This window comes from Natrialba taiwanensis DSM 12281 (genome assembly GCF_000337595.1).
GTDB classification, from domain to species: domain Archaea; phylum Halobacteriota; class Halobacteria; order Halobacteriales; family Natrialbaceae; genus Natrialba; species Natrialba taiwanensis.
In genome coordinates this window covers 1-56,196 of sequence record NZ_AOIL01000013.1, presented here as the reverse complement: position 1 = coordinate 56,196, position 56,196 = coordinate 1, and the positions used below count along the sequence as shown (strand labels likewise).

At 63.8% G+C, this 56,196-nt stretch carries 56 protein-coding genes; 29 read left to right on the top strand and 27 right to left on the bottom strand.

Annotated features, from left to right (window positions below):
• The first annotated feature begins 66 nt into the window (after positions 1–66).
• The 3 genes from C484_RS03930 to C484_RS03920 are packed head-to-tail and all read left to right on the top strand — an operon-like array spanning position 67 to position 1,399.
• Positions 67–375, top strand: a complete 309-nt coding sequence (locus tag C484_RS03930) for a 50S ribosomal protein L21e (protein ID WP_006108446.1) — start codon at positions 67–69, stop codon at positions 373–375.
• A gap of 25 nt (positions 376–400) precedes the next feature.
• Positions 401–757, top strand: coding sequence for an RNA polymerase Rpb4 family protein (locus C484_RS03925; RefSeq protein ID WP_006108447.1), 357 nt, complete (start codon positions 401–403; stop codon positions 755–757).
• 45 nt (positions 758–802) lie between these two features.
• Positions 803–1,399 carry a DUF655 domain-containing protein gene (locus tag C484_RS03920; protein WP_006824670.1) on the top strand — a complete coding sequence of 199 codons (597 nt, stop codon included), beginning with the start codon at positions 803–805 and terminating at the stop codon, positions 1,397–1,399.
• Positions 1,400–1,479: 80 nt separating this feature from the next.
• Here the strand turns inward: C484_RS03920 and C484_RS03915 are convergent, their stop codons facing one another.
• Entirely contained in the window at positions 1,480–1,941 is a 462-nt protein-coding gene (locus C484_RS03915) for a response regulator (RefSeq protein WP_049915018.1), read from the bottom strand.
• A gap of 127 nt (positions 1,942–2,068) precedes the next feature.
• Here C484_RS03915 and rsmA point away from each other — a divergent pair, with 127 nt between their 5' ends.
• The 6 genes from rsmA (at position 2,069) to C484_RS03885 (ending at position 7,653) form a co-directional block, all read left to right on the top strand.
• A complete protein-coding gene (gene rsmA / locus C484_RS03910; protein WP_006824668.1) occupies positions 2,069–3,013 on the top strand; it encodes a 16S rRNA (adenine(1518)-N(6)/adenine(1519)-N(6))-dimethyltransferase RsmA in 945 nt (314 codons plus the stop codon).
• Positions 3,014–3,115: 102 nt separating this feature from the next.
• Positions 3,116–4,294, top strand: a complete 1,179-nt coding sequence (locus C484_RS03905; RefSeq protein ID WP_049915017.1) for a mechanosensitive ion channel family protein — start codon at positions 3,116–3,118, stop codon at positions 4,292–4,294.
• Positions 4,295–4,296: 2 nt separating this feature from the next.
• Complete coding sequence (locus tag C484_RS03900) at positions 4,297–4,887, top strand: HemK2/MTQ2 family protein methyltransferase (RefSeq protein WP_006824666.1); 591 nt, start codon at positions 4,297–4,299, stop codon at positions 4,885–4,887.
• A gap of 256 nt (positions 4,888–5,143) precedes the next feature.
• Positions 5,144–5,410, top strand: coding sequence for a hypothetical protein (locus C484_RS03895; RefSeq protein WP_006824665.1), 267 nt, complete (start codon positions 5,144–5,146; stop codon positions 5,408–5,410).
• 153 nt (positions 5,411–5,563) lie between these two features.
• Complete coding sequence (locus tag C484_RS03890; protein ID WP_006824664.1) at positions 5,564–6,568, top strand: cobalamin-independent synthase MetE; 1,005 nt, start codon at positions 5,564–5,566, stop codon at positions 6,566–6,568.
• Positions 6,565–7,653, top strand: a complete 1,089-nt coding sequence (locus tag C484_RS03885; RefSeq protein WP_006824663.1) for a methionine synthase — start codon at positions 6,565–6,567, stop codon at positions 7,651–7,653. The genes C484_RS03890 and C484_RS03885 overlap by 4 nt, the downstream gene beginning before the upstream one ends.
• Positions 7,654–7,743: 90 nt before the next feature.
• Here C484_RS03885 and C484_RS03880 read toward each other — a convergent pair whose 3' ends face one another.
• On the bottom strand, positions 7,744–8,814 hold the full coding sequence (locus tag C484_RS03880) for a pyridoxal phosphate-dependent aminotransferase (RefSeq protein ID WP_006824662.1): 1,071 nt from the start codon (positions 8,812–8,814) through the stop codon (positions 7,744–7,746).
• A gap of 161 nt (positions 8,815–8,975) precedes the next feature.
• On the opposite strand from C484_RS03880, the gene C484_RS03875 reads away from it, so the two are divergent.
• From C484_RS03875 to C484_RS03865, 3 genes are all read left to right on the top strand, one after another.
• Positions 8,976–9,593 carry a nitroreductase family protein gene (locus C484_RS03875; RefSeq protein ID WP_006665960.1) on the top strand — a complete coding sequence of 206 codons (618 nt, stop codon included), beginning with the start codon at positions 8,976–8,978 and terminating at the stop codon, positions 9,591–9,593.
• Positions 9,594–9,849: 256 nt separating this feature from the next.
• A complete protein-coding gene (locus C484_RS03870; protein WP_006824661.1) occupies positions 9,850–12,348 on the top strand; it encodes a glycoside hydrolase family 3 protein in 2,499 nt (832 codons plus the stop codon).
• Positions 12,349–12,472: 124 nt separating this feature from the next.
• Complete coding sequence (locus C484_RS03865) at positions 12,473–13,597, top strand: Gfo/Idh/MocA family protein (protein WP_006824660.1); 1,125 nt, start codon at positions 12,473–12,475, stop codon at positions 13,595–13,597.
• Positions 13,598–13,676: 79 nt separating this feature from the next.
• Here the strand turns inward: C484_RS03865 and C484_RS24545 are convergent, their stop codons facing one another.
• The 3 genes from C484_RS24545 to C484_RS03855 form a co-directional block, all read right to left on the bottom strand.
• On the bottom strand, positions 13,677–13,805 hold the full coding sequence (locus C484_RS24545) for a hypothetical protein (protein ID WP_275040109.1): 129 nt from the start codon (positions 13,803–13,805) through the stop codon (positions 13,677–13,679).
• 101 nt (positions 13,806–13,906) lie between these two features.
• Positions 13,907–14,137, bottom strand: a complete 231-nt coding sequence (locus C484_RS03860) for an Lrp/AsnC ligand binding domain-containing protein (RefSeq protein ID WP_006665956.1) — start codon at positions 14,135–14,137, stop codon at positions 13,907–13,909.
• Positions 14,138–14,252: 115 nt separating this feature from the next.
• The gene (locus C484_RS03855) at positions 14,253–14,588 is read right to left on the bottom strand and encodes a hypothetical protein (protein WP_049915033.1); all 336 of its coding nucleotides are present in this window, start codon (positions 14,586–14,588) and stop codon (positions 14,253–14,255) included.
• Positions 14,589–14,748: 160 nt separating this feature from the next.
• On the opposite strand from C484_RS03855, the gene C484_RS03850 reads away from it, so the two are divergent.
• The 5 genes from C484_RS03850 to C484_RS03830 all read left to right on the top strand — a co-directional run bounded on the left by C484_RS03850 (position 14,749) and on the right by C484_RS03830 (position 18,824).
• A complete protein-coding gene (locus C484_RS03850; RefSeq protein WP_006824658.1) occupies positions 14,749–15,048 on the top strand; it encodes a DUF7385 family protein in 300 nt (99 codons plus the stop codon).
• Positions 15,049–15,260: 212 nt separating this feature from the next.
• On the top strand, positions 15,261–15,818 hold the full coding sequence (locus C484_RS03845; protein WP_006824657.1) for a DUF6790 family protein: 558 nt from the start codon (positions 15,261–15,263) through the stop codon (positions 15,816–15,818).
• Positions 15,819–15,932: 114 nt separating this feature from the next.
• Positions 15,933–17,171, top strand: a complete 1,239-nt coding sequence (locus C484_RS03840) for an HD domain-containing protein (protein ID WP_006824656.1) — start codon at positions 15,933–15,935, stop codon at positions 17,169–17,171.
• Positions 17,172–17,220: 49 nt separating this feature from the next.
• Positions 17,221–18,261: an amidohydrolase family protein gene (locus C484_RS03835; RefSeq protein ID WP_006824655.1), complete on the top strand. Its 1,041-nt coding sequence runs from the start codon at positions 17,221–17,223 to the stop codon at positions 18,259–18,261.
• A gap of 86 nt (positions 18,262–18,347) precedes the next feature.
• Positions 18,348–18,824, top strand: a complete 477-nt coding sequence (locus C484_RS03830) for a universal stress protein (RefSeq protein ID WP_006824654.1) — start codon at positions 18,348–18,350, stop codon at positions 18,822–18,824.
• A gap of 15 nt (positions 18,825–18,839) precedes the next feature.
• Here C484_RS03830 and C484_RS03825 read toward each other — a convergent pair whose 3' ends face one another.
• The 8 genes from C484_RS03825 to C484_RS03790 form a co-directional block, all read right to left on the bottom strand.
• Positions 18,840–19,790, bottom strand: coding sequence for a biotin--[acetyl-CoA-carboxylase] ligase (locus tag C484_RS03825; RefSeq protein ID WP_006824653.1), 951 nt, complete (start codon positions 19,788–19,790; stop codon positions 18,840–18,842).
• A 79-nt stretch (positions 19,791–19,869) separates the two neighbouring features.
• Positions 19,870–20,850, bottom strand: coding sequence for a tyrosine--tRNA ligase (locus C484_RS03820; protein ID WP_006824652.1), 981 nt, complete (start codon positions 20,848–20,850; stop codon positions 19,870–19,872).
• Between the two features lie 199 nt (positions 20,851–21,049).
• On the bottom strand, positions 21,050–22,993 hold the full coding sequence (gene ggt / locus C484_RS03815; RefSeq protein WP_006824651.1) for a gamma-glutamyltransferase: 1,944 nt from the start codon (positions 22,991–22,993) through the stop codon (positions 21,050–21,052).
• A gap of 138 nt (positions 22,994–23,131) precedes the next feature.
• Positions 23,132–23,425 (bottom strand): HalOD1 output domain-containing protein, encoded by a 294-nt coding sequence (locus C484_RS03810; protein WP_394295299.1) that lies wholly within the window; start codon positions 23,423–23,425, stop codon positions 23,132–23,134.
• 166 nt (positions 23,426–23,591) lie between these two features.
• Entirely contained in the window at positions 23,592–24,368 is a 777-nt protein-coding gene (locus C484_RS03805) for a 4-phosphopantoate--beta-alanine ligase (RefSeq protein WP_006824649.1), read from the bottom strand.
• 82 nt (positions 24,369–24,450) lie between these two features.
• Positions 24,451–27,387: a YegP family protein gene (locus C484_RS03800; protein ID WP_006824648.1), complete on the bottom strand. Its 2,937-nt coding sequence runs from the start codon at positions 27,385–27,387 to the stop codon at positions 24,451–24,453.
• Between the two features lie 518 nt (positions 27,388–27,905).
• Complete coding sequence (locus tag C484_RS03795) at positions 27,906–28,745, bottom strand: pantoate kinase (RefSeq protein ID WP_006824647.1); 840 nt, start codon at positions 28,743–28,745, stop codon at positions 27,906–27,908.
• A gap of 90 nt (positions 28,746–28,835) precedes the next feature.
• Entirely contained in the window at positions 28,836–29,519 is a 684-nt protein-coding gene (locus C484_RS03790; protein ID WP_006824646.1) for a helix-turn-helix domain-containing protein, read from the bottom strand.
• A 542-nt stretch (positions 29,520–30,061) separates the two neighbouring features.
• Between C484_RS03790 and C484_RS03785 the strand changes: the two genes are divergently transcribed.
• Both C484_RS03785 and C484_RS03780 read left to right on the top strand, forming a co-directional pair.
• Entirely contained in the window at positions 30,062–31,423 is a 1,362-nt protein-coding gene (locus C484_RS03785; protein ID WP_006824645.1) for an outer membrane protein assembly factor BamB family protein, read from the top strand.
• A gap of 382 nt (positions 31,424–31,805) precedes the next feature.
• Positions 31,806–32,726 (top strand): alpha/beta hydrolase, encoded by a 921-nt coding sequence (locus C484_RS03780; protein WP_006824644.1) that lies wholly within the window; start codon positions 31,806–31,808, stop codon positions 32,724–32,726.
• Between the two features lie 101 nt (positions 32,727–32,827).
• Here C484_RS03780 and aspS read toward each other — a convergent pair whose 3' ends face one another.
• Complete coding sequence (gene aspS, locus C484_RS03775) at positions 32,828–34,132, bottom strand: aspartate--tRNA(Asn) ligase (protein WP_006824643.1); 1,305 nt, start codon at positions 34,130–34,132, stop codon at positions 32,828–32,830.
• Positions 34,133–34,251: 119 nt separating this feature from the next.
• Positions 34,252–35,598 (bottom strand): cytochrome P450, encoded by a 1,347-nt coding sequence (locus C484_RS03770; protein ID WP_006824642.1) that lies wholly within the window; start codon positions 35,596–35,598, stop codon positions 34,252–34,254.
• Positions 35,599–35,828: 230 nt separating this feature from the next.
• On the opposite strand from C484_RS03770, the gene C484_RS03765 reads away from it, so the two are divergent.
• Together C484_RS03765 and C484_RS03760 are read left to right on the top strand one after the other, a co-directional pair.
• On the top strand, positions 35,829–36,533 hold the full coding sequence (locus tag C484_RS03765; RefSeq protein ID WP_006824641.1) for a helix-turn-helix domain-containing protein: 705 nt from the start codon (positions 35,829–35,831) through the stop codon (positions 36,531–36,533).
• Positions 36,534–36,611: 78 nt separating this feature from the next.
• Positions 36,612–37,466, top strand: a complete 855-nt coding sequence (locus tag C484_RS03760; RefSeq protein ID WP_049915015.1) for an SIR2 family NAD-dependent protein deacylase — start codon at positions 36,612–36,614, stop codon at positions 37,464–37,466.
• 124 nt (positions 37,467–37,590) lie between these two features.
• On the opposite strand, the gene C484_RS03755 is transcribed toward C484_RS03760, so the two are convergent.
• From C484_RS03755 to C484_RS03735, 6 genes are all read right to left on the bottom strand, one after another.
• Positions 37,591–38,388 carry a DUF2182 domain-containing protein gene (locus C484_RS03755; RefSeq protein ID WP_006824639.1) on the bottom strand — a complete coding sequence of 266 codons (798 nt, stop codon included), beginning with the start codon at positions 38,386–38,388 and terminating at the stop codon, positions 37,591–37,593.
• A 32-nt stretch (positions 38,389–38,420) separates the two neighbouring features.
• Positions 38,421–39,032, bottom strand: a complete 612-nt coding sequence (locus tag C484_RS03750; RefSeq protein WP_083867279.1) for a DUF1326 domain-containing protein — start codon at positions 39,030–39,032, stop codon at positions 38,421–38,423.
• Between the two features lie 219 nt (positions 39,033–39,251).
• Positions 39,252–39,959 carry a phosphoglycerol geranylgeranyltransferase gene (locus C484_RS03745; RefSeq protein ID WP_006824637.1) on the bottom strand — a complete coding sequence of 236 codons (708 nt, stop codon included), beginning with the start codon at positions 39,957–39,959 and terminating at the stop codon, positions 39,252–39,254.
• A gap of 183 nt (positions 39,960–40,142) precedes the next feature.
• Positions 40,143–41,348 carry a threonine synthase gene (locus C484_RS03740; RefSeq protein WP_049915030.1) on the bottom strand — a complete coding sequence of 402 codons (1,206 nt, stop codon included), beginning with the start codon at positions 41,346–41,348 and terminating at the stop codon, positions 40,143–40,145.
• Positions 41,349–41,615: 267 nt separating this feature from the next.
• The gene (locus C484_RS21980) at positions 41,616–41,792 is read right to left on the bottom strand and encodes a 50S ribosomal protein L37e (RefSeq protein WP_006108486.1); all 177 of its coding nucleotides are present in this window, start codon (positions 41,790–41,792) and stop codon (positions 41,616–41,618) included.
• Entirely contained in the window at positions 41,789–42,025 is a 237-nt protein-coding gene (locus C484_RS03735; RefSeq protein WP_006666218.1) for an LSM domain-containing protein, read from the bottom strand. The genes C484_RS21980 and C484_RS03735 overlap by 4 nt, the downstream gene beginning before the upstream one ends.
• A 379-nt stretch (positions 42,026–42,404) precedes the next feature.
• On the opposite strand from C484_RS03735, the gene C484_RS23355 reads away from it, so the two are divergent.
• The 3 genes from C484_RS23355 to C484_RS03725 all read left to right on the top strand — a co-directional run bounded on the left by C484_RS23355 (position 42,405) and on the right by C484_RS03725 (position 43,944).
• Positions 42,405–42,548 (top strand): hypothetical protein, encoded by a 144-nt coding sequence (locus tag C484_RS23355; RefSeq protein WP_160164220.1) that lies wholly within the window; start codon positions 42,405–42,407, stop codon positions 42,546–42,548.
• Between the two features lie 25 nt (positions 42,549–42,573).
• Positions 42,574–42,912, top strand: coding sequence for a hypothetical protein (locus C484_RS03730; RefSeq protein WP_006824635.1), 339 nt, complete (start codon positions 42,574–42,576; stop codon positions 42,910–42,912).
• Between the two features lie 69 nt (positions 42,913–42,981).
• Complete coding sequence (locus C484_RS03725; protein ID WP_006824634.1) at positions 42,982–43,944, top strand: zinc-dependent metalloprotease; 963 nt, start codon at positions 42,982–42,984, stop codon at positions 43,942–43,944.
• 31 nt (positions 43,945–43,975) lie between these two features.
• Here C484_RS03725 and C484_RS03720 read toward each other — a convergent pair whose 3' ends face one another.
• The 3 genes from C484_RS03720 to C484_RS03710 all read right to left on the bottom strand — a co-directional run bounded on the left by C484_RS03720 (position 43,976) and on the right by C484_RS03710 (position 45,315).
• Positions 43,976–44,191, bottom strand: coding sequence for a hypothetical protein (locus tag C484_RS03720; protein ID WP_006824633.1), 216 nt, complete (start codon positions 44,189–44,191; stop codon positions 43,976–43,978).
• Positions 44,188–44,670, bottom strand: a complete 483-nt coding sequence (locus tag C484_RS03715) for a hypothetical protein (protein WP_006824632.1) — start codon at positions 44,668–44,670, stop codon at positions 44,188–44,190. Before C484_RS03715 ends, C484_RS03720 begins: the two co-directional genes overlap by 4 nt.
• A gap of 93 nt (positions 44,671–44,763) precedes the next feature.
• Positions 44,764–45,315, bottom strand: a complete 552-nt coding sequence (locus C484_RS03710; RefSeq protein ID WP_006666223.1) for a hypothetical protein — start codon at positions 45,313–45,315, stop codon at positions 44,764–44,766.
• A gap of 104 nt (positions 45,316–45,419) precedes the next feature.
• Here C484_RS03710 and C484_RS03705 point away from each other — a divergent pair, with 104 nt between their 5' ends.
• The 3 genes from C484_RS03705 (at position 45,420) to C484_RS03695 (ending at position 50,479) form a co-directional block, all read left to right on the top strand.
• Positions 45,420–45,698, top strand: coding sequence for a hypothetical protein (locus C484_RS03705; RefSeq protein WP_006666224.1), 279 nt, complete (start codon positions 45,420–45,422; stop codon positions 45,696–45,698).
• Between the two features lie 177 nt (positions 45,699–45,875).
• Positions 45,876–48,803, top strand: a complete 2,928-nt coding sequence (locus C484_RS03700) for an AAA domain-containing protein (RefSeq protein ID WP_006824631.1) — start codon at positions 45,876–45,878, stop codon at positions 48,801–48,803.
• A gap of 497 nt (positions 48,804–49,300) precedes the next feature.
• Positions 49,301–50,479, top strand: a complete 1,179-nt coding sequence (locus tag C484_RS03695; protein WP_006824629.1) for an NAD-binding protein — start codon at positions 49,301–49,303, stop codon at positions 50,477–50,479.
• On the opposite strand, the gene C484_RS03690 is transcribed toward C484_RS03695, so the two are convergent.
• The 3 genes from C484_RS03690 to C484_RS03680 form a co-directional block, all read right to left on the bottom strand.
• Positions 50,437–51,438: an AIR synthase family protein gene (locus tag C484_RS03690; protein ID WP_006824628.1), complete on the bottom strand. Its 1,002-nt coding sequence runs from the start codon at positions 51,436–51,438 to the stop codon at positions 50,437–50,439. The genes C484_RS03695 and C484_RS03690 overlap by 43 nt on opposite strands.
• A gap of 108 nt (positions 51,439–51,546) precedes the next feature.
• The gene (locus C484_RS03685) at positions 51,547–52,554 is read right to left on the bottom strand and encodes a TIGR04024 family LLM class F420-dependent oxidoreductase (protein WP_006824627.1); all 1,008 of its coding nucleotides are present in this window, start codon (positions 52,552–52,554) and stop codon (positions 51,547–51,549) included.
• Between the two features lie 251 nt (positions 52,555–52,805).
• The gene (locus C484_RS03680; RefSeq protein ID WP_006824626.1) at positions 52,806–53,582 is read right to left on the bottom strand and encodes an SDR family NAD(P)-dependent oxidoreductase; all 777 of its coding nucleotides are present in this window, start codon (positions 53,580–53,582) and stop codon (positions 52,806–52,808) included.
• A gap of 272 nt (positions 53,583–53,854) precedes the next feature.
• On the opposite strand from C484_RS03680, the gene C484_RS03675 reads away from it, so the two are divergent.
• Complete coding sequence (locus tag C484_RS03675; RefSeq protein ID WP_006824625.1) at positions 53,855–54,607, top strand: HAD family hydrolase; 753 nt, start codon at positions 53,855–53,857, stop codon at positions 54,605–54,607.
• 156 nt (positions 54,608–54,763) lie between these two features.
• Positions 54,764–55,825, top strand: coding sequence for a phosphotransferase family protein (locus tag C484_RS03670; RefSeq protein WP_006824624.1), 1,062 nt, complete (start codon positions 54,764–54,766; stop codon positions 55,823–55,825).
• Positions 55,826–56,196: the final 371 nt, after the last annotated feature.

Genomic DNA, 56,196 nt, shown 5'->3' with positions numbered 1-56,196 from the left:
TGACGACCGAGCGGAGCGGAAGACGTGCGTTTTATAACCATCACCGGTCAAGACGGTCGTACGACTATGCCGAAATCTAATGGCCCTCGTCAGGGAACCCGGAACAAATTATCCAACGATCCGCGAGACCGCGGTGCGTCGCCGCCACAGCGAGCGATTCAGGACTACGAGGTCGGCGAGAAAGTCCACCTGAAGATCGACCCAAGCATCCACAAGGGTCGTTTCCACCCGCGCTTCGACGGTCACACCGGCGAAGTCGTCGGGACGCAGGGCGACGCCTTCAAAGTCGAGATCAACGACGGTGGCAAGAACAAGACGCTCATCGTCACCGCAGCGCACATGCGCGCCCAGGATCGCTCCGAAGAGCGCGTCTGAACCGTCGGTACAACGTACACGTACAATGACGATCTTCAAAGAGATCGTCGACGAGGAGTTCCTGACGGTTTCGGAAACGAAGGAGCTGCTCGCCGACATCGAAGCCGACCGCGCACTGGACGAGGACCGCGAACTGCCCTACGAACTCGCTCGGGCGATCGACCACGTCAACCAGTTCACCGTCCTCGAGCCAGAGGAGGCACAGACCCTCGTCGACGACCTCCAGGACCTGGAGAAAGTCGACGAAGCCACGGCGTACAAAATCGCCAACCTCCTCCCGCGCAACCGGGACGAACTCCGATCGGTGTACGCACAGCAACGGTATTCGCTGTCCGGAGACGAACTCGACGACATTCTGAATGTCGTCGCACAATACGCCTGAAAGCGGGCCGACTCTTTAAGTACGCCGTCCCCGTATCACATGACAATGAGCGAAGTCGATAGCGACGGGACGGACGTTCGGCGCGCAGTCGTGTTGGACTACCTCGCACACGGGCTCTCCGATGACGGCCGACCGCAGTACGCGAAGTCACCCGCCGGGTACGCACTCGACACCACTGACTTTCGCCTCTACGAAGTCGCCTTCGACGAGGACGAACGCCTCACCATCGGCAGCGAAGTCGCCATCGAACCCGCAGCCGAACGCGATATCGTCACCGAAGCCAACCGCGTCGAGTACGATGCCCTCTCCTCCGGAGCACAGTCCGAACTCGAATACGTCGTCGCCGACCTCGTCGAGGAAGACGAACAGCGCTTCGTCGATTTCTACAACGACGCCCAGCCGATTACGCTCCGACTCCACCAACTCAACCTGTTGCCCGGGATCGGGAAGAAACTCCGCAACGGCATCCTCGACGAACGAAAGCGAAAACCCTTCGAGAGCTTCGAGGAACTGTCAGAACGCGTCTCCGGTCTCCACGATCCCGACGAGATCATCGTCGAACGCATCATCCAGGAACTGCGCGACGAGGATCTCAAATACCAGACGTTCGTCGGTCGCCACGAACAGGAACAGAACCATTGACGAACCACTGACGACTTCCACCCTTCACCCTTCCCCACTCACCCGCTCTCACCCTGAAAGCGGCCTCTCGGGACGTCAGCTCACCCCTGCTCCTGCGTCGGCGTCGTCTGCTGTACGATTGTCAACCAGAAGTTCTCGACCGACTGAACGAACTCGATGAAGTCGTCCGACTCGACCGGCTTCTGGAGATAGTGTTCCGCGTCAATATCGTGTGACTTGACGATCTTCTCCCCCACATCAGAACTCGTCAGAACGACGACCGGAATGTCGCACAACGCCTCCTCGTTTTTTAGTTCAGACAGGACATCGAACCCGCTCGTCCCCGGCAATTGCGGTTCAAGTAGGATGAGATCGGGTTGTGGCTTGTCGCTGTAGGCATCGCGCTGATGAACGAAATCCAGTGCTTCTTCCCCGTCCGAAACCGTATGCACGCTGTTCGTAAGGCTTGCATCCTTGAACGATTCCGTGAAGAGCCGAGTGTCACCAGGACTGGGCTCAACGAGCAAAATTTCGATCGGCTCATCCTCCACATCCAAACTCATACACCTACATTTGCGCGGGAGGGTAAAACAACGAGGATTCATTCTCATTGCCGAGCACATCGGCGAACGGAAACCGACCCGGACTCGAGACGGTGCGTTTACACCATCTCTCCCCATAGCGCCAGCAATGAGAGATCCAGACGGACTGATCGCCCGCGCAGGCGTCCGCGGCGATCCGGACCGCGATCAACACTTTCTCGTCGACGACCGCGTCCTCGACCGACTGCCAACCTATCTGACGGACTGCGATCCCGAGAGAACCACCCGTACCGGTACCGAGGCCACCACAACTCCCACTGAAACCGCGACCGCAACCGAGACCGAGACCGCTCCCGACACCATCGACACCAGCCACCTCCTCGAAATCGGCGGCGGCACCGGCGCACTCACCGATCGCCTCCTCGAACTCGGCACCGAAACCGACCAGGTCACCGTCGTCGAACGCGACAGCGAACTCGCATCCTTCCTCCGCACCGAGTTCAGCGACGAGATCGATGCCGGGCGACTGACCGTGATCGAAGGCGACGCGCTCGAGGTCGACCTCCCCGAGTTCACGGCGTCGGTGTCGAACCTTCCCTATGGCGTCTCGAGCGAGATCACGTTTCGCTTGCTTCCGGAGGGACGGCCGCTCGTCTTGATGTTCCAACAGGAGTTCGCCGAGCGGATGGTGGCCGAGCCCGGCACGTCTGAGTACGGCCGGCTATCGGTATCGACTCAGCACTACGCCGACGCCGAACTTGTCGAGTCGATTCCGAAGGAGGCGTTCTCGCCGCCGCCGGCGGTCCAAAGTGCAGTCGTGCGATTGTGTCCCCGTGAGCCCGACTACGAAGTCGCCGACGAGGACTTCTTTCTCCGGTTCGTCAAGGCGCTGTTCACCCAGCGCCGGAAGACGATTCGAAACGCGATCCGAAACACGGCCCACATCTCCGGACTCGACGCTCCCGAGATGGTTGTCGACGCAGCCGACGACGACCTGCTTCAAAAACGCGCCGACGCGATGGCACCCGCCGAGTTCGCAGCGCTCGCTGAACTCGCGAGCGACGTTGGCGCGCCCGAGGGCGGGGACGAGTAGGCCGAACGGATAGTCACGAGTTGTGTCCAAATCGGGCGCGAAACGAACTGACCGACGGATACTCAAACCTTCGGTGACGAGAGAATCAGAGACGAGCATCCTATGGTTGTAGATGTGGGGCTTCTCGGAACCGGATCGGGGCCTGGATTCGACTGGCTCGCGGACACGTTCGAGGCGACCGAACTCAAGGTCCTCGTGACGGTCGTCGCGGCCGGCCTGTTGCTGGCCGTGTTACTCTCCTACCGGCGACTCCAGCAGTGGATCTGCGAGCGGAGTCGGCCGCTCTACGGGGATATTGCGTCGACCGTCGTCCTGACAGGGACCTGTGTGTTGTCGCTATCGGTCGTCCTCGGCGTCTGGGGCCAGACGAGCGAGGTCCACAGACTCTACAGCGAACTCGATATCGGCGGCGAAGTCGTCGCACAGGTTATCATCTCGTTTATCCTCCTCGTCAGCACGTTCATCGTCGTCCGGTTTCTCAGACGTGTCCTGGAGGAGGTCCTCGACTCCGCTTCGGCCGTGACCGACCACCAGCGGGAGATCACTCGCCGACTCACGCAGGTGATCGTCTGGTCGATCGCGCTCATCGTGATCCTCGGCGTCTGGGTCGACGATCTCGGCAGCCTCCTCGTCGGTGCCGGCTTCCTCGGTATCGTCGTCGGTATGGCCGCCAGACAGACCCTCGGGACCGTCCTGGCCGGATTCGTCCTGATGTTCGCCCGCCCCTTCGAGATCGGCGACTGGATCGAAGTCGAGAACGAGGAAGGGATCGTCACCGACATCTCCATCGTCAATACCCGAATTCGGTCGTTCGACGGCGAGTACATCATGATCCCCAACGACGTCATCTCCGCGGGGACGGTGACGAACCGTTCGCGACGCGGCCGCCTCCGCATCGAGGTCGAGGTCGGCGTCGACTACGAAACCGACATCGAACGCGCCACCGAACTCGCCGAATCGACCGTCGACGAACTCGAGTTGACCCTCTCTGCACCCGGCCCGCAGGTCGTCACCAAGCGATTCGGCGACTCGTCGATCGTCCTCGGCGTTCGCTTCTGGATCGACAAGCCGAGTGCCAGACGCCGCTGGCAGGCACAGACGGCCGCAATCAACGCCATCAAGCAAGCCTTCGACGACGAAGACATCGGGATTCCGTACCCCCAGCGTGAACTCTCGAGTCGCGAACAGACCACTGTTCGGATCGGCGATGGTGATAACACGTCGAAGACGACCGACACGGCATCGCGGGAGTATCAGATGACCTCGCCGGAGGAGCAGTGACCATGGATTTGAAAGACCAACGAGGCGTCGAAACTGACGTCTATCAGCCCGCCGAGGATTCCGAACTCCTCGCCGAATCGGCGTGTGACCACCTCGGGAAGCGGACGCGGGACCGGCCCGACACGACCGTGCTCGAGGTCGGGACCGGATCGGGGTACGTTGCCAGCCGCGTCGCCGACGAGACGAACGCGCGCGTAATCGCATCGGATCTGAACCCACACGCCGTGGGACAGGCGCGACGCGAGGGCGTCGAGGCGGTCCGAGCCGACCTCATCTCGCCGTTCGCCGACGACGCGTTCGACGCCGTGTTGTTCAACCCGCCGTACCTGCCGACGGACCCCGACAACGAGTGGGACGACTGGATGGAACACGCCCTCTCGGGCGGGGAGGACGGCCGGGCCGTCATCGACCCGTTTCTCGCATCGGTCGGACGGGTACTCGACCCGGACGGTGTCGTCTACCTGCTCGTCAGCAGCCTCACTGGCGTCGACGAGGTGGTCGAGCGAGCGGGAGTGGAAGGATTCAGCGCCGTTGCGATCGCCGACGAGTCGTTCCCCTTCGAGACGCTGACGGTGCTCACATTACTCCAGTAGCCGACCGCCCGGATCGCCACTGGCTGGCACTACTGTTCCGAGTTGGGACATCCTCCAAACACTGAAACTATAACATCCGAAATTTCTTACAGGTTGTAGCCTTTCGAAATTCATTTGTCGTGTCACTAATGATTGGAATCCGTGCCACCGAGAACACCCCTCCTGTTTCCCGGTCAATACTTCGCCAAAACTGACGACCCGCTGCCACTTTCGCTGGGCGTCTTTGCCCTGTCTCTCCTGACGAGCATCATTGTTGGTGACCCTCGCACTCGTCACCGCTGAGGGAACCACGACGAATACGTTCACGGATCTCGAACCCGCTGAACTCGCGACCGGAACCGAGTTCCTCTCACAGACATCGTCGACGCTCAGCAACGTCGTTCTCCCGCTTGCCGTCGTCCTCTGGAGTGTGTATATCCTCACACAGGGTGTCGATGCAGCAAACGAGGACGTGCCGTTCGCCGGTGCGTTCGGCGCAGCCCTCATCGTCGGGTGTGGAGTACTGCTCTTTGAGTTCGTCTGAATCCTCTTCCTTCTCTCACTTCGTTACCAGCCATCCCGTCTGTGCCCGTCTCGTCACCCGTGCAAACTCCCCCACCCGCATCCGAACAATTACTACCGTGTATTAATATGGATGGAAAATATTAAGCGTCGGTATAGCCTATCCGGAACCACGATGACTGAGTACGTTTCGACCACACCGGGGCTCTTTCCGCTCCCGGATTGGGCGAAAGACGACCTCTCGGATCTCAAGGGCCACCAGAAACACGACCTCATCAGCGGCGACGAGGACGACGAAATCGCCGCCGCCTACGAGGACGCCCGCGAGGAGGTGATCGAGGGACAGCAGGACGCCGACCTCGACCGCATCGTTGAGGGCCAACTTCGCTGGGACGACATGCTCGCCCACCCCCTCGCCGTCCACGACGCCGTCGAAACCCGCGGCATCGTCCGCTATTACGACAACAACAACTTCTACCGCGAACCCGTCGTCACCGACGACCTGGACTTCTCCGGCGACGTGGCAACCGAACTCGAGACGGCCGCTGAACTCGCGGACGGCGACGACCTGCAGGCCGTCCTGCCCGGCCCCTACTCGCTCGCTGACCTGGCGACCGACGAACACTACGGCGACGAGGCCGCGTTCCTGGATGCGATTGCGGACTTCCTCGAAGCCGAGGCGGACGCCTTCCCCGAGCACGAGACACTGTTCCTGCTCGAGCCCTCGCTGGTCGAACACGCACCCGAAGACGGTGTCGACGAGCGCGCGAGCGAGGCGATCGATCGGGTTGCGGGCGCGGTCGACGCCGACGTCGTCGTCCAGCCCTACTGGGGCGCACTCGAGGAGAAGGTCTACGCCCACCTCCTCGACGCCGACATCGATGCAGTCGGCTTCGACTTCGTCGCGAACCAGGAGGACAACCTGTACAACATTCAGGAGTACGGCACGACCGACGACATCTCGCTCGGCCTCGCCGACGGCCAGAACACGCTCGTCGAGGATCCCGAAGCGATCCGCGAGCGCGTCGACTGGATCTACGACCAACTGCCCGTCTCCGCGTTCGAGACGGTCTACCTGACGACGAACACCGAGACGTTCTACCTCCCCTACGCCAAATTCGAGGCGAAACTCGCCGCCCTTGCCGAAGCCGCCGAACTCGCCGAGGTGAAAGCCGCATGAGCCCACACACACCCGTCAACGAGAACAAAGACCAGTTCCGATCCGACGACCACGACACCGACCACTTCCTGCTGACGACCGTCGTCGGCAGCTATCCAAAGCCCAAGTGGCTCAACCGCGCGAAAGAACTCTACCAGGATGACGATCACGAGTTCGACGCCGAGGACTGGCAGGAAGCTAAGGACGACGCCGCCCGACTCATCACCGCGGAACACGAACGCGCGGGTCTCGACGCCGTCGTCGACGGCGAGATGCGCCGGAACGAGATGGTCGAGTTCTTCGCCCACCGGATCGAGGGCTACGAGTTCAACGGCCCGGTCAAGGTTTGGGGGCACAACTACTTCGACAAGCCCTCCGTCGTCTCGGAAGTCGAGTACGACGACTCCTGGCTGGTCGACGAGTACGAGTTCACCGCGGCGGCCAGCGACCGCCCGGTGAAGGTACCGATCACCGGTCCGTACACCCTCGCCAACTGGTCGTTCAACGAGGCCTACGACGATGACGAGGAACTCGCCTACGACCTCGCCGATCTCGTCAACGAGGAGATCGAAAAGCTCGTCGAGGCGGGTGCACGGTACATTCAGATCGACGAGCCGGCGCTCGCGACGACGCCGGACGATCACGCCATCGTCGGCGAGGCCCTAGAGCGCATCGTCGCCGACATCCCGGAGGAGGTCCGCATCGGCCTGCACGTCTGTTACGGGGATTACTCGCGCATCTACCCCGAAATTCTCGAGTTCCCCGTCGACGAGTTCGACCTCGAACTCGCGAACGGCGATTACGAACAGCTCGACGTCTTCAAAGACCCCGAGTTCACGAAAGACCTCGCACTTGGCGTCACCGACGCCCACGTCGCCGAGGTCGAGTCGGTCGAGCAGATCGAGGAGAATATCAAGAAGGGACTGGAGGTCGTCCCGCCGGAACAACTGGTCGTCTCGCCGGACTGCGGCGTGAAACTGCTGCCCCGCGAGGTCGCCTATGGCAAGATGGCGAACATGGTCGAGGCCGCGCGCAACGTCGAAGCCGCCCTCGACGCAGGTGAACTCGATATCGAGCGCAGCGCGCCGACGCCCGCCGACGACTGAGCCGACGGTTTCGCGGCGTTTTCTGGCTGTTTCTCGGCGGTGACCCCCGGCGGCCTCAGCACGACGCGAATCCGCCGTGTGCGCGACTCGTCAGCCGCGGGTTTCGATGTGCCGCCCGACCCGCTCGAGTCCCGCCTCGAGTTCAGCGGTGTGGAGTCCGAAGCCGATCCGGAATCGATCGGGGTAGCCGAAGACGTCGCCGGGCGCGAGGACGACGCGCTCGGCCTCGAACAGCGATCGACAGAACTCGGTTCCGTTCTCGAATCCGTCCGGAATCGTCGGGAACCCGTTGACGCCCGTCGGTTCGAACCACGCTAAATCGTAGCGAGAGATGAACTCGGCGACGCGGTCCCGGTTGGCCTTCGCGTGGGCGCGGTTTGCATCGAGGATGTCGTCCTCCGCTGTGCCGAGCGCCTGCTGAGCGATGTGCTGTCCCAGAATCGGGGGCGAAATCGTCGTGTAGTCCTTCCACTTTCGGACCGCGTCCGCGAGTTCAGTGTTCGCAACGACCCAGCCGAGACGCGCGCCGGTGAGGCCGTAGGATTTCGAGACGCCGGCGGTCGAGATCGCTCGCGGCCCGAGCGCCGCGGCCGGGGGATGCGGATCGTCGGCGAGCATCCGATACACCTCGTCGACCAGAAGATATGCGTCGTTCTCCTCGACGAGGTCGTACAGCGCCTGCAGCGTCTCCGGTCCGAGGTACTTGCCGGTCGGGTTGCTCGGATTCGTGAGGACGACGAGCCGGGTATCGGGGGCCATTGCGTCCGCGACCGCGTCGACGGAGAGGTCCCAGTTTGGCGGCTCGGTTCGGACCTCGGTCACGTCGCCGACGGCGGCCGGGACGCTCGTGAGCGACTGGTAGGTCGGCGAGACGACAACGCTGTGATCCCCCTCGTCCAAGAGCGCCATGAACGTGAGGTAGTCCGCCTCCTGCGTGCCGCAGGTGAGGACGACTTCCTCGTCGTCGCGTCCGTAGCGCTCGGCGATTTCGGCGCGGAATGCCGGCGAGCCGTCGGTCGGGATGACGTAACCGAGTTCGCCGACGTCGAGGTCGAACCGGTCGGCGGGAAGGCTTCGAACGCCGCTTTCGGCGAGCATCACGTCGGCATCGGACTCGTATTCGTCGAGCCATCGCTCCAGTTGGAAGGGGGGTAACTCCATACGGAGTACAGCCGGAGAGGAATCATATACGTTTACCGGGTGGTGGAACGCGAAACAACACCGCGTATGTGCCATGAAACCACGGCCCGACGACATAGTCGTCACCTGGTAACCCGTATATCAGGAAATATATACGTGTGTGGCGTTGCAAGGGTGAGTCGATGCAAGAGTCTCTTTCAGTTTCTCACGAACTCGACGACGAAGTCGCCGAATACCGCGATCCCGACCACGAGATCGACCCGCTGTTTGTCAACCGCTGGTCGCCACGCGCGATGACCGGCGAGTCGCTCGACGAATCGGAGTTCCTCCCGCTGTTCGAGGCCGCCCGCTGGGCTCCCTCCGCGTTCAACAACCAGCACTGGCGATTCGTCTACGCCACCCGCGAGGACGACGAGTGGGACACGTTCGTCGACCTGCTGAGCGAGGGCAACCGGGCCTGGGCGAGCGACGCCGCCGTTCTCGCCGTCATCGTCTCGAAGACGACCTTCGACCACAACGGCGAACCCGCGCCGGTCCACTCCTTCGACACCGGTGCCGCCTGGCAGAACCTCGCGCTCGAAGGCGCGCGCCGCGATCTCGCCGTTCACGGCATGGCCGGCTTCGACTACGAACGCGCCGCGACCGAACTCGACGTACCCGAGGAGTTCGCCGTCGAAGCGATGTTCGCCGTCGGCGAGCGGGCACCGGTCGAGACGCTTCCCGAGGACTACCAGGAGCGCGAACAGCCGAGCGACCGCAAGCCGGTCGACGAGATCGCCTTCCGCGGCGAGTTCGAGTAAGTCGAGCCGACAGCTGAACTCGTACGAGAGTCGAAACACGCAGACGAGTCCGTTGCCGGGTGCTGTGTGCCGTGTGTCGTCCGTTCCCTTCGATTGTAACTGGGATCGACCCGTCGCTGTTCGACTGGTAGCCGAGCCGCCGGTTTAGTTAGGGTTGGTAATTTCCGAGATACGTTGTTATTGATCGAAGAACGCTGCTGATACAGCGCCGATAGTCCGAAAATAGTTATTCGGGAGAGAGTTGCTGTCTCTGGGCATGCCACCGGAACGATCATTCGATCGGGGTAGCAGTGGTGCATCACGACGGACGTTCGTCAAGGCGACGAGCGCGATGGCAATCGGAACCGGCGCAAACAGTGCCGTGGTCGGTGCGGGGGAGTCGAAGACGGACGCCGATCCGGAGACGAGGGACGATATCGAACGCCGTCTCGAGTCCATGACGGTCAGACAGAAGGTCGGACAGATGACCCAGGTTGCACTCGGCGAAGCGGGCGAAGGGTTCGACCCGGACGATCCGTTCGAAACGCACGACGAACCCGAGACGGTCGGAGCCCTGTTTACGGACCTGCACGTCGGGTCGATCCTCAACGGCGGCGCGTCGGGGCCGACGTTCGACGGCGAGGAGTTCGTCGCGGGACTGAACGGGTTACAGCGGTATGCCATCGAGCAGACGGAGCACGGCGTTCCGTTCCTCTGGGGCGGCGACGCGCTCCACGGGAACGGCCTGCTCGACGGCTGTACGAGTTTTCCCCAGCGGCTCAACATGGGTGCGACGCGCGACATTGACCTGGTCGAAGCGGCAGCGGTCCAGACCGGGTCGGAGATCGCGGCGATGGGCGGTCACTGGAACTTCGGACCGACGGTCGACATCCTGCGGGACATGCGCTGGGGTCGGTACTTCGAAGGGCACAGCGAAGATCCGATGCTTCTCGGAAAGTTGGCCAGGGCTCGTGCGCGCGGGTTCGAACGAAGCGGTCGCGTCGCGGCGACGGTCAAGCACTTCGCCGGCTACGGAACGCCGAACACAGGCAGTGATCGTGCACATGCTCGTACGTCGATGCGAGACCTCCGGACCAGACAGTTACCGGCGTACGAGCGAGCGCTTGAGGAAGCCAAGACGGTGATGGTCAACAGCGGCGCGGTCAACGGGAAACCGGCGCACGTCTCCGAATGGGTCCTGACGACGGTGTTGCGCGAGCGATACGGCTTCGACGGCGTGATCGTCAGCGACTGGGACGATTTCCTGCGCCTGCTTACCAATCACGAGTACCGTCCGAACACGGACGATGGGTGGCGGTGGGCGGTCAAGGAGGGCATCACGGCCGGCGTGGATATGCACATGTGCGGCGGCGAGGTGTCCCCGGCCGAGTTCATCGAGACGGCGGTCGACCTCGTCGAGAGCGGCGAGGTCCCCGAGGACCGGATCGACGAGTCGGTGCGTCGCATCCTCGAACTCAAGCGGGAGCTCGGACTGTTCGAGCAGCCGCTCGTCCGGGAGGATCGGATCGGCTCCCTCGTCGGCGGCGCACGGGACGTGTCCGCGAAACTGGCAAAGGAATCGCTGGTGCTCCTCAGGAACGAAGACGATGTACTGCCGCTCGAGGGGACCGAACGGGTGTTGCTAACCGGCCCGGGAGTCGAGGACGGAACACCGAACCAGTTCCTGATGCAACACGGCGGCTGGACGCTCGGGTGGCAGGGCGTCGAAGACGGCGACCTGACCGAGGACGGACCGCGCCCGCGCCAGACAACTGTCGAGGGTGCGATGAAAGAGCGACTCGGCGACCGACTGACGCACGTCCCGACCGAGTTCGAGGCCGCGCCCTACGAGAGCATCTACGAGAACTTCGACAACGGCTTTTTCGACGTGACCGACGCGCAAGAGCGTGCAATCCGCGAGGCGGCGTCCGCTACAGATGCTGTCGTCGTCGTCCTCGGCGAAGGCCCGCACAACGAAGGCTTCGGCGACCGCGACAAGATGCGCTTCCCCGCAGCCCAGCGCGAACTCGTGGCGCTCGTCGACGCGGCGACCGGCGACGACGTTTCGCTCATCGGCGTCGTCCTCGCCGGTAGTCCGCGCGGAACCGCAGAGACGTTCGACCGTCTCGACGGCGTCCTGTTCGCCGGCCAACCCGGGAGCGACGCGGGCGTCGCGATCGCCGACACGCTGTTCGGCGACTACAATCCGTCGGGACGACTCCCGTTCACGTGGGAGGCCAACGTCGGCCACGTCCCCCAGTGTTACGACGACTATCCGCCCCGACAGTCCGTCGACGCGGGCGCACAGACGGTCCAGTTCGAGTTCGGCCACGGGCTCTCCTACACCGACTGGGCGTATACTGGGCTGTCGCTGTCGGCGTCGACCATCAAAAATCCCGCATCGAATCCGACGATTACGGCCCGGGTTACCGTCGAAAACACGGGCGAGCGGGCCGGCGAGCACATCGTCGAGGTGTACAACACCGAGTCCTACGGGTCGGTCCTCCAGCCCCACCGTCGGCTGCTCGGCTTCGATCGAGTTCACGTCGCGGCTGGCGAGAGCAAAACCGTCGCAGTTGAACTCGATCTCTCGACGCTCGAGGTCGTCCCCGGTGACGTGCCCGGCTGGAAGCCGACGGTCGTCGAGGCCGGCGAGTACGAACTCTCGGTCGGCGAGGAGACGGCGACGTTGACGATCGAGAAGACGGCGTCGATCACCGATCCGAAGCCGGCCCCCGGTCGGAACGGTTCCGCCGGCGGTCGCTGTGACGACTGAACCGGTGAGATCCTGTTTCGTCGGCGACGAATTGACTGCGAGCGCGACGTGACGATCCGCCTCGGTACGCCGGCGCGCTTTTGCGATACAAACATCTAACCCGGACACCGCTGAAAGGGTAACCATGACCCTCGACGTCGGCGTTCTCGGCTATCGATTCATGGGCAAAGCACACGCAAACGCCATGGCGCGGCTGCCGATGTTCTTCCCGGACGCGCCGGCGATCGAGCGCTCCGTCCTGGTCGGCCGCAACGAAGAGACGCTGCGCGAGGCCGCCGACCGACTCGGATTTGACTCGATCTCGACGGACTGGGAAGCCGTCGTCGACGATGTCGACGTCTTCTACAACCTCGGCCCGAACCACGTCCACCCCGAGCCCTCGATCGCCGCGCTCGAAGCCGGCACGCCCGTCTTCTGCGAGAAACCCCTCGCGCCGACGCTCGAGGAGGCAGAACGGATGGCCGAGGCAGCGGCCGACGCCGGCGACGACGTGCCCGCCGGCGCCGCCTTCAACTACCGGTTCGTGCCCGCCATCCAGTACGCGAAGGGCCTGCTCGACGCGGGTGAACTCGGCGAGATACGCCACGTTCGGGGTCGGTACCTCCAGGACTGGCTCGTCGATCCCGAGGCACCCTGGGAGTGGCGACTCGACGAAGATCTCGCGGGTGCCGGCGTACTGGGCGATCTGGGCGCGCACACGGTCGACCTCGTGCGCTTCCTCGTCGGCGACGACGACCTCGCCGGCGACATCGAACGCCTCAGCGGGCACTTACAGACGTTCGTCGACGAGCGCCCCGTCGACGACGGCGACGAAACGAGACCCGTCACCGTCGACGACGCCTACTCCGCCCAACTCGAGTTCACAAACGGCGCGATGGGGACGCTCGAAGCAACCCGGTACGCGACGGGGCACAAGAACGACCACACGATCGAGATTCACGGCTCCGAGGGGAGCCTGCGCTTCTCCCTCGAGCGACTGAACGAACTCGAGGTTCTGCGCGACGGCGACCGGGGCTACGAGACGATTCTCGTGACCGACGAGGACGATCCGTACCTCGACCACTGGTGGCCGCCGGGCCACGTCCTCGGCTGGGAGCACACGTTCGTCCACGAGAACTACGAGTTCCTGAGCGCGGTCGCAGACGGGCGATCGTTCGCGCCGAACTTCGACGACGGACTGGCCGCCCAGCGCGTCCTGGCGGCGATCAAGGAGAGCGACGAGCGCGGCGAGCGGGTGTCGCTCGAGTAATCGAGTCCCTGTGGCCCGCGACGAGCGACGGGGCGTTCAGAGCGAGTGAACGGAACGCGTGTGCGTGCCCGTCACTTCATCACTGAGAGCGCGGGCTCTCGGAGGACTGCACTCGCGGCTCCGAACTCGTAACCAGGAGTGCGCCGATCCCGAGGACGAGCATGGTGATTCCCGAGAGAGCGAGGAGTGCGGCGTAACTGGCGAGCATCGTCAGGCGAACGCCATGGAATCCTCGTTTCGTCGGCCGACATACGGCGTCACACAGCCCGAAGAACGACAGTGCTGTTCGGAACCCCGTCGAAACTCCGCTTATTCGAGCACGATGCAGGTTCGCGTTCGCCCCACGTTCTCGTCGGACTGAATCTGCTCGGTGACCAGCGACAGGAGTTCCTGATTCGAGTCGGCTTCGACTTCGGCGATGATGTCGAACTCGCCGGCGATGATACTCGCCCGAGTGACCGCATCGAGTTCGCGGAGCGAAGCGAGGACGGGGCGGGCGGTTCCGGCGGCGGTCATGAGCAGGACGTACGCTTCTACCATGGAGTTCACCACCAGTTGAGAACAGGTGCTACGGGCGGATATAGCTCTATACAGCCAGTAGAGACGGTTCGGATAGTGAGGGAATCGCCTCACGGACAGTACTGGGACGCGTCGATCAGGTATCCGTGTCAGTATTAGTACCAGTGTCAGAGTCAGTACCAGTATCGGTGGCAGTCTCGTCGTCGATCTCGGTCTCAGCCTCAGTCCCAGTTTTGATCCTGATCACGGTCCGAATCTGATCGTACCGGGGACTTCCCTCACCGGGCGACCGACCGTCGAGTTCGAGATAGCCAGGTTCGATGCCGGTCACCTCTCCCGTGGCCGAGACATCATCAGCCCCTGTTCGATCAGCCTCTCGAACTTCGACGGTGTCACCGACCGTAACGTGTTCCTCGACGAGTCGAGACGCTTCGTCGGTGCTGGCATCCCGCGGAATCGTAAGTTCGGTCATGAATGGGTATGAATACTCCGGCGGCGAGACGGGTAAACGCACACACGTCAAGCGACGGGAGGTTTTGTACTCGTGTCGATCGAGTTCGCGCTTGCGGGACCGCGACGCGCCGGCGAGAATCGTTATATGCGAGGACGCGAGTCGGTACAGTACTGTCGCCATGACGGGGCCACAAAACGGAGCGGGCGAGCGGGATCGGGCGCATACAAAACAGGGTTCGACAATTGAACTCGCGGGCGGGTTCAGCATTCACGACTACCGGACGAAACTGAAGCTCCTGAAGGACTCCGGCACGACGCGAACGCTCGAAAACCGCGAGGGGTTGCTGTGTCCGGCCTGCGAACGCGAGTTCGATCGACTGTTCGTCACCGAGGAGCAAACGACGTCCTTCGAGACGCCGGCAGAGCGCCCGTTCTGTCTCGCCCGAACCGACGAGAAATTGTTGGTGTGTACGCACTGATGCAGCCCGAGGGATAGTTACGAACTCGTCGGCGGAGATTGCACGACAGCCTCGATGAACCGATCGTGCTGTGCCCGCGATTTGTCGCTGTTCGTCGCGTTGTCTCGAGCGGCTGAACCCGTCTTTCGGCGCGACATTCAGCGGCAGCCGGTGACTGCTTTATCTCTGTGCAGCGCGTGTGATTAACCAACACATGAACGTGTGAGCACACGATGACTGCACGTTCGACTCGATTTCCGTCCGATGATGCGGCTTCCGGGAGCGGCGATCAGAAACCAGTGGGACAGGACCGTGACTACCGAGTTCAGGACTACATCCAACCGCTTGCGTTTCCCGCTGGCGCAATCGTACTTGCACTCGCCCTGAGTACCGTCTGGAACATGGCCCTCGTCGACGCGTTCTTGCTCTCGTTTCTGGTCGTCACGGTCGGGATCCAGGGGATCTGGGCGTTTCTCGGCCACTACTTCAGAGCCGAGACGGTCGCTGCTCTCATCGGCTGGCCGGCCGGGAATCCGTTCCAGACCGAAATCGCGTTCGCGAACCTCGCGTTCGGGATCCTCGGCCTCCTCTGCGTGGTCTACCGCGGCGAGTTCTGGATTGCAACCGTGATCGGCATCTCGATCTTCCTGCTCGGTGCCGCGTCCGTCCACATCCGCAATATCCGCGAGCAGGGGAATCTCAATCCTGCGAACGCGGGCGGGATTCTCGTCACCGATATCCTCACCCCGATCGTGTTGCTCGGACTCCTCGCGCTGCGATACCTCCTGTAGGAACTACCCGCTGTAATCCGCTTCTACACCCCGTACGCGCCCCTTCACGCCCGTTTCTATCCCATTTCCCGGTTGTCGCGACAGTTTTTCTACCATAGCGCCGGAATGACAGCTATGAAGATCATCAAGGACAGCGTCCACGACCATATCGCCGTGGACGGCGTCGCCCGCGATCTCGTCGATACGCCGGCAGTACAACGACTGCGGCGCATCTCCCAACTCGGCACCGTTTCGCTCGTCTACCCCTCCGCGAACCACACCCGCTTCGAGCACAGTCTCGGCGTCTACCACATCGCCTGCGAAGCCCTCGACCACCTCGGCATCGAGGGCGCACAGAGCCAGCGCGTCCAGGCCGCGGCCCTCCTCCACGACGTCGGCCACGGCCCGTTCAGCCACAACCTCGAATCGCTGACCCATCGCCGTACCGGCCGCTACCACGACGACGTCCACGACCTCCTCACCGACGGCGCAGTCGGCGACGTACTCCGCGACCACGACCTCGATCCCGACACGATCGCCGACCTCGTCGCCGGCGACGGCCGTTTCGGCCAACTTGTCTCCGGCGAACTCGACGTCGATCGCATGGACTACCTCGTGCGCGACGCCCACCACACCGGCGTCCCCTACGGCACTATCGACCACGGTCGACTGATCCGCGAACTCGTCTTCGTCGACGACGAACTCGTGCTCGACGAGGGCAACGTCCAGACCGCAGAGAGCTTGCTCGTCGCCCGTGCACTGATGAACCCGACCGTCTACAGCCACAGCGTCGCCCGGATCGGCAAGGCGATGCTTCGCCGCGCGGCCGAACGGTTGCTCGACACGCCAACGACCGACACCGACGCCGCGGCGCTCCAGCGCATGGACGACTACGACCTGATCGTCGCCCTACGCTCGTGTGCGGCCACCAGCGAGTTCTCTCGCCGACTCGACGAGCGCGACCTGTTCAAGCGGGCCGTCTGGGCGGAGATCGACGACGTTCCCGGCGGCGTCATCGAAGTAGACCACGAGTCGATCCGTGAGTTCGAGCGAGAGATCGCCGACCGAGCGGGTGTCGATCCGGAACACGTGATTCTCGACGTGCCGAGCCGACCGTCGATGACCGAATCCTCCTCGCGCGTGATGGTAAACGGGGATATGCGGCGGCTCGGGCAGCAGTCGCCGCTGGTCGAGGCACTGCGCGGTGCCCAGTACTCCCAGTGGCGACTCGGCGTGTACTCGCCGTCGGCGGTTCGAGAGGCGGTCGGCCATGCAGCGGTTTCGGTCCTCGGGCTGGATATCGACGGCGCGCTGGTCAGCGAGGTTCGAAACGGGCTCGACACGACGCTCGATCAGTTTACGGACCAGGTGTAGTGGCAAAGCGAGACGAACCGTTGATGGAACTGCCCGCGAACACACGCGTATGGAACGCACAGGGATTATCCTTCGCGGCCGCGAGTTCACTCCGGTCGAAGGGCGTATCGTCGTCGACGACGAGGGACGGATCGAAGCGATCGAGGAAGAGTCGGTCGACTCCGACGACATCATCCTCCCGGCGTTCGTCAACGCCCACACCCACATCGGCGACTCGATCGCCAAGGAGGCCGGCGGCGGCCTCTCGCTCGAGGAACTCGTCGCGCCGCCGGACGGGCTGAAACACCGGTTGCTCCGGGCCGCCTCGCGGGACGAACTCGTCGGTGCGATGGCGACCTCGCTCGAGTTCATGCATCGAAGCGGCACCGCGGCCTGCCTGGACTTTCGCGAGGGCGACGTCGCCGGCGTGGAGATGCTCGAAGCGGCTGCCGCCGCCGCAGACGGTGCTGTCGACGCGCTCGCGTTCGCCCGCGGCTCCGTCGACGCGATGGATGCGGGCGACGGCTTCGGCGCGAGCGGAGCCAACGACGCCGAGTTCGCCCAGGAACGGGAAGCGACCCGCGAGGCGGGCAAACCCTTCGGCATCCACGCCGGCGAGGTCGACGCGAGCGACATCGACCCCGCGCTCGATCTCGAACCGGACTTCCTCGTCCACGTCGTCCACCCAGAACCGGCCCACCTAGAGCGCATCGACGACCAGAACGTCCCCGTCGCGGTCTGTCCGCGCTCGAATCTCGTCACCGGTGTCGGACTCTCGCCCTACGCCGACCTCGCCGAGCGAACGACGCTCACGCTCGGCACCGACAACGTCATGCTGAACTCGCCGTCGATGTTCCGGGAGATGGAGTTCCTAGCCAAACTCTCGGAACTCTCCGCGACCGAAATTCTGCGGATGGCGACGATCAACGGGGCCGAACTCGCCGGCCTCGATTACGGCGTGATCGAACCGGGACGAGAGGCCCGACTGCTCGTCCTCGACGGCGGATCGGCCAATCTCGACGGCGCGCGCGAACTCGTCCGTGCCGTCGTTCGGCGGGCGGGCGTCGACGACATCCGCGAAGTCATCGCGGCTCCGGAGCCTGACGGATGACTTCTGTTCCGATCTAAGACGGATTGACGGTCACGATGGTCACGAAAACGTTCTTATAGCACCCGTGCCATTGTGTAACACAACCAATGTACGACTGCATCCTCGTTCCGACCGACGGCTCGCCCGAGGTCGAGCGCGCGCTCGAGTACGCGTTCGACCTCGCACGCACGCACGATGCGTCGATCAGGGCGCTCTACGTCGTCAACATCAGCGGCTACGGGGGGCTGCCGATGGAAACCGCCTGGGAAGGGATCAACAACGCGCTGCGCGGCGAGGGAGAGACCGCCGTCGATCGCGTCGAAGAACTCGCGCCCGACGATATCGAGGTCGAATCGGCGATCTTCGAGGGGTCGCCGAGTCGCGTCATCGTCGAGCAGGCGGCGACCGAAGATTGCGACCTGATCGTGATGGGAACCCACGGGCGCGGCGGTATCGACCGGCTACTGCTCGGTAGCGTCACCGAACGCGTCGTCCGGCAGGCCCCGGTTCCCGTGCTGACGGTACAGGTCGACCCGTCCGACGTGCCGGAGCAACCGAACGAATCGCGCGCTATCGTCGAGTAACGAGGATCCCAGACCTTAGACGGGACGGAGGTGCTCGCAGTCGCCCGCCGAGACTGTCACTGTCGTCCGTTCTTCTCCGGCGTCCGTTTCGATGACGAGCGCCCCCGCCGCCGTGATGTCGACCGCTTCACCGACGACTGCCCCCGCCGGACGGTCGACCCGCACGCGCTGGCCGAGCGTCAGCGCGAGTTCGCGCCAGGCCGGCACGACCGCTTCGAGATCGGTTCGGGCGTCGTCGAACGTTTCTAGGAGTCGCTGGACGAACCGCCGTCGATCCACGTCGGCAGCCTCGTCGCGAACCGTCGTGGCTCCCGCCGGGAGGGTGTCGGCGTCTATGTTCGCGTTGACGCCGATGCCGACGGTGAGCCACGCGACGCGGTCCGTCTCGCCCTCCATCTCGGTGAGGATGCCCGCGAGCTTTCGGTAGTCGCCGTTCTCCCCGACGGGGACGACGACGTCGTTCGGCCACTTGATCCGCGCGTCGACGCCGGCCTCGCGGGCCGTTTCGGCCGTCGCGACCGCGGCGGCGAGCGTGTACAACGGCGCTCGCGCCGGCGTAATCGACGGCCGGGTGACGATACTCAGCCAGATACCGCCCGACGGTGAGGACCACTCGCGGTCCAGACGGCCGCGGCCGCCGGTCTGTTCGTCCGCGAGAACGACCAGGTCCGACGCGCCGTCGGTCGCCCGCTCTCGCGCCACCGCGTTCGTGCTCTCGACCGCGTCGTGGAACTCGACGGTGAACGGCGCGTCGAGACCGAACTCGACGGCCGGGCCGCTGTAGGCGTCGGCGTCGACGAGTTCGTAGCCGGACGGGCCGCTCTCGATGTCGAAGCCGGCGTCGCGGAGGGCGTCGACGTGCTTCCAGACGGCGGCCCGCGAGACGGCGAGCGAGTCCGCCAGTTCGGGACCGGAGACGGGGCCGTCGGCGAGGGCGTCGACGATTGCGCGTCGCGTCTCGTTCATGGACGCAAGCGGGTGCCGCTCGTACTTCAATCGGCGGGATCGACAGCGGGTGCGCGCGAAACGGTGTTAGCAGCGGGTTTCAGTTCCGGATGTCGCGAAGCTTCTCGCGGCCCGGCGCGATGAGTTCGTCGAGGTACGTCGCGAGCGTCCCCTTCGCGTCGGCGGGGTGGAGTTCGCCGGATTCGAGATCGGCGGCCAGCGACTCGTAGTCGTCGTAGGTCAGGTCGCCGCCGTACTCGTCGGGGCGCTCGACGACGATTTCGTCGAACCGCGGGAAGACGTGGAACTCGAACAGTTCGAGCACGGGGTTCTCGAGGTCGCCCTCGGGATCGCGCGTCGGCGGGCAGAACGCCGAGTTCACCTTCTCTTCGAGATCGTCGGTCGAGTCCTCCATCGAGATGGTCACGCCGTCGCTCGAGGACATCTTGCCCTCGCCGCTGGTGAGGTCGGCGACGATGGGCGTGTGCAGGGCCGGTCGCACGTCGTAGCCCAGTTCGGGGAGCTCCTCGCGGGCGAGCATGTGGACCTTGCGCTGGTCTAAGCCGCCGACGGCGAGGTCTAAGTCGAGGTACTCGATGTCGAGCGTCTGCATCAGCGGGTAGACGACGTGGCTCACTTTCGCGGTCTCGCCGCCCTGAATCTCGGCCATCGCGCGCTGGGAGCGGTTGAGCGTCGTCGAGAGTTCGAGTTCGTGCAGGTCGAGGGTGTACTCCTCGTCGAGTTGGAACGCGGAGCCGTAGATGAACTCGGTGTTGTCCTCGTCGAGGCCGTAGGCGACGAACTGGGCCTTCATTTGCTCTGCGGTCTCGCGGATCTCCTCGAAGGTGCCCTTTCCGTTTAAGTAGGCGTGAACGTCGGCGAGGAGGATGACGACCTCCATGCCGGCCTCCTGGAGGTCGATGAGTTTGTTCGCGGTGAGCAGGTGCCCGAGGTGGAGCACGCCCGAGGGCTCGTAGCCGACGTAGGCGCGCTTTCCGTCGGGGTCTGCGGCGAGTTCGCGCACCTCCTCGTCGGTCACGACTTCCTCGGCGTTTCGCGTGATCAGATCGTACGTCTCCATGGCTTGTCTCAGTGGAATCAACGGACGGATTTATGCGTTCTTGAACGATGTTCGCACGGCGGTCGGTGCCCGGTGTGGAGTGAGCAGTGCCCGGTGTGTGGGGCGGGGGAGAGTGGAGGAGACGGCGGGGAGATGGAATGCGGAGCAGACAGTACCGAAAAGAGCGCAGAACGCGGGTGCCTGTTCGGACGGGCAGTCGCTACTCCGGCTTTCCGCCTTTGTCGTCCTTCCCGCCCGCAGCGCCCTTCCAGGGCCCCATCTCCACGAGCCCGACCGCCTGCCCGTTGCGGTTCGGATCGGCCGCGCCCGTCAGGTCGTCGCTATCGGCGTCGATATCGATCGCCTGGACGTTCCCCAGCGCCTCGGACGAGTTCTCCCAGACCTGTCCCCAGTCCGCGGTCGTCTCGCGGACGTGGTCCGGCACGCCCGCGTCCCACGAGATGTCGAGACACTCGCCGGTGTAAATCGTCGGCTCGGTGATCGACTCGAGCGGGTCGAGTCCGTAGACGTAGCGGTGCAGGATCGTCTGCACCGTCGCGGAGACGATCGTCCACCCGCCCGGCGAGCCGACGGTGAACTCGGGGACGCCGTCGCGAACCACCATCGTCGGACTCATGCTGCTCAGCGGCCGCTTCCAGGGTTCGACCTCGTTTGGACCGCCAGGGACGGCGTCGAAGTCCGTCAGTTCGTTGTTGAGCATGAAGCCCCGGCCCGGCACCATCATCCCGGAGCCCATTAACTGCTCGATCGTCGACGTGTACGAGACGGCGTTTCCGTCCGCGTCGACGACCGAGAAGTGCGTCGTCGACCCCGGGAAATAGGGGGAAGCGGGTGCGGCGGGCTGGTCTCCCACTCCCGGCGGAACGCCGGGTTCGACGCACTCGCCGGCCCCGTAGTCCGCGAGCGTCTCCCCGATTGACACCTGCGCGGCGCGCCCCGACAGGTAGTCGTCGTCGAGTAGTCCGTCGATCGGAACGTCGACGAACTCCGGATCGCCCATGTACTCGTTCCGATCGGCCCAGGCCAACCGTATCGCCTCGGCGACGAGATGGTACGCCTCGGGAGAATCCCGGTCGTACGCCTCGAAATCGAGTTCTTCGAGCAGTTTGAGTATCATGATCACCGCGCTCGGCCCCGAACTCGGGAGGGGCTGGCCGACGATCTCCACGTCGCCCCACTCCGCTCGCACTGGGTCGTCGACCGCGGCGTCGTACGCGGCGAGGTCGTCCGTCGTCATGCTGCCGCCCGCGTCCTGCACCGTCGACGCGAGATCGGCCGCGACGGGTCCCTCGTAGAAGCCCGCCGCACCGAGGTACTTGATCCAGAGGAGTGTCTCCGCTAGATCCTTATTGACGTACGTGTCGCCCGCCGAAAGCGGCTCTCCGTTCTCGTCGGAATACGCCTCCTTCGCCGCGTCATTGAACTTCTCCCAGTTCGACTGGATCTGCGCCGCCAGGAACTCGTCTATGGAAAACCCGTTCCACGCCAACTTGATCGCGGGCGTGATCAGCCGCTGGCGCGGGCGCGAGCCGTGCCGTTCGCGCGCCGTCTCGAGACCCGACACGGTCCCTGGCACGCCGACCGCCTCGCCCATCTGAATTCGCGTGTCGAACGGAATCGGATCGCCGTCCTCGTCGAGGAACATGTCCGATGTCGCGCCGTGTGGCGCGCGCTCGCGACTGTTGACGACGCTGAACTCGTCGTCCGCCGCGTCGTAGATGACCATGAATCCGCCGCCGCCGATTCCGGACCCGTGTGGTTGCGTGACAGTCAGCACGTACTGCAGCGCGATGGCCGCGTCGACCGCGTTCCCGCCCTCCCGGAGAATCGTCGCTGCAACGCCCGAGGCGATCGGATCGACGCTCGAAACCATGCCGCCCGCCGCGGTGACCTGCTGTCCGCACCGGAAGTGACGCTTGTCGCAGCTGAATCCCGGAACGTCGGTGACCTCCTGCGCGTCGGCAGCCGCCGGGATCGCCGCCGGACCGGCCGCGAGCGCTCCAGCAGCGATACCGGTCTGGGCCAGTAGCGACCGACGACTGAGCGAGCCGCGCCACGTCGCCTGTCGATCGATTCCGTTCGCTGTGGCGCTGTCTCGATCTTCGCCGGTCTCGTCTCCGCGTGAGGGCTGGTCGTTCGTCATCGATTGAATCCCAGAAACCGTTCACCATTTCCAACAATAATCGTTGTGGTGAACGTCACCGATACCGTCTCCCGTGATTCACATGGTGACGCCTGCTGGGCCCAGTATCGCTTCGACCAACAACCCCGCGGAACCGAATTACGATGTTGACTGCAGGATCGTCATTCTCCCGTTTTGCTGCACATGAATCCGGTACCCCCGGTACGTGAACGTGATGTTTGCGTCGGCTTCTCCGGGCGGTGGCGATGAAAAGAGGTTCGCGATCAGGTCGTCGATACAGTTGTATATCGGCGGGAGTTCAGTCGGGCCGGTATTTTCGAGTTCAGCGATCGCTTCAACGATCTGGGTTGCGGGGGCGTCCTGCTCGGTGTCGAGTGTTCGTCTCGTGAGTATCTCGTCGGAACTTCTGGGGGAACCGATAATTTCGATCATCGGTACCAGTGCCATTTTGGGCTGTGACTGTAACCGTTTGACTGGCCATTGCATGTCCCGTTGAGACGATACTTTCGCGCTCTTCTCGCGTTCGTTCGGTGACCGTCGTACTCCCGCTCGATTCCGGTCTCGGAGACAACCAGCGCAGACCAGTCCAACCGACGGGTCAGAGACCGTTTCGAATGCGCGCTTCGGCTTCCTCGAGTGCCTGTTCGCGGTCGAACTCGTCGACGATCGACCGGAGTTCGGCCTCGTCAGCGTCTGCCAGGTCACGCGCGTGCTCGGTCATGTTCGGCACGGCTCTGATGATGTTGTCGACGATCGGCACCGCCGCGACCTGCGGCGAGCGCGAGAGGGGGTTGAGGTCGATCACGATTTCGGTTTTGTCCATCTCCTGCAGGGCTTCCGCGCGGTCGCCGTCTTCGAGGGGAACGAGAACCACGTCAGCAGCGTAGATACCGTCGGCGTCCACCTTCGCGCGCTGGTGGTCGAGCTTCGGGATGCGAGCGTCCGCCGTCAGTCCTTTCACCTCGTCAGCCCCGTGCTCGCGCAGGTGTTCGGCGATGGCCTTGACTCGCTCTGGGGTTCGATTGAAGAGGTTCACCTCGAGATCGGCGTCGACCGCCGACGCGAGGTCGACCATCTCACCGGGGACGAGCGCGGCGACGTTCCCGTTGATCGAGAGGACGGGCTGGTCGGCGAGCAGGAGGTGTGCGGCCGCCGCCCGCTCCGCCCCATCGGCGCTCGGAATCGTCTCCTCGCCGAGCAGGTAATCGAAGGCGCTGCCCCGACCCTCGGCGTGCATCCCCTGGAGGTGGGTGATGCCCTTCTCGATGCCGGTTTCGATCCGGTGGCGAGTGAGCAGATCCTGATATCTGGGATGGTCCGCCGGGATCTCCTCCTCGTGTTCGACATCAGCCGAAACGGTATCGTAATCGCTCACGATCGACCATCCGATTGCATCGATAAAAAGCGGCCCGATCCGTCCGCACCGACCGATTCTCCCCCCGCGTCGCTCTCGCTCGCTACTCCGTGAAGGTGATCCAGCCCTCCGGAGCCTCCGCTTTCACGTCGTTCATCGCCTCGCGAGCGTCGGTCCGAGACTCGTAGGTCTGGGTGCTCTCGGCCATCGTCGACCCGAACTCGTCGACCAGCCGCCAGACCCAGCCGTCCATTTCTCCGTCTTCGTCGTCCGCCGTGTGCAACTCGAAGGAAACGCTGTCGATTTCGAGGATGCTCGCCGCCTCGATCAGCTCGCGCACGTTCTCGAGCGCCTCGCGCGCCGACTCGCTCGATTCGTGCATTTCGGAGCCGGTCGCAACCGTGCGCCCGTCCTCGTCGATCAGCCGCCACTGCCAGCGGTCGTCCTCGTCCGCGACGAGTTCGAACGACGCGACGTCGAAGTCGACGCGGCCGGCCATCGGCGCGAGCTGGCGCACCGTCTCGACCTGGGAGTAAAGCGCGTCCCGACTCGACGCGGTATCTGTTGAACTCGCGAAGACGGTGCGCTCGCGGTCGACCAGCTCCCAGGACCAGCCGTCCTCGTCGGTGAGTCGGATCGCCGCGTCCTCGATCGTAAAGATCGGCGCATCGGCGGCGTTGGCCGTGAGCGTGTCGACGGTCGCAAGCACGGCCTCGCGCTTCGCGTAGGTGCCCGTCGCGTCGGCGATTTCGTTGCGGTCGCGATCGAGCAGCCGGAAGCTCCAGTCGCCGTTCTCGTAGAGCTGGACCGTCACGTCGCCGATCGTGTAGGCCTGTGCGGATGCCGCCGACTCGCGAACGTCGGGAAGCGTGTCGACGAGTTCGTCTCGCGTCGCGGCGGTGTCGCCGGCGACGGCGACGGTTTCGCCGGACTGAAGCACGAATCGCCAGTGCCAGTCCTCGGATGCGTAGGTCTGGAAGATGGCCTCGTCCATCGTCCGCACGTCCGAATCGAGGTGTTCGAGCAGGCGGTTCATCGCCTCTCGGGCGGCAGCACGGGTCGGGTGGGTCTCCGGGTCCTCGGCGACGAGTTTGCCGGCCTCGTCGATCAGCCGCCAGCCCCACTCGTCGTCCTCGTTGACGAAGAGTTCGAACGCGGCAGTTTCGATCTCTAAGAGTTCGGCGTCGGGAGCCTGTTCTTTGAGCGTCATCATCGCCTCGGCGGCCTCGCCGCGTGAGGTGTGTTCCGCGCCGCTGTCGGCGAGCACGTTCCCGTCCTCGTCGATCAGCCGCCAGCGCCACTCGCCGGAGTCCGCTTCGTAGACCTGGAACGCCGCCTCGTCGAACTCGATGAGATCGGCTTCGCTCGCTTGATCGCGAACGCGCTCGATCGCCTCGGTCGCCGTTTCGGTGTCGCGGTGGCGTTCGGTGCTTGCGGCGATCACGTCGCGATCCTCGGTGACGAGCCGCCAGTTCCAGTCCGGACCGTCGGTCGCGTCCGCGTCGGCGTCGGTCTCGCCGTCGGCTGTCGTCGTTCCGCCGTCCGTCGACACCAGTGTACTCCCCTCGCTCGCCGTCGCGGGCAGACTGTCGTCCTCGTCGTACGTGAGCTCGCGGTCGGGAGCAGGGTAGATTTCGTACTCCGCGTCGTCGATCTCGACGACGTCGGCGTCGCGGGCGTGCTCGCCGAACGTATCGGTCTCGTGTGCGGCGTCCGCCTCCGTCTTAGCGGCCGCCGGACTCTGTGCGACGATGTGTTCGGCCTCGTCGACGAGCCGCCAGCGCCACTCCTCGCCCGTCTGGTAGCGTTCGTAAGTCGGCTCGCCGGCCACCGTTACCGATGCCGAATCGAGCGTCGAGAGCACCGCATCGGCCGCTTCCTCCGCATCTCGCCGCGCATCGAACTCGTCGGTGCAGGCGGCCAGCGCCGTATCCTGGTCGTCGACGAACCGCCACGTCCAGTCGCCGTTTCGCTCGTAGAGTTCAGCGCCGACGTGTTCGATATCGAGTAGTCGCGCCTGGTCGAACTGCTCGGCGAACGTCCGCGCGGCCTGTTCGGCGCGCTCCTGGGTGCCGTAGCCGTCCTCGCCGGCGGCAAGCGGCACGCGCTCGTCGTCGACCAGTTGCCAGTACCACTGATCGCGCTCTTCGGCGTAGGTAAACGCCGCCCCCTCGATCTCGATCACGTCCGCTGCCGGACCGCGATCCTTGAGGAAACTCACCGACTCCTCGGCACCGTCGCGCTCGCTGAACTCGCCGGCGCAGGTGCCGACGACGCTGCCGTCGTCGCGAGCGAGCGTCCACTGCCAGGAGCCGTCGCGGTCCTCGTACAGTCGGAACGCGGAGGTCGTCAGTTCCATCAGTCCGGCCGAACTGATCTGAGACTGAACGCGTTCGATTCCCTCCGTCGCCTTTGGTCGGGTAACGGCGCTCTCATTGCTCTCTGCCAGCGCTTCGAGGTGGAGCACGTGCCACTTCCAGTCGCCGTTTTCGTCGCGGAAAACCGCGAACTGTGCACCTTCGAGCGCGTCGCCGGTGAGTATCGGCGGTTCCTCCGTTTCGCCTTCCTCTGTGACGAACATCCCCTTGCGACCGGTCAGCACCGGAACGAGCGCGGTGACGCCCGCGATGATCCCGATACCGAGCGTGTAAACCAGAATGACCTGCACGCTGTAGTCAGTGCCGAGATTCCGCCAGTTGTAGGGATACGCCCACCCGAAGAATCCGACGCCGATGAACGCAATAACCAGTCCGACACCGCTCGCCTGAATCCCCCGTTTTCGAACGGGAAGCATCAGGACGATGCCGAAGAGACAGAGGGCAAGCCCCGTCGCGGCGATGACCCCGGAGGCGCGGATAATCCCATACGCATCGATCTCGGCCGCGTAGCCGGCGATAAACGTCGTGACGCCCGCAATCGCGACGACGTAGCCGACGATGAATACCCAGTAGCCGTACACGTCCTTCGTCGAGTCGGGCTCCCCGACGTAGCGTTCGTACAACCGATACAGTTTGTGGTGAAAGTCACTGATCGAAGACATTCGAAATGTGACCGGAACACGGAAACCCACCATAATAAACCTCTGGCCATCAGACACACTTCAGACATATAATATCAAACACTGTTTGGCCGACAACGGTTTCAACTTTGATTTTTAGAACGAGACACCAGATCCCCGATTATCGGCGTTTTTAGCCGCGTTTGTGATTCGAATGGGCCGCTTGAAACACTACCACTCCGGCTTGTCCTCGAACACCCCAACTTTGTGACTATGATCGTCGTCACTATCGTGTTAACACCTTGCATTCTTCTGGAACGACTGTCAATGCGACGACCCGTCTTCGCCGTGCGTCGACGGCAGTATTCGGCCCTGTTTCGAGGATGAACTCGTGGCGAGCGCGGCAGCGAGACTGTCGACACGCTTACGAAAGCGTCGAGAACGGATCCACGGGCGGTCGATCGCCGGTCGAGGCCGGCAACGAGCGGGCGAGGTTTCAGGCTTCGAACTGCGTGTGACCGGCCAGCGACGAGGGCTCGTCGCGCCCCGGTAGCGACGCACTACTTCAGTAACGCTCCCGCGGGATGGGTCGCACAAACTGACGGCTCGTACCCCGCCGCCGAGAGCCCCGTCCCGAGCGCAAAGACCGTCTCGCCGAGCATCGCCATCGACGCCTGGCCGTTCTCGTCGGTCACGTCGCCGATCGTCTTTGCGACTTGGTCGGTCAGCAACTCCGCTTCGCGGGCGAACAGCCGCGAGGCGTACATAAACGAGAGGAGAGTCGGTTCCTCGACGACCCGCGAAAGCGCCTCCTTGCCGGCGGTCGTCAGCTGCTCCGTTTCGCCCGCAAGCACGTCCGCCGTCGAGAGTTCACCGAACGACACGTATTCGACGCGCGCTCGCGTGGGGATAGCGTCGAGTTTGTTCTCCTGCGGACTCCCCGGTTCGAGTCGGATCGGAATGCCGCCGTGAGCCTGTGCGACGACATCGCCCAACCCGGTGCCGGCCTGGATCTCCGCACCGTGGGCGACCGCCACGAGTTCGTTTCGCGAGAGTTTGCACTCGAAAACCCGGTTTGCTGCGAGTGCGGTGCCAAGTGCCATCGCACCCGAGACGCCGAAGCCGGCACCCAGCGGGAGGTCGGACTCGGCTTCGATGCGAGCGACGACGCCGAGCGTCTCGAGAACGGTCTCGACCGGTTCGATATCGATCATTTCGCCGTCGAGGATGACGATCGACTCCGACGCCTCCTCGGAGACCGGTTCGACCGTCACCGTCACCCCGTCGGTCAACGTCAATCCCGCACCGCGCGATCCCGATTTCGTCGGATCGTCGGCCGGGTGCGCGCTGAAAAAGCCCGTTATGTGCCCTGGTACGAACGCCGTCGCCTCCTCGCGCATTGGCGACCCTTGCGACTCGGGGAGTATAACGTTGCGGATTCGAGCCACACTGTGGCCCTACGGGCAGTTTTGTTACTGCTATCACACGTCTCAGGTTTCCGTCCGAGCCCCCGTTTGATTCGAGACGGTCACGGTGACAAGTCTAGATTCGCTCCGCCGCAGCGTCTGCCCGACTGAACTCGCAGAACAGTCCAGTTCCGCCGCGATGTCCGCGTAGGTCGCCTCTCGGGGCACCTCGTAGTAGCCGCATTCGTAGGCGGTGAGCAAGACCTCGCGCTGACGGGTCGTGAGTTCGTGGACCTGCCGACTGGCGGTGTGGTCGTACTCCGTAACGGTCTCGACGGTGAGATCGGCGAGGTCGCGCGTCTCGGCGACGAGTTGCTGGATGTCCTCGCTCGGCCCCGCGACCGTCACCCGCAGGGACGACTGTGCAGGGTCGACGAACACCATCGGATACTGCACCAACACCCCGTAACTCCGATGGGGTTCGAGAATCGCGCGGTTGAACTCGGTCGGGTGGTAGCGAAGCTGGACCATCGTCGTTTGATCGGTGTCGAGAATCTCACAGTCCACCAGGCGCGGCAGGTCCTCGTCGAAGGACCGCCGAACTGCCGGTACTTCGCCCGTCACCTCGAGAAACACCGTTATCGTCCCGTCCGTAAGGATGTCTACCTTGTGGATCGCCTCGAGTGTCACCCCGTTCGCCCGAAAGCGAAGTTCCGTCGGATCGAAGTACTCCTCTCGTGGAGTGACAATATATGTCATTCTCTTCATGTAGCCAGAGGACAATAACCATTGGTAAAAACGTTCCGAAGCGAATGAAGGTGGTGATTCGTTAATCGTGAAAGTGAGCCGGGAGGATTTTCGCCATGGAACAGCTACAAATCTACCCGCCTCATCCACCAGCCGTAACTAAATACGAGCCTGTTTCTTCCGCATCAGATAGAAGACGACTAATTCCACCGATCCGTACAACACTCCTCTTCCGTTGAAGGGCCCGGCGCTGTGTGCCTATCGACCGATTTCGAATACATCGTGCGTTGCTGGGATCCCTGACACTGAAGGGAGATTTCGGTCGTTCTGGATCTGACAGGAGTTCTGTAGAGATGATTGGTATACTGAAATTGTCTACGGACAGTATAATTAACATCGATTACTCTTTCTGCGAGGGTATGGATGAACACAACAGTAATCCACTCGAAGAGCAATCGTTCCAATCAACTCGTCGTCGCGGATTCCTGCACGGTGTTGCAGGTGCGTGCCTCCTTTCGGGGATCGGTACTGGAATAGCCACTAGTGGCGAAAGTAATGAGAGCATGGAGTCGAGTGCAGGTGAAGAACTGTGGCGAGTCGATTTCACTAATTCGGAATTCATTCGTGGTCCCTCCTTGTCATCCGTAGCGGATGGTTCCCTCTTCGTGAGTAACCCCGATGCTGTTCATGCACTGTCCGCATCGACGGGCGACGAAGAGTGGCAATTCGGTGTCGACGACACGAGATTTCACAATCCGCCGATCGTGGTCGATGGCACCGTCTTTGCTACGACTAACGATCCCTCCGGTCAGGACGGAGGGGACGGAAAGGGTACCTCGGTGTACGCGCTCGACGCGAACACAGGCGAACAGAAGTGGCAGTTCGACGAGTACGAGGATACAGTTGCACCGATACACGTTGCGGAGAACACCGTCTTCATCCCATCACAATTTTGCGTCTACGCGGTGGACGCGGCCACCGGAGAACAACGATGGCAGTTCGAGGTGGGCTACGGCGTAGAAACCAATCCCAGAACGGACTTCTTCGCCGAGACCGCCACCGGCACACTCTACGTCGCTGATAGTGACGGGAACGTGTTCGCCGTGGACGTGGCTACCGGCGAGGAAGAGTGGCGCGCCGACGCCGGCACTCGGGTAACGACCGAGTTGTCAGTGGTCAATGGCACGCTGTTCCTCGGTGCATTCGGCAGCGACATGGAACAGCCGACTAACTCCGAGCTCCAGTACTACGTTTCCGCGCTGGACGCAGCCACCGGCGACGAACGCTGGCGATTCACGCTGAATCCGGAGCCCGGTCTCGAAAGCCCGACACTCGAGTTCGTAACCGTGATCGACGACACGCTCTTTGCCGGGTCGGACGCGTGTGCTGACTATTCCACGTGCGCCAGTCTGTACGCCGTTGACGCGGCTTCAGGCGAAGAACAGTGGCAATTCGAGGCCGACAATTCGGTCAATACGGTGACCGAGGCGGATGGCACGCTCTTCGTTGGAACTGCGCTTGGGAATGGCGACGACGGCGTCGTTCACGCGGTGGATGCGGAGACGGGCACGGAACTGTGGTGTTTCCTCGCCGGTAATCTGTTGCTCTCACCGATAACCGTCATCGAGGATACCCTCTTCGTCGTCAGCAGAACTGATACGGACTTTGAGGACGCTTATCGGTTGAACGCGCTGGATACGGCCACCGGCGACGAAAAGTGGAACTTCATCGCCGATACCGACGTTGGCGGGCCGAGGTTCGCGGATGGGACCGTCTTCGTTTCAGCCGATCGCGCAACGGTGCACGCGCTGGATGCAGGTGTAGAGCGCTCGAACGAAGACGGTGGAACAGACGACGACTCGAGCGAGGATAGCGGAACAGACGAGAACTCGGGCGGGGACACCGAAGACGAAACGAACTGCTAGGACGGACGTCCGTGTCGGAAACCCCGGGTTCCCAGTGTACACTCGGCGTCCTCCGGGCCGATATCCGAGCGCGATAGCCAGTCGACTTCGAAATCGCTGTCGCGGCTGTTTTTGGCGTGATAGGAACTCTCAGCGGTCGGGGAAGGTATCACTACAACCACGATCGGCCGACTCAAGCGCCCAATAGCCGAATACCAGCCAAGGAGAGGCTGAACTAGACGGTGCCCTGCTAGCATAATGCGACAAACCAAACACGACTCGAGTGAACGGACGAAACGGCGGTGACGGAACTCGTTACCGGATCGTTCCGTCCCGGATATAAATGAGTTCGTTCGTGAAGAATTGAATCTTTGCTCGCGTACGCCGATCGTTTGCTTGCGAGATGGCAGAAAACAATAGTCACAGTGCGAGCAGAGACGCATCGACACCGGCGACCCGCGATCGGCGGGCGACGGCGGAAACGGAATCGACGGCGACGACACGACGATCGCTCCTCGCGGCGACCGGCGCGACGGTTGTGGGGGCGGCGGGACTGTCCGCAACGACGACGACAGCAACGGCAGCGCCCTGGGACATCGACGTCATCGAAATCGACGAGGGACTGTTCGGTTGGAGCGCCGACGGCAGCCTCCCCGTCGCGGACGAGCTGTTCGTCTTCATCCACGGCTGGTTCGGCGATTCGACCGCCCGAAGCCAGGCCGACGACGTGCTCCAGTCGATCCAATCTGGCGGCTTCTCGCCCGACGAAAGCGTCGTCCTCGAGTGGCCCGCAAGCACGGCCAACTACTTCGGGGCAGAATCGGACACCGAAGACGTGGGCGAAGTCGCCGCCGAACTCGCCGAAGAGTTCTACGGCGACGGCGGCGGGAACATCCGTCTCGTCGGTCACTCCCTCGGCGGGCGATGCGTACTCTGGACGGCGGACAAGCTCAGCGCTGGCTACGAACTCGAAACGGTCGCCCCGCTGGGTGCCGCCGCCGACGGCTCCGAGGTTTGCGGTTCGCCGTGGAACGACGGCCTCGACAACGCCTGCGAGGTCCGCAACTACCACTCCGAGAACGACTCGACGGTCGGCGGTGCCTACGGCGGCTTCGGCGATACGGCGCTCGGAACCGAAGGCGCGGGCTGCACGCCGGCCGCGAACTACACGGATATCGACGTCACCGCAAGCGTCGGCAGCCACCTCGCGTACCTCGGCGACTCGACCGTCGGGTCCGATCTGGCCGATGCAATCTTGAGCGGGAGCTGTGACGGTACTGACGACGATGACAATAGCGACGATGACGACGGCGGTTGGTGGTGATCGCTATAGACTAGCCACTGTCGTCGGTTGCGGTCGATACTGACCGCGACCAGCGACACACAAGCAGTTACGGGTGCCGCTACGGATCGATTGGGCCGCGCCTACGGTGACAGACGCTGCCGATCTCGCGGGAAGAGTACCGCTTCCCGGATGTTATCGAGTCCGAGAACCGTCATAATCAGGCGCTCGCCACCCAGACCGAACCCGGCGTGGGGCGGCATGCCGTATTTGAACATCTTCGTGTAGTACTCGAACTGGTCGGGATCGAGGCCCTGCTGTTCGAACCCTTCGATGAGGTGCTCGTGACGGTGCTCGCGCTGGCCGCCCGAGACGAGTTCCATGCGCGGGTGCATCAGGTCGAAGCCGGTCGAGAGTTCTTCGTCGTCGCCGTGGTCCATGATGTAGAACGGCTTGATCTCGCTCGGCCAGTCGGTGATGAAGTAGTGGCCGCCGACGTCGTCGCCGAGGGCCTTCTCGCCCTCGGTCGGCAGGTCGTCGCCCCAGACGAGTTGTTCGTCGAGTTCGCCCGTAGCGTTGATGCGCTCGATGGTTTCCTCGTAGCTGAGTCGGGGGAAGTCGCCCTCCGGAACCGAAAAGTCCTCGGCGAGGCCGAGCGCCTCGAGTTCGTCGCCGCAGTTCTCGGCAACGGCCTCGTAGGCAGCCTTGACGACGCCCTCAGCGACGTCCATGGCGTCGTTCTGGTCGCAGAACGCGCCCTCGAAGTCGATCGACGTAGCCTCGTTCAGGTGCCGCGGCGTGTTGTGTTCTTCGGCGCGGAAGATCGGGCCGATCTCGAAGACGCGCTCGATGTTCGAGCCGGCGATCAGCTGCTTGAACAGCTGTGGCGACTGGTTCATGAACGCTTCCTCACCGAAGTAGGTGATCGGGAAGAGTTCGGTGCCGCCCTCGGTCCCGGTGGCGACGATCTTCGGCGTGTTGATCTCGGTGCAGTGGAACTCGCGGAACCGCTCGCGAGCGGCGCGCAGGATCTCGGCCCGGATCTCGAAGACGGCCTGGACCTCGTCCTTGCGCAGATCGAGCGTGCGGTTGTCGAGCCGCGTCGAGAGGTCGGCGTCGACCTTGCCCGAGGGGTCAAGCGGCAGTTCGGGGTCGGCGGCGGAGATGACATCGACCGATTCGGGAACGACTTCGACGCCCGTCGGGGCGCGCGGTTCCTCCTCGACGGCTCCGGAGACGCTCACGACGCTCTCGCGGGAGACGCCCAGCCCGGTTTCGACGAGGTCGTCGTCCATCTCGTCTTTCTCGAACTTGATCTGGATCTTTCCGGTGGCGTCTCGGAGAATCAGGAAGGCGATTCCGCCGAGGTCACGGATCTCGTGCACCCAGCCGGCGACCGTGGCGTCGTCGCCCGGCTCGGCGTCGGCAGTGTAGGTTCTGTCCTGCATACCACCCGGTTCCCGTCGCCGCAACTTAAGCGCAATCGTTCCGACCCGCCGTTCGGCGTGTGGCGTTCGGTGGCGATAGGTCGCACCCCCGATCTCGCTGACGGTTCACGCTCCCGCAGTTACCGTTCGCGGACCGTCATCGGAATTTCGTCCTTCGGGCGCGCGGTGATCGTCGCCATCAGATCGAGTTCAGTGCCCGGAACGAGTTCGAGGTGGTAGTCCTGGTAGATCGTCGCGAGCAGCAGTCGGGCTTCGAGCATCGCGAAGCGATCGCCGATACACCGGCGGGGGCCGGCCGCGAACGGGAAGTACGCGAGTTTAGGGAGTGACTGCTTCAGATCGTCGGTCCAGCGCGCCGGCCGGAAGGCGAGCGGATCGTCGTACCACCGCGGGTCGCGGTGGACCACCCACTGGTGCATGCGGACCGTTGCGCCGGGTTCAATCTCGTAGCCACCGATGATGTCCGGTTTGGCCGGTTCGCGGACGATGCCCGGCACCGGCGGGTACAGCCGCATCGATTCCTCGACGACCTGCTCCGTGTACGTGAGGTCGTCCAGATCCGCCATCGTCGGCGTCTCGCCGCCGAGCACGTCGTCGAGTTCGTCGACGAGGCGCTCCTCGGCCGCCGGGTTCGTCGCGAGGAGGTACGCCGTAAACGTCAGCGAGAGCGCCGTCGTCTCGTGACCGGCGAGCAGCAGCGTCACGACCTCGTCGCGGATCTGCTCGTCCGAGAGTTTGGTCCCGTCCTCGTCGGTCACCTCGAGTAACTTCGAGATCACGTCCCGGTCGGTCGGGTTCGCCCGCCGCTCCTCGATCATCCGATAGACGACGGCGTCGAGAGACTCCCGTGCGCGCTGAATGCGCCGGCGCGAGGGGGTCGGCACCTGCGGCGGGAGCATCATGTGCGAGAGACTCTCAGTCGCCAGCATGAACTCGTCGAGCGCCGAGCCGACGGTCTCGACATCGTCGTCGATATCGACGCCGAACAGGGCCCGGGCGACGATCTTCAGCGTGACCTCCATCATGTCCTCGTGGAACGGGCGGGTCTCGCCCTCGTCCCACGTCTCTAGTTTCTCCTCGGTGAACTCGGTCATCATCGAGGCGTACTCTTCGATGCGATCGGGCCTGAACGCGGGCTGGATGAGGTGGCGATTGCGACGCCAGACCGCTCCTTCGCTGTTCAAAATCCCGTTGCCCGTCGCCGGCCCCAACACGTTCTGGAACCGGTCGCCCTTGACGTAGTGCTGGTTGTTCTGCACGAGCACCTGCTCGATATAGTCGGGGTGGTTGAGTTGATAGACGGGGCCGGTCGGGTCCTCCCAATAGGCGATATCCCCGTACTCGCGGGCCGTCTCCGTCATGAACTCGTAGGGATGGCGGAGAAACGCGACCTGATTGCCGACAATCGGGAGGCCGTCAGGGCCTGGCGGATGTTCGTCCGTGACCGCGGATGATTCACTACTCATCTGTATCGTACACAACGAACGCAATACGCCTATGCCTGCGCCCGAGCATGCTCGGTGTACTTATGGGCGGGCCGCGATGAGCCACGTATGCCTGTCCACCGACGGACGAGCACGATTCGACGCGATATCCGAGCGACAGGAACCGACCGCATCCGATACGCTCCCATCTCGGAAGCCGTCTTAGAATCCGTCTTTGAAGCCGGCATCCGATCATCTCGGAGGAACTGCCCATGAGATACGCGACGGTCACGCTCTCCTGGAACGACGGCTGTCCCAACCCCAATGACGGACCCTTCGGTCGCAGCGAGGCCATCTCGATCGAGGCCATTCGGTACCTCAATCCCGTCTCCGAAGACGACGACCGATACGTCGAACTGCTCGAACTCCGGGGCGACCTCGAGCGCGCCCGAACGCTGCTCGAGGCGACACCGGACGCCCTCGAGTTCGACATCGCCGGCGACGGCACGCGCGGCGTCGCCTACGTCCAGCGCCGGACCGTCGGCCCCGTCGGCGACCTCCTGTCGATCCTGCAGACTCACGAACTCGTCGTCGACTGGCCGCTGTCCGTTGTCGATTCGGGGGATGGGCGCGCCCTCGAACTCACGATCATCGGCACGGATCGGGCGATCCAGCGCGCGGCCGCGGATCTCCCCGACGGCGTCGTCCTCGATGTCCGGCGGCTCGGTGACTACGACCCGAACCCGGATCACGACACCCGATCACGCGGGGCACCCGGTGGATCACCCGTACTCACCGACCGCCAGCGAGAACTCTTCGAACTGGCGTGGAGCGAGGGCTACTACGAGGTCCCCCGACAGACGACACAACGCGACCTCGCCGACGAACTCGACCTCGCCGCGGGGACCGTCGGCGAACACATCCAGCGGATCGAATCGAAGTTAGCTGCTGCGTACGCCCGACCGAGACGACAGTAAGCCCCATCCGTCACGTTCAGTCAGCCCACTCCGATCCCGTTTTTGCCGTTCGAACCCAACCGCCCCAGTATGTCTGGGATGGCTGAACTCGAGCGGCTCGCAGCCGACCTTCGAACCGCAGAGACCGCGGTCGCGTTCACCGGTGCGGGGATCTCCGCGCCTTCGGGCGTGCCAACCTTCCGCGGCGACGACGGCGTCTGGGAGGCGTTCGACGAAGGGCAGTTCACCTACGATCGGTTCCAGCGCGACCCTGCCGGGTTCTGGGCGGATCGCGTCGAACTCCACCGGACGATGTTCGACGCGGAGTACGAGCCGAACGCGGCCCACGACGCCCTCGCCGAACTGAACCGCGACGGGCATCTCGAGGCGATCCTCACGCAGAATACCGATGGGTTACACGCGAAAGCAGCGACCGCCGCTAGGGGAAACGACAGCGACGGCGACGACAGCAGCGACGGCCGTGAGAGCGTCGAAGAGGCCGCCGAGTTCAGCGCGCGCGAGACGATCCTCGAACTCCACGGCAACGCGCGGCGAGTTCGGTGTTCCGATTGCGGGCGTCGGGAGCCGATGGAGCCGATCGTCGAGCGGGCCGAAGACGGTGAACTCCCGCCGACGTGCGGCTGTGGCGGCACCTACAAGCCGGACGTGGTGCTTTTCGGCGAACGACTGCCGGAGACGGTCCTCCAGCGGGCGCGCTCGCTCGCCCGCGAGAGCGACGTGTTTCTGGCCATCGGCTCCTCGCTGGTCGTCGAACCGGCGGCGTCGCTGCCGCGGACCGCGGCTTCGAACGAGGCGACGGTGGGGATCGTCAATCTCGAGTCGACGCCGGTCGACAGCGTGGCGGACAGCTGTTTGCAGGAGGACGTGACGACGGCGTTGCCACGGCTGCAGGAACTGGTTGAGTTGTCGGGGTCTACACAGGAGTCAGCGTAAGTGAAGAAACCGAGGACCGATTAGCAGTAGTTGGTAATACGGTTTCGTTATTCAGAATAGAGTCCGAAACTGAAGCGCCTGGTTCGGTAACTGCGTGTGCATGCTTATCAGATGAAAGGCTGTCCTAGACCAGTGAGATCACGATCACGACACTGCCGCCAATACCAGCAAGAATACCGACCCCACGTGCCAGTCGCTCACCCCACGCAACCGTCCGTTCGAGCGAGAGCACAACCGCAATGAGCGCCATCCAGACGATATTCATCGAGCCCACGATTACCATGAACGCGAACAGCGCCCAGCAACACCCAACACAGAAGACGCTGAATTGCCAGCTCATCCGGACGGCACCACGCACCCCCGGCCGGTGATGGCCCAGGAGGAATCCGATCGGTGACCGACAATACCGCAGACACCGGTATTTGTATGGTGAAAGCTGGTACCCCGATAAAAGTAGCAACGACCCCCCCATCAGGAGCCCGCCGTGGGCGTTCGCGAGGCTGACAATCGGCACCAGCGCATTGACCACAAGCGGGACAACTCCTGTGAACATCCAAACTAGTGCGTACGTCCCGATAAATGCCCCAATTCGTGTTGCTTTACCCGCGGCCGTCGTCCCCTCAAGTGTCTCGGCGTATAGCCGGAAGAGCGGGACCGACGACGGATACATCATGGCGATCATCATCACCCCCCACATGAGCAGGTACAGGCTGATACCGGTCAACCCGTTCGAGAGCGCCATCGCCTCCGGTGCTCCCGGGTCGGACATGTGTATTTGCATACCCATCTGTCCGCCAGGCATCGAGAGCCAGCGACCGATAACTGCTGCCCACGCGAGCAGCGCGATTACGTAGGTAACGAGCGCGACAATCGGGATGCGCCGGTGGGTAATTCGATCCCGGAATGAGTCATGTGTCCCCATAATTGATGGACTATATCGCTGTCCTACCGCCCTCAGGAGTTCGCCAATTCGAAGTCGCCGAGGTAGGCGTTGTTTCCGGAGACGTCCCACGTGAACTGGTCATTGTACGAGACGGTGGCCGTGGTTGACTTCCCGGTCTGTACCTCCGTACTCTTCGTCAGTGGGTGGGGCGAGATCGTACCGACCTCCTCGTTGAATCCGACCGCACCGCTCGCATCCATTTCGATGGCATCTCCGATCTCGACGGAGAAGTCCGCCCCGTCCCGCGAGAAGCTGATCGGAACGGTTGTAACGTCGGCGGATCGGACGTGCGTGTCAGCGACAGGTGCCCAGATGCCACCGGCGCGGCCGGAGTAGATGTCCTCGAGGGCCTCTCGCTGGTCGTCGTTGGCTCCCTCGTCGACGAATAACACGATGTCCCACTCCGTCTCGGGGGCGAACATGACCCCCTCATCGGTCGAAATGAGCATGCCGACATCTACTCCACTCAGGTCAACATCGCCGTAGTTTCCCTCCTCGATATGCCACGCCAGTGAGACGGTACAGACGTCATCATCTGGCGGTTCCATCCATATACACTGGCATGCAACATCGCAGTTGCAGGCTTCAACGTAGTCTCCCTTGATGGTCCATTCTTGTGCCATTGATGAACACCATGTGGTACGCCAGCAAGCACCATAATATAGCTATCTAGTGAAACTACCCCACCTGGTGAAACCGTTGTATTGACTACCTGGTCGCCTGCAGATATATCTCATCAGTAACCATGCACGCACGGTATCTCGTTATCCCATACTGACCACGGGTTTCATAACTATCTCTAGATACAGCAATCGTACTACTATCTACATCTACTGTTCGGACTAGGCGTTGGACGCCGCTTCCACCGTCTCGCGAACTGCCTCGACGCCCTCGTCGTGAGCGAGGTCGCCGACGACGATCACGTCCGCGTACTGGGTCATCGAGTGGGCCGACTCGTAGTCGTGGATGCCGCCGCCGTAGAACAGTGTCGCGTCGTCGACTGCATCCCCTGCGGCTTCAACGACAGCCTCGTCGCCGAGCATCCCGGAATACTCGATGTAGACGATTTCCTGGCCGAACATCCGTTCCGCGATCTCGGCGTACGCGCCGACGTCCTCGGCCGAGAGATCGCAGTCAGCCTCGGTGTAGGTGGCCACGTCAGCCTCGGGGTTCATCACGATGTACGCCTCGGTTGTCGTCCGGTCCCAGTCGAGGCCATTGTCGAGGCGAACCCACTCCTTGTGTGCACCGGTGATCCAGAACGGCGACCCGGCATTGAAGACGGTCGGGATGAGGTAGCCTTCGAGCGCCCGGTTGTCGATGACCACATCGGGACTCGACGGCTCTTGATAGAGCGGCACGTCGTGTTCGGCACAGGCCTCGACGACGGCCTCCATGTTCTCCTCGGTGATACCCATCGTGCCGCCGACTTCGATCGCATCGGTGCCGGTCGCACAGAGATCGCCGTAGGTAACACCCTCGGGGAGGTCCTTATCGGGATCGATCTTGAGAATGTGGTTCCACTCGTCCCAGGGTGGAGCAGTAGTCATACCGCCCCGTTTCCCGAGAGTCGGGAAAAACGCTACGAAACGGTCAAGGCGCGGCGAATGCTGGTACGCGAGACCGTACCGCAGCCGTCCGATACCCACTGTAGTAATCGCTGCAAGTCACTGCACCCCGACCGACCGACGACTACGGGATCGGCACGTAACTCGTTGCAGTTGGCCCTATACTCAGATCCCTTGGCTCATCAGGTGACTGCGCAACACGTCCGCCTCCTTGTTCCCGGTTCCCGTATTCAGGATGACGACCGTTTCGTCGCCGCTGAACTCGCCGCGCTCTGCGAGTTCCCACGCGCCACTGGCCGCCGCCGCGGCGGTCGGAATCATCTCGAGTCCTTCGTGCTGGGCGACCTGCGTCGCCGCATCCAGGATCTCCGTGTCGTCCGTCGCCACCGCGCCGCCGTCGCTCTCGCGGATCGCCTCAAGAATCCACGAACTCGCGCCGGGATCGGGAATTTCGATCCCCCCGCAGATCGTATCCGGCGTCTCGACCGGTTCGTGTTCATCCCAGCCCTCGTTGTAGGCCTCGACGATCGGCGCACAGCCCGCCGACTGGGCCGCGTAGAAGCCGGGGAGTTCATCGGTGAGTCCGAGTTCAGTGAACTCCTGGGCGGCCTTGTACATGCCGACGAGGCCGACGCCCCCGCCGGTGGGGTAACAGATCGCGTCGGGAACCTCCCAGTCCAGTTGTTCGACGAGTTCGTAGTACATCGTCTTCGTGCCCTCGTGGCGGTAGGGGGTGACGAACGTCTGAAGGGGGTACCACTCGTCGTGTTCGGCGAGGCCTTCCTCGAAGGCGGCACCGGCGGCGTCGATCCGGCCGCCCACGACGTTCATGTCGCCGCCGTGGACGTTGACCATCGCCTTGTTCGTAAAGCCGGAGCGCGAGGGCAGATAGATGTGAGAGTCGAGTCCGGCGCGGCCGGCGTAGGCCGAGGCCGACTGGCCGGCGTTGCCCGCGGAGGCCAGAGCCACGTCGGTTGCGCCGTGTCGCAGTGCGGCGGTGACGGCGAGGGTCTGGCCGCGGTCCTTGAACGTCCCCGTCGGATTCCGGCCCTCGTCTTTGATGAGCACGCGTTCGACGCCCATCTCGTCCGCCAGTTTCGGGCAGTCGACGAGCGGCGTCGCGCCCTCGTCCATCGAGACGGCGCCAGTGCGGGTGAACGGCAGCAGCTCCTCGTATCGCCACAGCGACTCGAAGGGACGCGAGGCGAGCGTCTCGCGATCGAGCGCAGCGCCGAGAGCGTCGTAGTCGTAGGTCGGATCGAGGATGCCGTCGCAGTCGGCGTTGGGACACCGGTGGGTCGCCTCGTCGGGGTCGAAATGGGTGCCACAGTCGCGACAGTCGAGGCCGGTAAAGGCGGCTGTCGTTTCGATACCGGTGTCCGTCCCCGCACCGCCGTCCGTGGCTGACTTCCCGTCCGTCCCTGCGTCCGAATCGCGATCGGGGTCCGTCTCAGTCGTCATACTCAAGCGTTCGGCGCGTGAGACTAATGGCTTTCCTGTCCGTCGATGGAAGTGCACAGTGAACTCGTAACCGCTGGATCAGTGTGAGAACGGTGGTGCCGTGTGGTCTACTCGGCAGCCACAAGTATGAAGTACAATGAGAGTAGCGTCAGCGATCGAGTGTCGCGGCGGCGCAACTCAGTTGTCGCCGGTCTTCGACTGCCACTCGTAGTCACGTCGCTTTGCCGACTTGCCGAAGCCACACGAGGAACAAACCTTCTTTTTCGTGTGGTAGGACTTCTCTCCGCAGCGACGACACTTGGTGTGGGTCGTCTTGTTCTTCTTTCCTTGGCTCGGGGTTCCTGCACCAGTCATGGAGTGATCGAAACGACGTTATCGCCGCGTATAATGGTTGTGTCTTCGACCGACTCCGCAGTTGCCGGCTCGGTTTCGTCACTGTCGGCTGCGTTCGTCGCATCCTCGAGGACGAGGTTCATATGCTGATCGTAGCCGCCGAGTTCACCGACGTACTCGTCGCCACTCTTGAGTCGCACCGTAACTCGTTCGCCGAGTGACGCCTCGAGAACGTCAAGCGGTCGTCCACTCATACGAAAGAGCGCAGGTGATGGACACTTAATCGTACCGGTCCGAATCCGTCTCTTTCGCGCTCGAAACACCATCCAGGTAGCGCTGTCGCGGACGATTCTATAGTAGAATCTGGAAGTCTTTGCAGTACGTGCTAACGTAACCAACCGCTGTCCGTTGATTCTCACCGATCCATCGGGATCTGTGAGCAAAGACTTCTGGAGGTTACTATATTTCTGAATCAGTCAATAGGAAATATAATGTCGTAACAACTGAAACGATTTACACACTGATCGTACAGCCGTCGTGCGATCAGGTATTCACTGGCTTTCAGTGGCTACTATAGCAACCGTGTTGGATCCAATTCCAACTGCTATTCGTACATCGGCGACGAGACTCGCCATGAGACGGAGAACGATTTTGCTCGGCGCTGGCACCGGAGCAGCCATCACGCTCTCCGGTTGCGGGTTGCTGCGGACTCGTTTCGAGAAGTCGACCGCGGACGACGCCGTCGGCGCGCCCTTTCTACCCGATCCAAACCGCTAAGTGGACACTCGTTGAGAGGCCGACCATGGGTGACAAGAAGTTCACGATCCTCGAGTTACACATCGACGGCGATCAGTTCGCACCGGGTGCGATCAGCAACGCGCTCCCCTTTGGCGAGCCCGAACCACCAGAGCACGAACCTGGACCCGCGGAGGCAGACGAGGCGAGGGAACGCGAAGCGGCTGCGGCCGCCGGGGACAAACCGGACGAGGGCGACGGTGGCTCGAGTTCAGGTGCCGTCGGTGCACTCGTTGCGCTCGCGTTGCTCGTCGCTGCCGGTGTTGCGGTCAAGAAGTACCGTGGCGACGACGAGGCGGAATTGGAGTCCGAGACGGAGACGGAACCCGACATCGTCGTCAACTGAGCGTCAACTGAGCGTCAACTGAGCGGACCGAGCCGAACGCTTTTGCGCCTGCCACTCGTACTGACTCCCGTGAATCTCTATCGTAGCGCCCGGACCGTCGCCGGCGCATCCGGGACCGGGGACGACGCGATCGACTGGCAGTCCGCGGCCGACGCTGCGAAGGCAGCGACGGAACCCGGTTCACTCTCACTCGACCCCGGCGAGCGGGAGGGCTACGCCCGCGACGTTCGAGAGGCCCGAAGCGCCGTGCAGACGGCCGCCGACGTCGAGTTCGACGTGCCGGAAACCATCGAGATCCAGAACCGCCACCACTGGATCGACGCCAACGTCGCCACCTTCGAGCGCGTGATGGGAACGCTCGAGACCCACACCGAGACGTTCCCCGGCGTCGCCCGGACGATCAACACGGGGACGATGACCGTTCTTCTCGCCTTTCTCGGCCGCAACGTTCTGGGTCAGTACGACCCGCTCTTGCTCGCGGAGACGCCCGCCGACGACCACGCGCTGTACTTCGTCCGACCGAACATCCTCAACGCCGCCGACGTGCTCGATGTCGATCCGGACCGGTTCCGGCGCTGGATCGCCTTCCACGAGGTGACCCACGCCGCCGAGTTCGGTGCCGCGCCGTGGCTCTCCGACCACCTCGAGGCGCGCATGGAGTCGGGCATCGCCGCTCTCTCGGACGGCTCGTTCGACCGCGATGCGTTCCGCGACCTGGACGCCGCGATGACCGTCGTCGAGGGCTACGCCGAACTCTTGATGGACCACGCCTTCGACGACGAGTACGCGGATCTCCGGCGCAAGCTCGACGCTCGCCGGCAGGGTCGCGGACCGCTGCAGAAACTTTTCCGGCGACTCCTCGGCCTCGGCCTCAAACAGCGCCAGTACGAACGCGGCAAGCAGTTCTTCGAGCACGTCATCGCCGTTCGCGATCTCGAGACGGCCAGCCTGGTCTGGGATCGGCCCGAGAACCTGCCGACCCACGATGAACTCGATTCGCCGGGGCTGTGGATCCAGCGGGTCGAACGCTGAGTCGGGCTGTACTCGACTGTCGGGACGCCGGCTAGTGCACGATCCAGTGAAGATACCACAACAGGACGCTTCCGGCTACCAGGCACCCGAGAATTACCGCTCCAGCGGTTAGCAGCGATGCGCCGCCCTGTAACGCCATCGTGCCGCCTGAGAGTCCCACCAGCAGGACGAACGCAGCGCCGAGCTGTCTGAGCCGGCGCTGATTCCCCTCGTTCGAATCGGAGCGCGGCCCGCGTCGCCGGCTCATACCTCGTCCGCGGTACTCACGTGCATCGACACGAATTCCCACTCGCGTTCGGTCGTTTCCGTCTCTGTCTCCGCGTCCGTCTCACGCTCGGACTCAGCCTCGCGTTCGGTCCCCGTAGGCGCTCCGTTCGTCTCGGTATCGTCCGTCGCCGAGTTCACGATCAGCGTGCCGCTCCAGCGCGTCTCGAATCGTCGTCGGTCCCCGCTTTCGGTATCCGTCCACGCCATCGCGACCTCGTCGGCGAACGTCGCACAGGAATCGTGTTCGGTGACGACGAGGTGTGAACTCTCGATCGCCCACTCCGCGGTCGTTTCGGTCTGCCCGCGGAGGGCAGCTCCAATGTCGTCGTGACCGAACAGTGCCTCGCTGATGGCGAACTTGACCGTGGAATCGCTCCGCCGAAAGTACGGAACGAGCGGATCGCCGTCACGAAGCGCGTCGTAGTAGTCTCGGATCGTGGTCTCGGCGCTCGCGGTCATGGTTCGTTTCTCGTTCGTCCTGTCGAAGGCCGGTCTCAAAGGCGCATCGGATGACCGCAGGACACCCGCCACTGGCGCTGCCGGCCCGTCGAACTACATAAACCCGCGGTCGACCGCGTCCGTTTCGATCAACTCGTCGAGTTCGGCGTGGAGCAACTCGTCGGCTTCTTCGAAACGGTCCGCGAGGTCGTCGAGTTCGTCCGGGCGGTCGTACTGGTCGTACTCCATCGGACCGAACGCGGGGCTCTCCAGGGCGTCCATGACGTCGTCGAAGAGATCCTGGGGTCGCGTCGGCGCGTCCGAGTGCGTCTCGAGAACGGTCTGGAGGCGTTTCGAGACGGTTTCGGCCTGGTCCTCGTCTTCGGGTGGCGACTGGACGGCGAAGCGACCGCCCGACTCTTCTCGGGGCATGAACGAGCCGATTTCGTCGTCGAGGTTGCGGGCGACCTGCGTCCCGACGCCGCGGACCTCGTAGGGGTTTTTCGCGTACGTCTTGAGAAAAAAGACGCCGGCGCGGGGATGCGCGAGGTACATGTCTTCGCCGACGCCGCCGGCCCGGTCGCCGGCAACTGCACGCCAGTCTTCGGGGTCGACGTTCCGTTCGGTGACATCCTCGAGTACGTCCTGCCACTCGCGAATCCGCATATCTCACCGTTGGAACGCGAGGCGAATGAACGTATCGGTCCCGGTGAGCGTCGGGGATCAAAAGGAATACAGTGGCTCCGCAGTCAGGGCAGGTACGATTCGGCATGGACAAGATATCCGCTCGCGGTCGCACGGTCATCGAACTGTTTCGCGCGCGGCCGGTCTCGAGTTCACTTCTCTCGGTCGTTCCGCTCGTCCTCGCGGTCGGGCAACTCTGGAATAGTTACGTCAACGACGTGTCTCCGCTCATCGCGGTCGGATTCACGCTCGCGATGCTCGGATTCACCGTCGTCGCACTGGGCCATCACGCGGCCGCGTATCGGCTCTGGCGACTCGAGTCGGGCGTCGAACGACAGGGGACCGGCTCTCGAGGCCCGTTCTGACGCTGGGTGTTGTGGTTCTGATGGATATCTGGCGACTGAGTTGTGACGTGGTGAGTGTGCGGTGAGTGCGGACCCGTCACCGTTCCCGTCCCCGTCCCGAACTCGTACCGTGCCCTCGTTTCCGTCCCCGATCGCGACCGATAGCGTTTTTGATCGTTCGGCCCCTGATAGGTAGCCGTGCACGTACGCGGAACCGTCGCGGGTGATGTCGAGGTGCGGACAGTATCGACGAGCTACGGCGAGAGTGAACTCGCCGAGGTCCCGGTTCGACTCGCTGTCGAAAGCGACCATCTCGACGACGTAACGACGACCACCTCGCCGTTCGATGCGGCTGAGACGGAGACCGATGGCGGGACGCTCAGCGACGGTGGCGCTCACGCGGCCGACCCGACCACGATCACCCTCTGGAACAAGTGGACCGAATCCGCCGAACTGCTCGAACCCGGAATGGAACTGCTCGTCACCAACGCCGAGGAAGACGAGTTCAGGGGCGAACAGCAGTACGCGACGACCGGCGATTCCTACGTCGTCGTCGCGCCGAGTTTCCACGTCAACGTGACAGCGATCCGCAACTGGGTGGAGTGTCCGCGCCTCTACTATCTGAACAAGCTCTCGGGCGTTCCGCTCAACTACCCGGTCGTAAAGGGGACGCTCGTCCACGAAGTCTTCGGCGATCTGCTGCGTGGCCGCGACCTGGAGGAATCCATCGACGCCCGCGTGGAAGAGCGCGGGCTCGAACTCGGGTTGCTCGGCGAGACGGCCGACGCGGTCGCCGAGGACGTTCGCGAGAACGCGACGGCGATCGAGGGCTGGCTCGAACAGGGTCGCCTGACGGCGGAGAACGAAGAGACGGCGGCGACAGCCGGCGACGACTCGGAGGCGGCGTTTACGCCCGCGGAGAGTAGCTGGCGGTCCGAGCAACTGCTCATCAGCGAGACCTTCGGCATCCGCGGTCGCGCCGACGCCGTCCGCCGCGGCGCGCCGGTCGAACTCAAGACCGGGAAGAACCTGAAGAAAGAACCCCGCTTCAAGGACAAGGTGCAGGCCGCCTGCTACGCGCTCTTGCTCGAGGAACACGGCGGCGACGTCGACACCGGAACCCTCCTCTACACCAAGAACTCCGCGCTCGACCGAAACGAGGAGACCGGCGACCTCACCCCCGCAAAGGAGTTCTCGATGGGCGACGGCCTCCTCAAGTTCGTCGTCCGCCTGCGCAACGAACTCGCCGCGATGGAGGTTTCGGGCGACGTGCCGACCGGCTACGAGGGCTCGGCCAAGTGCGAGTACTGCTTCGAGCAGGACACCTGCATGGTCGTCTCGGGTCGCCTCGACCAGGAATCCAAGGCCGGCCAGATCGGCCAGGCGTTGCCCGCCGCGGAACGCGAGTACTTCGATCGCTTCTACCGCGCCATCGAGGCAGAACGGCGGGCGGTCCACCGCGAGTTCGCCAAACTCTGGGAACAGGACGCTCAGGAGCGGGCCGACGACGACCGCGCGCTGATCGACCTCGCCTTCCTCGAGAGCACCGAACTCGCGGAAGGCCGCTGGGAACTCCGCGCGCGTCGAACCGGCGGTGCGACATCGAAACTTCGAGAGGGCGATCTGGTGCTCGCGAGCAACGGCCATCCGGTTCGCGGCAGCGCTGAACTCGCCCGCATCGAACGGCTGGACGAGGACGAGATCCTGCTCACAGCGGACGAGCCGGTCGAAGTCACCAGGCTGGACGTCTATCCTTCCGAGCTCACGACCGATCGGCTCCTCGCCGCGTTACACGATGCGCTCCTGAAAGGAGACGAGCGCCGGAAGGACGTGCTGTTCGATCGCGCCGAGCCCGAGTTCGAACCGCTCGAGGAGACGTTCATCCCGAACAACGACGCCCAGGACGAGGCCGTGCGGAAGGCCGTCGGTGCGGACGACTGCGCGCTGATCCACGGGCCGCCCGGCACGGGCAAGACCTACACGATTGCACGCGCGATCCGCGCGATGGTCGAACGCGGGGAGCGCGTCCTTCTCTCGGCGTTTACGAACCGCGCGGTCGATAACGCCTTAGAGGCACTGCTCGACCAGCTCGACGGAGAGATCGGGGAAGATAGCGTTGCGTCTCCGGCGCAACGAAACGGAGACGGCGAAGCCGTTGACGTCGTCCGCGTCGGCTCCGAAAGCGGCGTCCGCGAGGACATGCAACCCTACCGGCTCGATCGAGCGGGTGACCCCGGCGAGCGCGCCGCCACGCTGCAGAACGCACAGGTCGTCGCGGCCACCACCGCGACCTGCGGCTCGCGGGTCATGAAAGAACAGCGCTTCGACGCGGCGCTGGTCGACGAGGCCGCACAGCTCACCGAGCCCGGCACGCACGCGGCGATCAACCTCGCGGACCGGTTCGTTCTGGTCGGCGACCACGAGCAGTTGCCGCCGGTCGTCCAGTCCGAGGGAGGGACACGACGCGTCTCGAGCGGTGCGAACGGCGACGAGCCGCGCGCGGCGGACCTCACCGAATCGCTGTTCGAACGGCTCGTCGATCGCTACCCCGAGGCGGGCGTCATGCTCACCAAGCAGTATCGAATGAACCAGCGCATCCAGGCATTCGCCTCCCAGGAGTTCTACGACGGCAAGCTCCGCCCTGCGTCCGGCGACGTTGCGGGACGGACGCTCGACGACCTCTCGGGCGTCACTCGCGACGACTTGCCGACCGAACTCCGGGATGCCGTCACGTTCGTCGATGTCGACGGCGACGGCAGCCGGTACACGGACAGCGAGGAGGCGGCTCGCATCGCGGAGATGGTCGAAGAGTACCGGGCCGCCGGCCTCGACGCCGCGGATATCGGCGTCATCGCGCCGTTTCGCGCACAGGTCTCGGAGCTGTCGAAGCACGTGCCGGACGAGGTCGCGGTCGATACGGTCGACCGGTTCCAGGGCTCCAGCCAGGAGGTTATCATCGTCTCCTTCACCGCGACGGATTCGCTCGAGGGGCCGATCTTCGAGGACTACCGGCGGATCAACGTCGCGCTGACGCGTCCGAAGCGCGCGCTCGTCCTCGTCGGCGACGCGAACGCGCTCGCGACCGATCCGGTCTACTCGCGGATGCTCGAGTGGGCGCGACGCTGACGGACCGTCGTGCGAGGCGGACGGGTGCCAGCGAACTCATTTTGAGAGTGATTTCATCCTTTTCAGTAAATCGGTAGATGCGTAGATGTGCGTAAGATCATCCCTCTGCTAGTACACACCACGGAGTTCACATAGATATCCAGCGCTAAATTCCAGGCGTAACAGTATTTATCTATGAAAACTTCTATTAAGAGAGTGGCGCTCTCCAGGATCCGCTCATCGTATGCGACTGCAGATCAGTGGCTCCGCGAACACGCCCTCGTATGGTGGCTCCTCCTTGCGATAGTCCCCGGTGGGGCGTACGCGGGTGCCGAAGCACTGCTGAATGACGGATCGCTGTCCCGGGTACTGACCCTCGGCGTCCTCTTCGGCGTAACATTCGCTACAGTGACTGTCCTCTTACAACGGCTGCGGCAAGGCTGAACAACGCCTGGTGAGTGAAATACTACAGGTAGATTCACCTCTATCTTTACCGCGGCTCGCGGTGTGGATCGCCCATGCCCGATCGGAGCATCCGTAACCCGGTACCGCGCCAGCGCCGACCCAGCGCCCGCGCCGTCGTCCAACTCGTCACCGCCATCGCGCTCGTGTCCATCGCGACCAGCGTCCTCGCCATCCTCACGGAACCGGCGCTCCAGACCGGCGGCCCGCTCGGTGCGCTCCGGTCGGTCGCCGAGTTCAGCGGCACACTGCTCGGATTCGCCCTGCTGGTTACCGCCTGGGGGATGCGCCGGGGCTATCGGCTCGCCTACCTGGCCGCGTCGGTTCTCGTCGTCCTCGTGGCCGCCCACGGAATCGTCCAGTCGCGGTTGCTCTCGGTTCCGCTGGTCGTCCTCTCGATCGGCGGGCTCGTCGTCCTGGCCGTCACGAGTGCCCGGTTTACCCGCTCGAGTTCACTCACGCCGACGCAACTCGGAAGCCTCGTCGCGATCGTCGGCGTGTGCTGTTACGGTATCGCCGGGGCGTACACGCTTCGACACGATTTCAGCGAGTTACACACCGTGGTCGATGCGACCTACTTCACCATCGTGACGGTGAGCACGGTCGGCTACGGCGACGTGCACGCGACGAGTGAGGCCGGTCGGCTGTTCGCCATTTCGCTGGTCCTCCTCGGGCCGGCGACCGTCGCCGTCGCCGCCGGGAGTCTGTTCGGCCCGATTCTCGAGGCGCACCTTCGACGGACCGGCCGGCGAGCGGCAGCCCGGGGTCGCTCGACCGCGTCGCGCGAGCGCATCGTCGTTCTCGGGGCCGCCGAACCGGTCGCCGGTGTCATCGACGAACTCGCGACGCGGGAGTCGTCGGTCCTCGTCGTCACGGCGGATGAGAACGCTGCGACGGCGTTCGAGAATTGGGATGTCGACGTACTTTCCGGCGATCCGACCGACGAAGCGATTCTCGACCGCGCTGCACTCGATGAGGCGGATGCGGTGCTGGTGGCGACGGGTGCCGCCGCCGAGGATAGCTACGCGGTGCTTCTGGCACGAGAGCGCACGGATGTACAAATCGTCGTCATTACCGACGAGGCGGCAGGCGGGACGCTCGAACGGGCCGGCGCGGATGTCGTTATTTCACCCGAACAGTTGGTGACGAACGCGGCGGTCGACGCGGCGCTCGGAACGGAATCGGACGACGATTACGCCTCGTCGCTCGCGTCGGCGGCTTCCCACAGCGGATAGAGGTCGTCCTGAACCGGTTCCGTGATCGTCTCGTCGCCGAACTCGAGCGCCGGTCCGGCGTCGGCTGCGGGCTCGCGAACGGTGCCGATCGATTCGGCCTCGATACCCGCCGCCGCGAGTTCGGCGAGGCAGTCCGTGACCGATTCCGACGGGACGGTCGCGAGAAGCGCCCCGGAGCCGAAGATGCGGAGCGGGTCGACGCCCGCGGCCGCACACAATTCGGCGGTCTCCTCGCGGACCGGAATCGCGTCCGCGTCCACGTCGAGGCGGACGCCGGACGCGCGAGCGAGTTCAACGAGCCCGGCGGCGACACCCCCTTCCGTCGGGTCGTGCATCGCCGTCGCGAACTCGCGGACGACCCGGGCGTCGGGAACGACGCTGATCTCGTCGAGGAACGACGCGGCTCGGTCGCAAACCGTCTCCGTATCTTCGATGTCGAGTTCAGCGCCGAAGTCCGCCGCGAGAACGGCAGTTCCTTCGATGCCGGCGGCTTTCGTGACGATGACGCGGTCGCCGGGGGACGCGCCGCCGGTCGGAATGAACTCGGCGGCGGCACCCATGGCGGTCAGCGAGACGAGCGGACGGGTTAACTGATCGACGTACTCGGAGTGGCCGCCGACGATCGATGCGCCGACTTTGCTGGCGGCGGCGTCCAGATCGGTCGTGATCGTTTCGATCGGGACGCTCTCGTCGGGAAGCAGGATGACGACGGTGAGCCAGCGCGGGTCCGCTCCCGAGGCGGCGATGTCGTTGCAGGCGACGTACACGCCGAGCGAGCCGACCTGCGACGCCGCGAGGGAGATCGGATCAGAACTGACGACGAGGTCGCCGCCGGGCCAGTCGATGGCGGCGGCGTCCTCGCCGTTTGCAGGGCCCTGCAGGATCGTTTCGTCCGCGTCGGCCCCCGTCCGATCGAAGACGTGTGCGAGCAACTCGTCCGGAGACACCTTGCCGGGCATGTCACGAACTGGGAGGATTGGGGGTTTGTACCTGTCGCTGTTCGTGGTCGACAAGGGCCTGCACGAATGGGTCCCAGCAGCGACCGCGTGACACAGCGCAGGGTGGTGTTAGGCGTCGGCTTCGGGTGCCAGCACGTCCATCGTCCGCTCGATGTCTTCCCGGTCGGCCCCGCGCGGGAAACTGACCGCGACCGAATCGACGCCCTCGACCGCCTCGTACCGGGAAACCTGCTCGCGAACCGCCTCCGGGTTGCCAGCGGCACAGAGGTCGTCAAGAATCGCCTCATCGACGAGTTCGAGTGCGCGCTCGCGGTCGCCGTTCTGCCAGGCGTCGTGGATGTCGGGAGCTTCGTCGTACCCCTGGCGCTCGAGCGCGTCGCGGTAGAAGGTGCCCATGCTGCCGATGTAGAACGCCGTGTGCTGGCGTGCGAGTTCGCGAGCGCGCTCGGCGTCCTCGAGCGCACAGCACGTGACGCCGGTCGTGACCTGCACGTCATCGGGGTCGCGGTCGCCGAGTTCAGCGCCGCGTTCGATGTCGTCGATGCGGTCCGCGATGCCGTCGGGCGTGAGCATGATGCCGTGCCACCCGTCGGCGAACCGACCGGCGAGCTCGACGGCTTTGGGTCCCATACCCGTCACTTCGACGGGTGGGGTGGGGTCCGGCGGCGCAGAGCGGAGCCGAAAGCCCGACAATGAGAACTCGTCGCCGTCGTATTCGACCGGTTCGCCCGCGAGCACTTGCTTGACGATGTCGACGGTTTCTCGCGTTCGCTTGAGCGGGTTGCCGTACGCGACGCCGTGCCAGTTTTCGATCACGACGGGGCCGCTCGGTCCGAGACCGAGACGAAAGCGGCCGTCGGAGACTTCCTGGAGCGTCGCCGCCGTCTGACCGAGTAGTGCGGGTGAGCGCGAGTAGGTGTTGACGATGCTCGTCCCGATGTCGATCGTCTCGGTTCGTTCGGCGATTGCGGTCAGAACCGTCACTGCATCTCGCCCCCAGGTTTCGGGGAGCCAGACGCAGTCGTACCCACCGGATTCGGCTGTCTGGGCGTACTCGACGAGCGAATCGACGCTCGGCTGGGCGGCGACCGGCAGGGGTACGTCTCTATCAGTCATCATCGTTCATAGACGAACGACTCCCTTTTGGATGTATGGGAACTGGTGGCGATAGCGAACGGGGTTTAGTTCGCGACGGGGAGCGGCCGCTGGGTCGCCTTTTCGAGGAGCCACGTGCTGACTCTCGCACCGACCGATCCGATCAGCAAAGAGAGGCCGACGATGCCGGCAGTGTGGAAGACGAGCGTTCACGGGTCCGGGTCGGATACCGACGCCACGGACATCCAGCCTGGTTCTGACGGCGGAACCGTTCAGACTTCGCGATCCTCGCTGATCTGTGGCACGCCTTGGACGGTAATCGTCTCGCCGACGACGTACGACGATGCCGGGCTGGCGAGGAACTGGGCGACATCCGCGATCTCTTCGACGGTACCGATGCGGCGTGCGACCGCCTCGCGGTCGATGTTCTCGGCGGAGACACCCATCTGGCTCTCAACGCCCGGCGTCGCGACGAAGCCCGGCGCGATGCAGTTGACGCGCACATCGTCGTGGGCCCACTCGTAGGAGAGCGTCGTCGTAAGGTTGACGACCGCAGCCTTGGCCGCCCCGTAGGGACTCATCAGCGGCGAGCCGCGCTGGCCGGCCACGCTCGCGAGATTGATGACCGAGCCACCGCCGTCCTTGAGGTGCTCGGCCGCCGCGTGAGTACAGTGGTACGCGCCGTGGAGGTTGATATCGACGATGGTCTTCCAGCCGTTCGGTGACACGTCGTCGAAGTCGGCCATGAACGACGCGCCGGCGTTGTTCACCAGCACGTCGAGTTCACCGAACTCGTCGACGGTCGCCTCGACGAGCGCCTCGACGGCCTCGCGGTCGGTCACGTCGCATTCGACGGCCAGCGCCTCGCCGGGGTGCTCGCTTTCGGTGATCGCCGCCGCGACCGGGTCGACGTTGCCCTGTTCGCGCGAGCAGAGGACCACGTCGACGCCGTCCGCGGCGAACCGCTCGGCGATCGCCTTCCCGATGCCGGAAGAGGAACCGGTCACGAGCGCTACGTCACCGTCGACGCCGAACTGCGTTGTGCTCATACGCGACCACCCGTCTGCCGTTTGTTTTCTACCATTGTTAGCAACGATGGGTGGTAAGAAGACATTGTTAATAAAAGTAGGCAAACGACCCGCACTGTTAAGTATCGCCGCCGAGAGTCACGATCAAACGGCGGCCCGAGTTCACCGCCGACGGAGCACCTGTGGATGACAGCACCGATTCACGACACGAGTGCAGACGAGCGGAGAGAGCGACATGAGACGAGCCGAGCGACGGCGACGGTGGCACGGGTACCACGCCGACAGGTGATGCGATGAGCGACGGCACCGCCAATACCGACTCCGGCGTCAACGGACGGTGGGAGGGACCGGACGCAGACTGGCAGGCCGTCTTCTGGGATATCGGCGGCGTCATCCTCGAACTCGAGTCCGTTCGGGCCGCTCATGCGACCGCCATCGAGGAGTTCGTCGAACGGAATGAACTTGAGGTGACGACCGCGGAGGCGGTCGAGGCCTGGCGGTCAGCCGTCGGCGAGTTCTTCCGCGAACGCGACGGAACCGAGTTCAGAGCGGCCCGGGACGGCTACGCGAAGGGGTTCGAGGCGGTCGCGGGCGAGTCGCTTGCGACGGGGGAGTGGCGACCGACGTTCGAGGAGACGGTCCAGTCCACCATCGAACCAGTACCAGGTGCCGTCGAGGCGATCGAGCGACTCGCCGAACGAGACCTTCACGTCGGCGTCATCAGCGATGTCGACGATGACGCCGGCCGCGAGATGCTCGCTCGATTCGGCGTCCGCGAGCGGTTCGATTCCATTACTACCTCCGAGGAGGTCGGACGCACCAAACCCGATCCCGAAATCTTCGAGACGGCACTTGAGAAGGCCGGCGTCGAGCCGACCCGATCGCTGATGATCGGCGATCGGTACGACCACGACGTGGAGGGTGCCGACGAGGCAGGGATGCACGGGGTCGCGTTCGGGGCTGCCGACGGGCCGGCGGTCAGCTACCGGATCGCGTCGCCGCTCGAGGTGCTCGAAATCGTCGCTGACAGGGCTTCTAGGAAGTGAACATTGTAAGTCTCTTTTCGCGTCGTAACTATTTTCGTTAAGAAGAACGACGGTGATCGTACCGACAATGTCGAGCGCAACCAGCGATTCGATGTCCGTACGCGTACCGGTCGCCGAGAACGACGCTTCGCTTCCCGAAACGACCGCGCGAGCGCCATGAGCGACACCTACTACGAGCGCCTCGTCGACGAGGACGCACTGGTTGCCTATCTCTCCGACCACCTCGAAGCCGTCGAGGACTACGAGATCAGCCGCCACCAGGAGGGCCACTCGAACGAAACCCTGTTCGTCACCTGGGGCGATCGCGAACTCGTCATCCGTCGCCCGCCGCCGGGCGAGACCGCGGACACCGCACACGACGTGTTGCGCGAGTTCCGCGTGACGGATGCCGTCGCGGACACCGCCGTTCCGGTCCCCGAACCGGCACTCGCCTGCGAGGACCACGACGTCATCGGCAGCGACTTCTACGTGATGGAGCATCTCGAGGGGGACGTGCTCCGGGAGGACGAGCCGGCACGATTCGCCGACCCCGAGTATCGCGAGCGGATCGGCGAAGAACTCGTCGACACGCTGGCGTCGATCCACGACGTAGACTACGAGGCCGTCGGACTCGGCGAGTTCGGTCGGCCGGCGGGCTACACCGACCGGCAGGTCGAACGCTGGGGCCAGCAACTCATGTGGGCCTTCGAGGTGACGGCCGACGAACGCGAGGTGCCCGCCCTCTACGAGGTCGGCTCCTGGCTGCAGGAACACGCGCCCGAGTCACACTCCCACACGCTCGTCCACGGCGATTACAAGCTCGATAACGTGATGTTCGGTCCCGGCGAGCCGCCCGAGCTGATCGGCGTCTTCGATTGGGAGATGGCCACACTCGGCGATCCGCGGGCCGACCTGGGCTGGATGCTCTCTTACTGGCGCGACGCGAAGGACCCCGAGCCGGCGATTCCGGAACTCACGAACCGGTTCATGGAGCGCGACGGCTACTCGACGCGCCGCGAACTCGTCGCACGCTGGGAGGCACGGACTGGATTCGAGTTCGAACACGAGCGGTTCTACCGCGCGCTGGCGGTCTACAAACTGGCCGGACTCGGCGAGATGTTCTTCCGGCGGTATCTCGAGGGCAACAGCGACGATCCGATGTATCCGCGGATGGAAGACCGCGTTCCGGCGCTCGCCGCGCGCGCACAGCGGATTATCGAGGGCGACGAACCGCTCTAGGGGGTGGCATCGAGCGGTCGCAACGGGGACGGCGACGAATGGCGGCGATCATCCCTGCCACACCATCGTACAACTGTTATCCCGACCACTTTCATCTTAACGATGGTAACTGTCGTCGGTGGAGTTAAGACGCTTCCAGCCGACGACACAGTCATGTCATTCGACAGCATCGACCGCGTCGCCGTCCTCGGCGCGGGGAACATGGGCCACGGTATCGCCGAAGTGACCGCCATGGGCGGCTACGAGGTCACGATGCGCGACATCGAGCAAGAACTCGTCGACGACGGGTACGAGCAGATCGCCTGGAGCCTCGACAAACTCGAGGAGAAAGACCGGCTGGATTGCTCAGATCGGAAGAGCGTCGTGTAGGG

Excerpts from the sequence above, each read along its gene's own strand:
- C484_RS03930 (WP_006108446.1), top strand. The coding sequence starts at position 67 with ATGCCGAAATCTAATGGCCCTCGTCAGGGAACCCGGAACAAATTATCC.
- C484_RS03925 (WP_006108447.1), top strand. The coding sequence starts at position 401 with ATGACGATCTTCAAAGAGATCGTCGACGAGGAGTTCCTGACGGTTTCG.
- C484_RS03920 (WP_006824670.1), top strand. The coding sequence starts at position 803 with ATGAGCGAAGTCGATAGCGACGGGACGGACGTTCGGCGCGCAGTCGTG.
- C484_RS03915 (WP_049915018.1), bottom strand. The coding sequence starts at position 1,941 with ATGAGTTTGGATGTGGAGGATGAGCCGATCGAAATTTTGCTCGTTGAG.
- rsmA (WP_006824668.1), top strand. The coding sequence starts at position 2,069 with ATGAGAGATCCAGACGGACTGATCGCCCGCGCAGGCGTCCGCGGCGAT.
- C484_RS03905 (WP_049915017.1), top strand. The coding sequence starts at position 3,116 with ATGGTTGTAGATGTGGGGCTTCTCGGAACCGGATCGGGGCCTGGATTC.
- C484_RS03900 (WP_006824666.1), top strand. The coding sequence starts at position 4,297 with ATGGATTTGAAAGACCAACGAGGCGTCGAAACTGACGTCTATCAGCCC.
- C484_RS03890 (WP_006824664.1), top strand. The coding sequence starts at position 5,564 with ATGACTGAGTACGTTTCGACCACACCGGGGCTCTTTCCGCTCCCGGAT.
- C484_RS03885 (WP_006824663.1), top strand. The coding sequence starts at position 6,565 with ATGAGCCCACACACACCCGTCAACGAGAACAAAGACCAGTTCCGATCC.
- C484_RS03880 (WP_006824662.1), bottom strand. The coding sequence starts at position 8,814 with ATGGAGTTACCCCCCTTCCAACTGGAGCGATGGCTCGACGAATACGAG.
- C484_RS03875 (WP_006665960.1), top strand. The coding sequence starts at position 8,976 with ATGCAAGAGTCTCTTTCAGTTTCTCACGAACTCGACGACGAAGTCGCC.
- C484_RS03870 (WP_006824661.1), top strand. The coding sequence starts at position 9,850 with ATGCCACCGGAACGATCATTCGATCGGGGTAGCAGTGGTGCATCACGA.
- C484_RS03865 (WP_006824660.1), top strand. The coding sequence starts at position 12,473 with ATGACCCTCGACGTCGGCGTTCTCGGCTATCGATTCATGGGCAAAGCA.
- C484_RS24545 (WP_275040109.1), bottom strand. The coding sequence starts at position 13,805 with ATGCTCGCCAGTTACGCCGCACTCCTCGCTCTCTCGGGAATCACCATG.
- C484_RS03860 (WP_006665956.1), bottom strand. The coding sequence starts at position 14,137 with ATGGTAGAAGCGTACGTCCTGCTCATGACCGCCGCCGGAACCGCCCGC.
- C484_RS03855 (WP_049915033.1), bottom strand. The coding sequence starts at position 14,588 with ATGACCGAACTTACGATTCCGCGGGATGCCAGCACCGACGAAGCGTCT.
- C484_RS03850 (WP_006824658.1), top strand. The coding sequence starts at position 14,749 with ATGACGGGGCCACAAAACGGAGCGGGCGAGCGGGATCGGGCGCATACA.
- C484_RS03845 (WP_006824657.1), top strand. The coding sequence starts at position 15,261 with ATGACTGCACGTTCGACTCGATTTCCGTCCGATGATGCGGCTTCCGGG.
- C484_RS03840 (WP_006824656.1), top strand. The coding sequence starts at position 15,933 with ATGAAGATCATCAAGGACAGCGTCCACGACCATATCGCCGTGGACGGC.
- C484_RS03835 (WP_006824655.1), top strand. The coding sequence starts at position 17,221 with ATGGAACGCACAGGGATTATCCTTCGCGGCCGCGAGTTCACTCCGGTC.
- C484_RS03830 (WP_006824654.1), top strand. The coding sequence starts at position 18,348 with ATGTACGACTGCATCCTCGTTCCGACCGACGGCTCGCCCGAGGTCGAG.
- C484_RS03825 (WP_006824653.1), bottom strand. The coding sequence starts at position 19,790 with ATGAACGAGACGCGACGCGCAATCGTCGACGCCCTCGCCGACGGCCCC.
- C484_RS03820 (WP_006824652.1), bottom strand. The coding sequence starts at position 20,850 with ATGGAGACGTACGATCTGATCACGCGAAACGCCGAGGAAGTCGTGACC.
- ggt (WP_006824651.1), bottom strand. The coding sequence starts at position 22,993 with ATGACGAACGACCAGCCCTCACGCGGAGACGAGACCGGCGAAGATCGA.
- C484_RS03810 (WP_394295299.1), bottom strand. The coding sequence starts at position 23,425 with ATGATCGAAATTATCGGTTCCCCCAGAAGTTCCGACGAGATACTCACG.
- C484_RS03800 (WP_006824648.1), bottom strand. The coding sequence starts at position 27,387 with ATGTCTTCGATCAGTGACTTTCACCACAAACTGTATCGGTTGTACGAA.
- C484_RS03795 (WP_006824647.1), bottom strand. The coding sequence starts at position 28,745 with ATGCGCGAGGAGGCGACGGCGTTCGTACCAGGGCACATAACGGGCTTT.
- C484_RS03790 (WP_006824646.1), bottom strand. The coding sequence starts at position 29,519 with ATGAAGAGAATGACATATATTGTCACTCCACGAGAGGAGTACTTCGAT.
- C484_RS03785 (WP_006824645.1), top strand. The coding sequence starts at position 30,062 with ATGGAGTCGAGTGCAGGTGAAGAACTGTGGCGAGTCGATTTCACTAAT.
- C484_RS03780 (WP_006824644.1), top strand. The coding sequence starts at position 31,806 with ATGGCAGAAAACAATAGTCACAGTGCGAGCAGAGACGCATCGACACCG.
- aspS (WP_006824643.1), bottom strand. The coding sequence starts at position 34,132 with ATGCAGGACAGAACCTACACTGCCGACGCCGAGCCGGGCGACGACGCC.
- C484_RS03770 (WP_006824642.1), bottom strand. The coding sequence starts at position 35,598 with ATGAGTAGTGAATCATCCGCGGTCACGGACGAACATCCGCCAGGCCCT.
- C484_RS03765 (WP_006824641.1), top strand. The coding sequence starts at position 35,829 with ATGAGATACGCGACGGTCACGCTCTCCTGGAACGACGGCTGTCCCAAC.
- C484_RS03760 (WP_049915015.1), top strand. The coding sequence starts at position 36,612 with ATGGCTGAACTCGAGCGGCTCGCAGCCGACCTTCGAACCGCAGAGACC.
- C484_RS03755 (WP_006824639.1), bottom strand. The coding sequence starts at position 38,388 with ATGGGGACACATGACTCATTCCGGGATCGAATTACCCACCGGCGCATC.
- C484_RS03750 (WP_083867279.1), bottom strand. The coding sequence starts at position 39,032 with ATGGCACAAGAATGGACCATCAAGGGAGACTACGTTGAAGCCTGCAAC.
- C484_RS03745 (WP_006824637.1), bottom strand. The coding sequence starts at position 39,959 with ATGACTACTGCTCCACCCTGGGACGAGTGGAACCACATTCTCAAGATC.
- C484_RS21980 (WP_006108486.1), bottom strand. The coding sequence starts at position 41,792 with ATGACTGGTGCAGGAACCCCGAGCCAAGGAAAGAAGAACAAGACGACC.
- C484_RS03735 (WP_006666218.1), bottom strand. The coding sequence starts at position 42,025 with ATGAGTGGACGACCGCTTGACGTTCTCGAGGCGTCACTCGGCGAACGA.
- C484_RS23355 (WP_160164220.1), top strand. The coding sequence starts at position 42,405 with ATGAGACGGAGAACGATTTTGCTCGGCGCTGGCACCGGAGCAGCCATC.
- C484_RS03730 (WP_006824635.1), top strand. The coding sequence starts at position 42,574 with ATGGGTGACAAGAAGTTCACGATCCTCGAGTTACACATCGACGGCGAT.
- C484_RS03720 (WP_006824633.1), bottom strand. The coding sequence starts at position 44,191 with ATGAGCCGGCGACGCGGGCCGCGCTCCGATTCGAACGAGGGGAATCAG.
- C484_RS03715 (WP_006824632.1), bottom strand. The coding sequence starts at position 44,670 with ATGACCGCGAGCGCCGAGACCACGATCCGAGACTACTACGACGCGCTT.
- C484_RS03710 (WP_006666223.1), bottom strand. The coding sequence starts at position 45,315 with ATGCGGATTCGCGAGTGGCAGGACGTACTCGAGGATGTCACCGAACGG.
- C484_RS03705 (WP_006666224.1), top strand. The coding sequence starts at position 45,420 with ATGGACAAGATATCCGCTCGCGGTCGCACGGTCATCGAACTGTTTCGC.
- C484_RS03695 (WP_006824629.1), top strand. The coding sequence starts at position 49,301 with ATGCCCGATCGGAGCATCCGTAACCCGGTACCGCGCCAGCGCCGACCC.
- C484_RS03690 (WP_006824628.1), bottom strand. The coding sequence starts at position 51,438 with ATGCCCGGCAAGGTGTCTCCGGACGAGTTGCTCGCACACGTCTTCGAT.
- C484_RS03685 (WP_006824627.1), bottom strand. The coding sequence starts at position 52,554 with ATGACTGATAGAGACGTACCCCTGCCGGTCGCCGCCCAGCCGAGCGTC.
- C484_RS03680 (WP_006824626.1), bottom strand. The coding sequence starts at position 53,582 with ATGAGCACAACGCAGTTCGGCGTCGACGGTGACGTAGCGCTCGTGACC.
- C484_RS03675 (WP_006824625.1), top strand. The coding sequence starts at position 53,855 with ATGAGCGACGGCACCGCCAATACCGACTCCGGCGTCAACGGACGGTGG.
- C484_RS03670 (WP_006824624.1), top strand. The coding sequence starts at position 54,764 with ATGAGCGACACCTACTACGAGCGCCTCGTCGACGAGGACGCACTGGTT.